The sequence below is a fragment of the Streptomyces sp. NPDC041122 genome (genome assembly GCF_055592445.1).
Genome location: NZ_JBVIYQ010000010.1, coordinates 283,746 through 340,648, shown reverse-complemented (window position 1 = coordinate 340,648; position 56,903 = coordinate 283,746). Strand labels below are relative to the sequence as shown.

The window sequence follows — 56,903 nt, the reverse complement described above, 5'->3', positions numbered from 1 at the left end:
CCTCGTCCATCGGGGCCGAATTCCTTGTGAAGAACTTCACGAAGTTTCCCGACGGAGTGTCGCCGAAGGGCCTTCCGACCCCTCCACCAGCCGCTCAGACGCTGCCCGACGCGCTCAGGCGTTCACCGGAGCTGCCCCGGGCCGCGGCCCGTCACCCTGTCGCACCACCACCTGTTGCCCGCCCACCGGGGCTGCGGTCAGATCGAAGAGCGATCACCAACCCCCTCATTGATTGGGAGAGCAGCATGCGCATCCGTACCGCCCTCGCCGCAGCGGCCCTGGCCACCGCAGCCACCCTCGGGGCCGCCGGCACCGCCCTCGCCGACGACCACGACGACTACAACGGTCACAACGGCCACAACGAGGCCGAGTTCAGCGGCAACGCCCCGTCCCACGAGTCGGCCGACTGGGGCAACGGCAACTGGAACTCGGTGGCCGTGTTCGGCGACCTGGTGCAGGACTGACGCGTCCCACCGCGCGACGAGCGGGCCCCGGCACCTGTACAGGTGCCGGGGCCCGCTCGTCGTCCGTGCCGGGAACGGCCGTCGGCTAGACGTTGCCGCTGAAGAATCCGGGCGAGCCGTCCGCCGCGGCCACGCCTGCCCCGGCGACCACGACGGCGACGGCCAGGGCGAGGGCCGCGAGGGTGGATCGGATGCGCATGCTGGTGTCTCCCGTCGTGTGGGGACCCTGTCGTCCGCTGCACACTGAAGCACGCGCGGCGAAGGGCCGGCCGCGTCGACACCGGGCCGGGGCGTGCCCGATCAGGTGAAAGGCCGGGCACGCCCTGTACGGGGCGGCGGGATCCGGTCCGGCGGGCGGCTCCTAGGCCTCCAGATCCGGTGCCTGCCGCGGCAGTTCCTCGGCCTCCTCGGCCACCTTGTGGGCGATGCCGTCGAGGATGTCGTGCTCGCTGACGACGACCTCGCGGGCGCCCACCCTGTCCATGATCGCGAGGAGCACGAGGGCACCCGACGCGATGACGTCGACGCGGCCCGCGTGCATCACCGGGATCGCGGCGCGCTCGTCGTGCGTGGCGTGCGTCAGCCGCTCCACGATCCCCTTGACCCGCTCGTACGGGATCCGGGAGTGGTGGATCGCCCGCGAGTCGTAGGCGTCGAGCCCCAGGGCGATCGCGGCGACCGTGGTCACCGAGCCGGCCAGGCCCACCAGCGTGCGGGCCTCCTTGAGCGGCACCGTCCGCTCGGCGAGGTCGAGGGCCGCCTCGATGTCGGTGCGGATCGCGGCCAGCTGATCCGGCGTCGGGGGGTCGCTGACCACGCCGTCCCGCAGCAGATGACGCTCGGTCAAGCGCACGCAGCCGACGTCGACCGAGCGGGCGGCCTGCACGTGGTCGCCGCCGACCACGAACTCCGTGGAGCCGCCGCCGATGTCCACGACCAGATACGGCGTGGCCACGTCGTCCCGGCCGGTCAGCTCCTTGGTCGCGCCGGTGAAGGAGAACTCGGCCTCCTGGTCGCCGGTGATGACCTCCGGCTCGACGCCCAGGATGTCCAGGACGCCGGCCACGAACTCGTCGCGGTTCTCCGCGTCGCGGGAGGCGGAGGTGGCGACGAAGCGGACCCGCTCGGCGCCGTGTTCCTTGATGACCGCGGCGTACTCGCGGCAGGCCGCGAAGGTGCGCTGCAGCGCCTCGGGGGCGAGGCGGCCCGTCCGGTCCACCCCCTGGCCGAGGCGGACGATCTGCATCCGGCGGTCGAGGTCGACCAGCGCGCCGGTGGCGGGGTCGGCGTCGGCCACCAGAAGCCGGATCGAGTTGGTGCCGCAGTCGATGGCGGCGACCCTCGTCATGCGCTCTCCCCCTCGCCGGCCGCGCACGGCGTGACGCACGGGCCCTTCGCCCACCACTCGGGCAGCATCGCGAGGGCCTCGTCGCCCAGCGGGTTCACCCCGGGGCCCGCGGCCAGCGAGTGGCCGACCAGGACGTGCAGGCACTTCACGCGGTCCGGCATGCCGCCCGCGCTCGGGAAGCCCTCCAGGACCTCGATGGCGTCACGGCGCGCGAGGTAGTCCTCGTGCGCGGCGCGGTACGCGGCGGCGAGCTCCGGATCGGTCTGCAGCCGCTCCGACATCTCCTTCATCACACCGTTGGCCTCCAGGGTGCCGATGGCGGAGGCGGCCCGGGGGCACGTCAGGTAGTACGTCGTCGGGAAGGGCGTCCCGTCCGGGAGGCGCGGCGCCGTCTCGACGACGTCCGGCTGCCCGCAGGGGCAGCGGTGCGCGATGGCCCGGAGCCCGCGCGGCGGGCGGCCGAGCTGCTGCTTGAAGGCCTCGACGTCGGCGTCGGTCGGCTCGGTGCGCTCAGTGGTCGGCGGGGGCGTTTCCATGCCTGTCTTTCCATCGGTCGTCAGTTGTCGGGGCGGTCGGCCTTGTCGACGCCGTCCCAGACGTTGGAGTACCAGGGGCGGGCGGCCGCGCCCTGGTCCGGGCGCCGGCTGTGCGCCGCCGCGGGGTCGATCACCGTGAAGCCGGTCTCGCCGGGCATCACGTAGTGCAGCCGGTCGCGGATGCGCTGCTCCGCGTACGCGTCGTCCTGCCAGCGGGCCTTCTCGTCGCGCAGCTTCTCGACGTCCGCGTGGTGCTCGGCCTGCTGCCGGCGCAGGTCGTCGATCTCGGCGCGCTGGGAGACGTACTGGCGCATCGGATAGGCGAGCGCGACGACCAACGAGCAGAGCACGAGGGCGAGAAGGGCGGCGCGGCCGGTGAGCCGGGAGCGGCGGGCCTGACGCTTGGTCTGGGAGCGGTAGACGCGCTCGGCGGTCTGCTCGCCGAGCAGCCGCAGGCGGGTCGCGGTGGAGAACCGGTCCTTGGTCCCGGCCTTGGCCATGGTTCCGCCTCCCCAGAGCTGCGCGTATACGTGCGTACGTCCCCGCACACGGTACGGGACCGGGTGCGGGGACGTACGTAACTACATGGCTGAGGGAGCCGCTGTGACTCCCCCGCGCCTACTGGTCCGCGAAGCGACTGTGCCTACTGGTCCGCAAAGCGGAACCGCGGGAAGGCGCTGCGGCCGGCGTAGACGGCCGCGTCGTCGAGGATCTCCTCGATGCGGAGCAGCTGGTTGTACTTGGCGACGCGCTCGGAGCGGGCCGGGGCGCCGGTCTTGATCTGGCCGCAGTTGGTGGCGACGGCCAGGTCGGCGATGGTGACGTCCTCGGTCTCGCCGGAGCGGTGGGACATCATGCACTTGAAGCCGTTGCGCTGGGCCATCTCGACGGCGTCCAGGGTCTCGGTCAGCGAGCCGATCTGGTTGACCTTGACGAGCAGGGCGTTGGCCGAGTTCTCCTCGATGCCGCGGGCCAGGCGCTCGGGGTTGGTGACGAACAGGTCGTCGCCGACGAGCTGCACCTTGTCGCCGAGCTTCTCGGTGATGGTGTTCCAACCGGCCCAGTCGTCCTCGAACAGCGGGTCCTCGATGGAGACCAGCGGGTACGAGGCGACGAGCTCCGCGTAGTACTCGGTCATCTCGGCGGCCGAGCGGGACTTGCCCTCGAACTCGTAGGAGCCGTCCTTGTAGAACTCGGACGCGGCGACGTCGAGCGCCAGCGCGACCTGCTCGCCCGGGACGTAACCGGCCTGCTTGATGGCCTCCAGGATGAGGTCGAGCGCGGCGCGGTTGGAGTCCAGGTTCGGGGCGAAGCCGCCCTCGTCGCCCAGGCCCGTGGAGAGGCCCTTGTCCTTCAGGACCTTCTTGAGGGTGTGGTAGACCTCGGTGCCCCAGCGCAGCGCCTCGGAGAACGACTCGGCGCCGATCGGCGCGATCATGAACTCCTGGATGTCGACGTTGGAGTCGGCGTGCGACCCGCCGTTCAGGATGTTCATCATCGGGACGGGCAGCAGGTGCGCGTTCGGGCCGCCGAGGTAGCGGAACAGCGGCAGGTCGCTGGCCTCGGAGGCGGCGTGCGCGACGGCGAGCGAGACGCCGAGGATGGCGTTGGCGCCGAGCGAGCCCTTGTTGTCGGTGGCGTCCAGGTCGAACATGGCCTGGTCGATCAGGCGCTGCTCGGTGGCGTCGTAGCCGACGAGCTCCGGGCCGATCTGCTCGATGACGGCGAGGACGGCCTTCTCGACACCCTTGCCCTGGTAACGGTTGGGGTCACCGTCACGGAGTTCGATGGCCTCGAAGGCACCGGTGGAGGCACCGGACGGAACGGCGGCACGACCGGTGCTGCCGTCGTCGAGGCCGACCTCGACCTCGACCGTGGGGTTGCCTCGGGAGTCCAGGATTTCCCGGGCTACGACGACGTCGATGGACGGCACGAGCATCTCCTTCTGGGATGTGACGCGTTTACGCGGGCCGCTTCGGCCCCTGCGTCTCCTGAGCCTAACCGGCTCCGGGGCTTCAGCCAGCCGACCGCCCGTCCCGTGGGACGGACAAGAGCCGAAATCCCCGGGAAACAGGACGGAAGACCGCGTTTCTACTCGCTGGTAGCGAACACGGCGGGGGCGTGCGGCGGTGGTACGGGACGTGGATCCGGGGGCGGACATGGCCCCGCCCCGGTGCGTACGGGGGATACGCGCACCGGGGCGGGGAGCCCGTGGGGACGGGGTGGCCGCACCTCCGCCGAGGCACGGCCGGGTGGGACCGGAGGGTCAGCTGAGGTGCAGCTGCTGGCCCGGGTAGATGAAGTCGGCGTCGTCGATGATGTCGCCGTTGAGCTTGTAGACCTTCTGCCAGCCGCCCTTGACGTGGTGCGACTGGGCGATCTTGGAGAGGGTGTCGCCGGTCGCGACCTTGTACTCGCCGTCGCCCTTCTTGACCGTCTTGCCGGTCGGGGTCTCGACGGTCTTCTTGGACTCGGTCTGCGGCGTGGGCTGCGGCTTCGGCGCGGCCTGCTGCTGCTCCGGAGCGGCCTGCTGCTGCGTCTGCTGCGGCTGCGGCTTCTCCTGCTGCTGCGGGGCCTGCTCCTGCTGGCCGCCACCGCTGCTGGGGGAGGCGCCCGAGAGGCCGACACCGCAGGACGGCCAGGCACCCTTGCCCTGGCCGGCGAGGACCTTCTCGCCGATCTCGATCTGCTGGGCCTTGGAGGCCTTGTCGGCGGACGGCGCGTACTTGGTGCCGCCGTACGCGGCCCAGGTGGACGGCGAGAACTGCAGACCGCCCTGGAAGCCGTTGCCGGTGTTGATGGACCAGTTGCCGCCCGACTCGCACTGGGCGACGGCGTCCCACTCGGAGGTGGTGGCGGCGGAGGCCGAGCCGGCCGCCATCAGCGGAGCGGCGACGGCGGCACCGGTCACACCGACGAGCGTGGCGACACGCGTGGCCTTGGACGGACGACGGTGCTTGCCCTTGCTGGAAAGCAGCATGAGTTGATCCCCTACACCGACGCCTGCGAGGTGAGCTGTCGGGTTCGGGCCGATGTGGTTGCCCGGTCGCACTCCTTGAGCGCGACTTCACCCCTAGCCGTTCCCGTCCGTCTCGCGGCGCTCAGCCTCTCGGCTGCCCCACCCCTCAACGGACGGACCCGGCACAAACCTTGGGTCCCCCGCTCCTGCCGACGGCGCTCTTGAGCGACGACTGTTCCCGTCCGGCCGTTGGCAGGATTCGGCGTACCGACCGGCGGGGCTCACCAGTGGCGAGCGGTGACGACGGTAATCACGTCTTCCACACAATTTCAAAGACGATCAGGGCTTCTGAGACCCATGTCTCACTTGCGCCAAAGCAGACATACGACGCGAAGACCCCGCCCGACTCTTCGTCAACTACCGTTACTTTTCGCCCAGATCGAGGCTCTGACCGGGCAGGATGAGGTCCGGGTCGCCGCCGACGGTCTTCTTGTTCCCGGCGTAGAGCTCGTGCCAGCCGCCCGCCACGTCGAGGTCGTCGGCGATGCGCGAGAGGTTGTCCCCGGAGCGCACCGTGTACGACCCGTCGGCGACGGCACCGTCGCGGTCGGCGCCGCGCGAGGCGTGCCGGCCGGGACGGTCGCCGCCGGCCCGCTCGCTCGCGTCGGCGTCGCCGCGGTGGCGGCCCGCCGAGGCGCCGTCCGAGCCCTCGGCGGGCGCGGTCGACCCCGCGGAGCCGGGCGAAGAGGGGTCCTGCGGGCCGGACTTGCCGTCGGCGTCCGCGTCATCCGCGTCCGCCGCGCCGCCCTTGCCGTCCTTTTCGCCGGACTCGTCGTGATTCTTGTCTCGTGCGCCGTCGGCGGAGCCGGGCGTGTCGGAGTCGGCTGACGGTTCGCCGGCGTCCGTGGACGGGTCGGCCTTCTCGCCCTCGTCCTCGTCCGTGCCCTTGTTCTTGTCCGCGGAGTCCTTGGCGGCGTCGTCCGCACCCTTGGCGTCCCCGGAGTCCTTCGCGCCGTCGGCCTTGCCGCTCCCGGTCGAGCCGGTGGAGCCGGACGAGTCGTCCGGGGCCTGCGGAAGAGGGGCTCCGGGGTCGACGTCGGCCGCGGCGCCGCCGTCGGTGAGTCCGGCGATCGGGGCGCAGCTCGGCCAGGCGTCGGTGCCCTTGGCGTCGAGGACCTTCTCGGCGACGGCGATCTGCTGGGACTTGGAGGCCTGGTCGGGGCTGGGCGCGAACTCGAGGCCGCCGTAGGCCTCCCATCTCTCCTGGGAGAGCTGGAGCCCTCCGTAGTAACCGTTGCCCGGATTCGCGCTCCACGCGCCGCCGCTCTCGCACTGGGCGAGCTTGTCCCACGTGGCGGTGTCGGCCGCGCTCGCGCTGGTGGCGGCGAGCAGCGGGATGGCGATGGCTGATCCGGTGACGCCTGCCGCGACGACGAGTGCCGGGGCCTGGCGGGGGCGTCGGTGACGACCATGGCCGGAGAGCATGCGGGTGCCTTTCAGGAGACTGCAGCGACAACTGGGGCGCCCGGGGGCGCTCAAGTCGTCGTGAACGTAGCCGCAGTCGAACGCTTGTCACAAGTCGATGCAGCGGAGATCACGTGAACATCACAGTCCTGACGACCCGTCAGTCCCGGCCCCGGGGCTGTGCGTCCGTGAACTCCACCGGCAGCGTGCGCAGTCCCCGCATGATCAGTCCGCCACGCCACCGCAAATCGGCGGGATCCGCCGCGAGTTGCAGGTCGGGAAGGCGCCGGAGCAGTGTCGCGAGGGCGGTCCGGCCCTCCAGGCGGGCCAGGGGTGCGCCGAGGCAGTAGTGGATGCCGTGGCCGTATCCGAGGTGCTGATTGTCACGGCGGGAGAGGTCCAGGGTGTCGGCCCGGTCGAAGCGGCGGGGGTCGCGGTCCGCGGCGGCGAGGACGACGAGCACGGGGTCGCCGGCGGCGATGTCCCGGCCGCCGATGCTGAGCGCCTCGGTCGCGAACCGCCAGGTGGCGAGCTCGACGGGACCGTCGTAGCGCAGCAGTTCCTCGACGCCGGTCTCCAGGAGCCCGGTGTCGCCGTCGGCGAGCGCCCGTTGCAGCCGCTCGCGCTGCTCAGGGTGGGTGAGGAGCGCGTACAGGCCGTTGCCGATGAGGTTGACGGTGGTCTCGAAGCCGGCGAAGAGCAGGATGAAGGCCATCGCGGCGGCCTCGTTCTCGGTGAGGTGCTCGCCGTGGTCGGAGGCCTTGATGAGGCCGGAGATGAGGTCGTCGCCGGGGTCGAGGCGCTTGCGGTGGATGAGCTCGGCGAGATAGCCGCGCATCTTCTTCACGGACCGGGCCACTCCGCCGCGGGGCCCGCCGCCGTGCCGGATCATCATGCCCGCCCAGTCGCGGAAGTCGTCCTGGTCCTCGCGGGGGACGCCGAGCAGGTCGCAGATGGCGTGGATGGGGAGCGGGAAGGCGAACTCGTGGATGAGGTCGGCCTCGCCGCCGGGGCCGCCGCCCTTGGCGATGATCGTGTCGATGAGCTGGTCCGTCAGCTCCTGCACCCGGGGCGCGAAGGCGGCCACGCGGCGCGGCGTGAACGCCTTGGCGACGAGCCGGCGGAGCCGGGTGTGGTCCGGCGGGTCGATGTTGAGCAGATGGGTCATCAGCTCGGCCTTGCGCTCGCCCGGGATGCCGGTCCTGCCCTTGGCGTGGGCGGGCTCGTCGTGATGCGCCGGGTTCTTGCTGAGCCGCTGGTCGGCGAGGGCCTCCCGGGCGTCCGCGTACCGGGTGACCAGCCAGGCCTCCACCCCGCTCGGCAGGCTGGTGCGGTGCACCGGCGAGTTCTCCCGCAGCCAGGCGTACGCCGGGTAGGGGTCGGTGGCGAACTCCCAGCTGAAGAGCTCGGGCTGCGGGGAGCCTCCCGTGGCGGGGCAGGGGGTGACGGCTGGCGGCTGGTCGTGCATGCGGTCGACGGTATCCGCTCATGAGGGCCCGTCCGACCGTTCCCTTCGTGGGCTTGCGCCCGGTGCGGCGCGTGTGCCGGGCGTCGCGGAGCAGAAGGGAAGGGTGGCCGGACAGATCCTAGGGGGGCGTCGGGCGCAGCGGGCCCTTCAGGCGGCGGGCGGCCGACTCGTCGCCGGTGGCGCGGGCGACGCGGAAGTAGTGGTCCGCCAGGTGCTGGTGGACCTGGCCGAGGAGCGCCGCCGCGCCCGGCTCGTCCGCCTCGGCGGCGGCCGTGAGATAGGGGACCGCCTCCGCGTAGGCGACGCGGGTGGCGAGCAGATGGCCCAGCTCGGCCGCGGCGCGGGAGTCCCCGCGGTCCGCCGCGTCGCGGAAGAGCTCCTCGGCGCCCGCGAGGTCTCCCTCGTCGCGGGCGAGCCGGCCGAGCCAGAGCAGGGCGTGCACGTCCCCGCTCGTCGCGCGCGGCGTGAGCGCCAGCCGGAAGCCGGCGACCAGGGCGTCCAGCTCGGCGGTGTCGTGCGGTTCCAGCTCCCGGTAGGCGCGGATCCACGCGCTGTCCGGCAGCGGCCCGGTGCCGGGAGAGCGGGCCGCGTCCGCGACCAGCGAGCCGCACGCCCGCCAGGTGCCGGGCCACTCGCCGGGCACGAGCAGTCCGCTCACCCCGTGCCGGAGCGCGGCGGCCCAGGCCAGCGCGGCGTCGAGCTCCTCGCGCCCGGCGACGTCCGCCTCGGCCCCCTCCGCCCCGTACTCCGCCGCGTACTCCTCCTGGAACCGGGTCAGCAGCTTCGGTGTGACGCCCCGGGTGAGTCCGCACCGCGCGAGGTCGATCGCCGCGCGCACCAGCAGGTGCCCGAGCGGGTGCGGGCCGCCGCGCCGGGCGGACCTGCGCCACTCGTCCCACAGTTCGGGCCCCACCGCGAGGTACTCCGTCACGCCGAGCGTGCCGCGCCAGCGCACGGCGTCCACCAGTCGCGGGTCGTCCGCCGCCGCGAGCCGCGCCAGTTCCGCCGCGCTCCAACGGCACGTCAGCTCGACGGTGGCGGCGGCGCCGAGGACGCGCGAGGCCGGGCCCGCGCCGAACCGGTGCGCGTCGTACGCCTCGTCCCGCATCGTCGCGAGCACCAGCACGCCCTCCTGGGTGAGCCGGGCGAGCAGGCCCGCCGTGAGGCCGTGCTCGCCGAGGTGGTCCTCCAGGTCGTCGAGCCACACCACGTGCCGGGCCCCGGGAGCGCGGTCCGGGATCCTGCCCGGCAGGTCGCGCAGGTCGGTCCCCGGCTGCGGGGCGTGGACCCGGGCGTCGTCCCCGGCGCCCTGCCGCAGCGCGGCCCAGGCCGTCATCGTCTTGCCGGAGAGCGGCTCGCCGGTGACGACGACCAGGCCGCCGTCGGTCACGGCGAGCGTGATCATCGCCGACAGCTCGCGGTGGCAGTCGCGTTCGACGTACGGCGGCAGGCGCTGCTCGAAGCCGAAGCGGCGGGCGGGACGGACGCCGGGGGCATGCCGGCGCAGCGCGCCGACGCCGGGCCAGCCGTCCGCCCCTTGCGGGTCACCGCCCGCCCGGGGCGCGTAGTTGTTCTGCACCCCGATGACCTGACCGCCCGGTCCGGCGGCGCCCGCGCCGAGCTCGACGTGGTCACGGCCGGCCCGGGGCGACGTCAGGTGCACGCCGCCGCTGATGACCCCCGACTGGAACAGGTGCTCGACGGTGCTCCGGGACACGCTGTTGTCCGCGCCGGACGACGCGGGCACGGTCCACCCGGGCGGCGGAACGGCCGCCGGTCCACCGGGCGGCGGCGGTACGGATGTCTCCGGTGACGCCGGCGGCTCCGACGGCTCGGGTGCCCCCGAGAGCGCGGGCGGCCCCGACGGCGGTGGGCGGTGGAACAGGCGGCCCGGCTTGCGGGGCCCCGGGGCGTGCCGCGGGGACCGGGCGGGGAAGCCCAGGGGGGCGCCGCAGGTCTCGCAGGAGGTCTCCGCCCACGCGCGGTGCCCCTGCGGGCAGCACACGGACCGGCTGACGACCCAGCCCCCGCCGAACTCCGTCACCAGCGCGAGGAGTTCCGCCCGCACCTCGTGCCGCTGCCGCTGCGGGGCGGACGCCGCGGCGAACAGGTTCCGGTACCAGCGCGCCTCGAACTCCCGGGGGTCCACCCCGGGATGGGAGAGCTGCCGCGCGGCGACGGCCAGCATGACGCCGTCACCCGCCATGACGCCCCCGGCCAGCAGGAACCGCGAGAACCGGGGCCGCGCCTCGGCCCAGCGCTCCGACCCCATCGCGGCCACCAGCGCGGCGGACCCCGAAGCCACCAGCCGCTCCAACTCCGGTTCCACGCGAACCCCCTACGTAGCCGAACGGCTCCAGGGAGCAACCGTACTAGGGCGTGTCCACCGCTCCTCCGCCTTCGGCGGCACGCACCGCGTCGCGGTAGGCCCGCGCCGCGACCCGCAGCGCCGCCTCCGGGTCGACGCCCTCCGCCTCGGCCCGCAGGGCGAGCGCGAGGAGTTCGTACCCGACGCCCTCCCCCGTCGGCACCGTCACCTCGAGTCCCTCCGTGCGCGCCCGGGACGCCAGCTTCGCCGCGAACGCCAGGCCGGGCTGGCCGATCGGGACGCCCTCGGTGACCGAGGTGCGCTGCTTCTCCTGCGCCTTCGTGCGCAACCAGTGGGCCTTGACGTCCTCCGGGGTGCGCGCGGACGCGTCGCCGAAGACGTGCGGGTGGCGGTGGATGAGCTTCTCGACGATGCCGCCGGCGACGTCGTCGACGGAGAACGGCGCGTCCTCGTCCTCCGGGCCGCCCTCCTCGGCGATCCGCGCGTGGAAGACGACTTGGAGCAGGACGTCGCCGAGCTCCTCGCGCAGCTCGTCCCGGTCGCCCTCCTCGATCGCCTCGACCAGTTCGTACGCCTCCTCGATCGCGTACTTCGCCAGGCCCTGGTGGGTCTGCCGGGAGGACCAGGGGCACTCCTCGCGGATCCGGTCCATCACCTGGACCAGGTCGAGCAGGCGCGCGCCCGGCAGGTCGTACGAGGCGGGCAGCAGCTCCAGGTCCGGCATGGCGACCCGGCCCGATCCGGCGAGCCGGGCCAAGCCGTCGGTGAGGGGGCTCTCGCCCTCGGCGGTGGCGAGCACCAGGACCGTGCGGCCACCCGCGCAGGCGTCGACCAGCTCCTGCGCGGTGGGCGCCGCCTGCTCCACCCGTACGCCCGCCTCGCGCAGATACGGCAGCTGCGGGTGGTCGGCGTCGGCGCACAGCACCGCGTCGGCCGCGTGCAGGGCCTGCCAGGCGGGCCAGGACAGCAGGCCGGGCGCGACGCGGTGGCTGGTGGTCAGCAGGATGACGCGGCCGACGGCGTCGGGCGCGGGGGAGGCGTCGGCGCCGGCCGGGGGCGTGGTCTCGGTGTCGTTCACCCGTCGAACGTAACCCAGCCCACCGACACCACCGGCACCACCGACGGCGCCCGCACCCTCGACGCCACGGCCGGTCAGGCCGGCTGTTGCTGCTGTGACGCCCCGGTCTCCGAGACCTGCCGCAGCCACGGCGTCTTCGTGTCCGTGCGCTTGTTCTTGTCGACGTCCCACGTGCCGTAGCGCGGGTTCAGATCGATGTCGAGCTTCTTGGAGGCGCCGGAGAGCGCCTTCCAGAAGAGCGCCTGGCCCTGCGGCGAGTTCATGTCCGCGCCCAGCTTCCGCGCGAGCTTCTGCGCCTCGATCTCGGTGCGCAGGCTCTCGTCGAGGCGGGCCGGCGCGACGCTGTACTGCTGGAGCCAGCCGCGCTCCAGGGCCTTCTGGCCACCGGCCTGCTGTGCGAGGCCCGCGCGCATGGTCTGGATGTCGCGGCGTGTGACACCGACGCCGGCGTCGGTGGCCGCGCGGTGCAGCACCTTGTCCAGGACCATGGTGTGCAGCGTGGAGCGGGTGAGGCCGCCGGACTTGGCGATGGCCTGCGAGTACTGCGCGTCGTCGGGGACCGCGGCACGCTGCGCGTCGCGCACCTCGTTCACCCGGCCCTCCAGCTGCGCGACCGTGATGCGGTCGCCGCCGACGACGGCCGCGGCGCCTGGGTGCGCGTCGCTGCCGCAGGCGGTCAGGAGCGGGGCCGCGGCGACGGCGGCCGCGGAGAGAAGGAGCGCTGTGCGACGACGGCGGTGCAAGGAAGCCTCCCGTGGGGGATTGTGCGGCGGTGCACAAAGTCTTGCGGTGATCGATGGTAGGCAGTGGCCGTCGTCTCGGCCAGCCATTCGGCACCTATTCGACCAACGATTTCCCGGGAGTTGAGGCACCCTCGGTCCCTCATCACCCCGCCTACGGGCATCAGCCGCGCACTTGTCCGAGCCATTGCAGGGTGCGCCGGATCTCCGCGGGGAACGGGTGCCCCGGCCCGTGCAGCAGCTCCGCGTCGTGCAGCAGCCGCGCCAGCGTGTCGTGGGCGGCGGGCCGGTCGCCGAGGGCGAGGAGCAGGTGGCCGGTGCGGCGGCGGATCTCCAGGGACTGGTGGCGGTCCTCCGTCGCGTACTGGTTCTCGTAATAGGGGAGCAGCGCGCGGTACTCGGCGAGCGCCGCGGCCGGTTCGCCGAGCTGCTCCAGGCACTGCGCGGCCTCGTAGCGGAACCGCAGCGAGTGCGGGTCGGCCTGGCCGGACTCGGCCGCGCGTTCGTCGGCGAGGCGCCGCAGCTCGGGCAGGGCGCGGCGGTACTGGCCGTCGTCCATGAGCGTGGCGGCGTACTGCTTGCGCAGCGTCCGTACGACGGTCGAGTGTTCGCCGTGCTCAGCGGCGGCGGCCGGCAGGATCGCGCCGAGGATGTCCACGGCCTGGGTGATGCGGCCCTCGCCCAGCAGCCGTTTGACGTCCTCGACGGCCCGGGCGAGCTCCTGGCGGGGCGGCGCTCCCGGGGGTCCCGCCGTGGGGGGCGGCGGCATGTCGGGGGCGGGCGCGGGCGTCGCCGCGCGGTCGGGCCACGGCGCGTGCGGGCGCAGGAAGGGGCGGGTCGGGTCGAGCGGCCGGCCCGAGGGGACGCCGCGGGCGGGCAGCAGCGGCACCAGCTCCTCGTACACCTCCTGGGCGCTGGAGTGGCGGTGCTGGGGGTCCTTGGCGAGCAGCCGCAGGACGAGGGCCTCCAGGGCCGGGGGCACCTCGGGGCGCAGTCTGCGCACCGGCAGCGGCGGTTCGTAGAGGTGGCGGTGGAGGACGCCGAGGGCGGTGGAGCCGGAGAACGGCACGTCGCCGCTGAGGAGTTCGTGCATCAGCACGCCGAGCGCGTACAGGTCGGTGTACGGGCCGACGGCGCCGCCCATCGCCTGTTCCGGCGCCATGTAGGCCGGGCTGCCGATGGGCGAGCCGGTGTGGGTGAGGCGGGTGGTGTCGGTGTCCATGACCGAGGCGATACCGAGGTCGAGGATGGAGACGGTGCCGTCCTGCCTGACCATGACGTTCCGCGGCTTGAGGTCGCGGTGGACGATCGGCACGGCGTGCACGGCGGAGAGCACGGCGCACAGCTGGGCCGCGACCGCGACGGCCCACTGCCAGGGGTAGGGGGCGTGCTCGGCGAGGTGGTCGCCGAGGTCCGCGCCGTCCACGTACCCCATGACGAGGTAGAGCTCCTCGCCCTCGCTGCCCGCGTCGTGCACGGTGACCAGGCCGGGGTGGTCGACCTGGGCGGTGACGCGGCACTCGCGCGCGAAGCGGCGGCGCAGCTCCTCGGCCTCGGCGCCCGCGACCCGGTCGGGGCGGAGCAGCTTGACGGCGACGCGGCGGTCCAGGCGCTGGTCGTACGCCGTCCAGACCTGGCCCATGCCGCCCTGGCCGATGAGCGTGGCGAGTTCGTAGCGTCCCGCGACCACGCGGCGGCCCGCCGCCGGCCCCGGCGGCGTACCCGGTTGCACGGTCAGCTGCCGCCTTCCTGCTTGCGCAGATAGTCACTGAGCTCGTCGAGCTCGGCCCGGACCTGGTGGATGCGGGCGGGGGCCGGGCGCGTGGGCGGCGGCGGGGTCTGCGTCGCCGGATGCGTCGCCGGGGCCGGCGGCGGGGCGTACTGGGTGGGCGCCTGCTGCTGCGGATAGCCGTAACCGGGCTGGGGTTGCGGCGTGGGTTGCGGCTGCGGCTGGTGCTGTTGCTGTTGCTGTTGCTGTTGCTGTTGCTGCGGTACGTAGCCGGTGAACTGCGGCTGCTGCTGCCGGTACCGGCTGAAGTGGCGGATGTCCGCGTACAGGTAGTACGCGAGGGACGCCGTCAGGGTGCAGAGCAGCACGATCATGCCCGCGCTGCCCGGCCCCTGGAACTCCTCCTCGCCCGGGTCGACGCCGATCAGCACCAGGGCGGTGATGTCGAGCGCCGTCACGACGGTGAACAGCAGCCAGTCGTGGGCCTTGCGCGTCACGAACGCGAGCCGCAGCATCGGCGTCCACGCGAGCATCCCGCACGTCACGACCGCGAGCGCCACGAAGACCACGCGCAGCGTCACATGCGTGCCGCCGGAAGGGGGCGGCTGGTGCTGTGGCGCATAGCCGTGGCCGTGCATGGCTGCTCCTGGTGCCTGAAGACGAACGAATGCGGATTCGAGCGTATAGGCCGACAGCGTGAACGGGTCCCGGGTTGTACCGAACCGTTGTCGTACTGGTCACGCCACCGCGGGGCGCCCCGGTTCCGGGCGGTTCGGACTTCGTGGCGGAAGCGTTCCCTCACCGCGGCGGAAGCGTTCCCTCACCGCGGCGGAAGCGTTCCGTCCGTCAGTCCGTCGTGCAGGCCGCGCACCAGCCGCTCGCCGAGCAGCGCCGCGCGGCGCAGGGTGTCCTCGAACTCGGCGAGACGGCGGAAGCGCTCGCTGTAACCGCGCTGTCCGGCCGGCGGCAGCCGGGGCAGTTCCAGACGGCGGACGTCGAGCCGGGCGGAGGTGGAGGCGTAGCTGCTGGCGCGGCGGTGGCCCGCGGTGCCGCGCAGGAACCCCGCGAGGAACCACGGGTCGAGGGCGGCCGGGTCGGGCCGCAGCAGGGTGAGGCCGCGGCCGAGCGCGGCGCCCGCGGTGGCCTCGTCGATCACCCGGGCCGCGGCCCCGCCGCCGAACACCGGGACGACGACGTCGCCGGGCGCGGTGTGCACCGGTACCTCGTCCGTCGCCCCCTCGTGGGCGGTGCCCGACGGCGGGCCGCCGCTCAGCACGTCGTGGTCGGTGAGCACGGGCGTGCCGTCGGCGGCCGCGCCGGTGCCGGTGTGCAGCGACAGGGCGCCGGCACGGGCCAGTTCGCCGACGGTGGTGAGCGGCGGGCGCGGGGTCCCGGCGGCGGCCGGCGCGAGGTCGGCCGGCGGTGGGGTGAGGTCGGCGGCGCGGCGCAGCGCCTCGCCCAGGCCCTCGCGTACGGTCGCGAGCTCCGTGCCGCCGCTGCCCGCGGCGGGCGGCGGCAGCCGTCGCGCGGGCGCCAGGTCGACCTCGTCGTCGAGGAGTTCGAGCACCGGCACGCTGCGGGCGAGCCCGGGGCGTTCGTCGAGCGTGCCGTGCCGGTCGGCGTGCTCCCAGGCGTCGAGCACCGCGTCCTGCACGGCCGCCCAGAGCTGCTTGCCGCGGCCGTCGGCGGCCAGGAGCTGCGCGGTGTCCATGAGCAGCAGTTCGGGCGCGGGCCGGTCGGCCGGGCCGGGCCTGCGCAGCACCCAGACGTGCAGGGGCAGGTTGTACGGCGGTGCGGCGCCGGCCGGCAGGGCGATGACGGCGCGCAACGCGCCGCGGCGCAGCAGGTCGGCGCGGATGCGGCGGCCGGAGCGGCGGGACGCGGCGGCGGGCGGCATCAGCAGGACGGCGGTGCCGTGGTCGGTGAGGCGGGCCAGCGCGTGCTGCACCCAGGCCAGTTCGGACTCGGCGCGGGCGGGGAAGCCGTACTCCCAGCGGGCGTCGTAGGCCAGTTCGTCGTGGCCCCAGTTGCGGTCGTTGAAGGGCGGGTGGCAGAGCACGGCGTCGGCCCTGCGGTCCTCGTACCGGTCGGCGCGCAGGGTGTCGGCCGCCAGGGTGCGCACGGTCGCGTCGGAGTGCAGGGCGAGCCGGAGCGCGGTCAGGGCGGCGAGTTCGGGCGCGCTGTCCTGGCCGTAGAGGTACTGGTCGGGGCGGGGCGGTACGGCCTGGAGCAGGGCGCCGGTGCCGCAGGCCGGGTCGAGGACGGTGCGCGGGGCCGCCGTGGTCGCGGCGATGCGGGCCATCAGTTCGGCGGGGCCGGCGGGGGTGAGCGTGTACTGGCGGGGGTTGGCCTCGGTGTGCCGGCCGAGCAGGAACTCGTACGCGCCCCGGGCGCCCAGCTCGGCCGCGAGCTCGGCGGCCAGGCGCAACAGCGGTACGGAGAGCAGGAGTTCGGTGGGTGCGGGGGTGAGGACCGCGCGCCTGCGCCGTACGCCGAACCGCAGCGTCAGGACGTCGTCCAGCTCGTCCGGCAGCAACTGCGCCAGCCGTTCGTCCGAGACGGCACCGAGCGCGAGCCAGGCCGTCGGGCGGTCCCGGATCAGGAGCAGGGCGCACCCGGTGTGCAGCAGGGCGGTGGCGGGGCCCGCGGGGTGTCCGGCGAGCTGTTGCCAGACGCGTTCGGCGAGCGGGACCTCGACGAGTTTGCCCTGGGCGCGCAGCCACCGTTCGACCTCGGCGAGCGCGAAGGAGGGGCTGGTCTCGGTGCCGCCGACGGGCCGGGGGAAGTCGCCGTGCCGACGGCGCCAGTTGCTGACGGCGGCGCGGCCGACCCCGGCAAGGCGGGCGATCCCGGCGGCGGTGACCTCGGTCGCATCGTCCGGCGGCGTCATCTGGCAGCTCCCCTCGTCGCGCGGGGTCCGTCGCGCGGCGTCGAGCATACCGAGCCGACGGGCGCACGGAAGGCTTCACGGGCGTTGACCCGGTGTTCACTGTTTCGCGTGTTGACTCGGTTCACACGCTTCTGCTCTGATGTCCTCACCGAACGAACTTCCCTGGGGGGATTCCTCATGCGCCACCACCTGCGTCCCGGCCACCCGCGCCGCACCGCCGCCCTCGCCGCCGTCCTGGCCGTCGCGGCCGTCGGGCTCACCGCCTGCGGCACGGAGAAATCGGACGGTCAGGCGAAGCCGTCGGCGCCCTTCGCGGGCCGCAGCGGCACCGAGATCGTCGACAAGGCCGTCAAGGCGACCAAGGGGGCGGACTCGCTGCGGATCGGGGGCACGGTCCGCGACGAGGAGACCGGCCGGATCACGATGGACCTGGCCCTGGATACCGCGGGCCGCTGCGCGGGCGAGCTGTCCCTCGCGGACCAGGGCTCGTTCCGCCTGGCCGTGCCCGGCGACGACATGGTCTACGTGAAGTACAGCGAGGAGTTCCTGCGCGCCCAGAGCAAGGGGGAGCCCGCGGACGAGACGCGGGCGGTGGTCGAGATGCTCGGCGGAAAATGGGCCAGGACCGGCGCGACGGGCGCCGACGCGAAGGACATCTCCGGCATGTGCGACCTCGACCAGCTCCTGGCGGACTTCGGGGACATCGACTCCGGGGCGCGCAAGGGCGCGACGACCACCGTCGGCGGCACCCCCGCCATCGAGATCTCCGCCGGCGACGCCAAGGACAGGTTCAAGATCTACGTCGCCACCGAGGGCAAGCCCTACCTGTTGAAGATCACCGAAGCGGGCGGCGGCGACCGGGACCAGCTGTCGTTCACCGACTACGACAAGCCCGTGCCGGCGAAGAAGCCCGCCGGGGACGTCCTGGACCTGGACAAGCTGGGCGCCTGACGCCCGCCCGCCACCGGGCGGGCGTCACCGGGCGCGCCCTGCAGGGCGGGCGTCACAAGGCGTGCCGCACCCACACGTTCGGCTCGACGTACACGCCGTAGCCGCGCGACGGTTCGCAGTGCACCGGCACCAGGGCGCCCGGCACCTCGACCGGCCCGTCCGCCTCGAAGGGCAGGCCGGTCCACTCGCGCCACTGCGCGGTCGACCCCGACACTGTCATGGAGGCGTGCGCGACCTTGTCGATGACGCCGCCCGCCCGCACGTGCACCCGCAGCCACGGGTCGTACGGGAGGCCGTCCTCGCGGGTGCGGTACGCGTACTCGTCGATCGGCGCGGTCGGTTCGAGGTGCTTGGCGTTGGGCCGCACCGGCGCGACGACCTCGGTGAAGCCGCGGGCGCGGGCGTTGTCGCGCAGCGCCGCGAGCATCCGTCCGGACAGGCCCTTGCCCCGCGCGGTCTCGTCGATCGTGATCTCGATGGCGCTGACGGTGTCCGCCCCCTTGCCGTGCCGCAGGTCGGAGAAGGCCCACAACATGATCTGGTCCCAGCCGCCGTCGGGCAGTTCGCCGCCGGTGCGCTCGTGCAGGGCGAGCGGCACGCTGAAGGCGCGGGCCACGACCTTGCCGTCTCCGTCGCCGTCCTCGGCATCGGTGGCGACCAGGACGTACTCCGGGAGTTCCGCGAGGATCCGGCCTATCAGCGACCAGCCGACGGGGTCGTGCAGGATGAACTCCGGCCAGTCCTCGGCCATGCCCCAGGCCGGGCCCGCGAGGTCGGGCCGCTCGGCCAGGGTGGTGATCTTCAGGTCCATGGGCCGGACCGTACGTGACCCCGCGGGGCTTGCGGTATCGAGTTTTTCCGCTGGTACGACTGGTACGAAGGGGTGCTGGGCGCGCCGGCCCGCACCCCTCGAAGACTCCTCCGGGCCCCGCGGGGCGGTCGTCAGCGGGCGTGGAAGCGGGACGGGGCCGTCGTCGGGGCCGGGCCCTGCGGGAGTTTCTCTTCGGGGCAGGTGTTCAACACCTTTTTCATGGCGGCCCGTTCGGCGTCGGTCACCCACACCCCGTACTTCTTCTTCACGGCGACCTGGCCGGCCACGTAGGCGCAGCGGAACTTCTTGTTCGGCGGCAGCCAGGTCGCGGTGTCGCCGTCGCTCTTGCCGCGGTTGGTGCCGGCGTCGACGGCGAGGAGGTTGAGGGGGTCGTTGGCGAAGGCGATCCGCTTGCCCGGCTCCCAGCGGAACGCGCCCTTCTGCCAGGCGTCCGAGAGCGCCACGAGATGGTCGATGTCGACCTGGCTGCGGCCCCGCCGGAACGTCACGTCCCGGCCGGTGTACGGATCGGGCGCGAGCGTCCCGGCCGCCACCCGGCAGTCGCCGCCCTGATACCTGACGTCCTTCAGGTCGCGCTTGAGGATGTCGTCGCGGGTCGGGCAGCGGTTGGAGTCGGTGTCGGCCCAGGCGGTGCCGAACCGCTCACGGGCGTAACCGGTCTTGGGCGCGCGGCCCTTGACGGTCAGCGTGTCGACGGCGGCGAGCGCGGAGCCCGCCTTCGCGCCCGGTCCGGCGGCGCCGTCCTCGGCCTTGTCCTTGCCGGTCTCGCACCCGGTGAGGAGCGCGGGCACGGCGAGGGCGGCGAGCAGGGCCGCGGTGCTGCGCCGGTTCACCGGACGACCAGCGTGTCGCCGAGGGCGAGCGGCGCGGGCGCCACCATGTCCGTGTGCAGGCCGATACACATGCCGCGGGCGGTGGTGAGGGTCTTCAGGACCCGGTTGTCCTCGGGCAGGCCGGGCTGGGCCTGGGTGACCATGACGCAGCGCTTCACGCGTTGCAGCCCGCGCAGCCGCAGCGGGCCGCCCTGGCGACCGCCGCTGCCGCCGTCCCCGTCCCCGTCCCCGTCCGCGTCCCGGCCGATGAGGATCTCGCGGCCGACCCAGTCCTCCTCGATCCAGGGCTCGTCGGTCTCCACGACGATGTTCTTGCGCAGCCGCCGTACGTCGACGGGGTCGGCGTCGCCGAGCAGGTCGCCGAGCGCGCGGAGCGAGGCGGTGCCGACGATCGAGACCGGGGAGACGTCCTTGTGGCTCGCCTCGCCCTCCTGGACCAGTTCGACGCCCGCGCCGAAGCGCTCGGGGATCCGCGGGTCGCCGGGGCGCAGCGTGGCGCCGTCCGGCGCGGTGACGACGGGGGTGCCGTCCTCGTCGTACGTCGCGTAGTGCTCCAGGAGCCCGCGGACGCGGCGGAACCGGGCGTGGTTCTTGCCGCTGCCCAGCTTCCCGTCGGGAAACCGCAGGGCCCACGCACGGTCGCCGACGGGGCCCCGCGGGCCGAAGTCGAGCCGTTCGTGCTCCTCGCCCAGCATCGACTTCACCGGAAACCGGTACAGACCCACGACCTTGAGCGTCACGGCGCTCTCCCCTCCCCTGGGCGGACTCTCGCGGCCCACGGTAGCGCCCGCGCGGTGCGGCCCTTACCTCCGCGGTGATCGACCGGTTCCCCTCTTCCCCGCCGAGTGCGCCCGGCCCGGTCCGCCGAGCCGGCGCGGGCCCGCCCGCCGTCCTGACGGCTCCCTCACTCGTAACGGGGCAGGCCCTCCGTGGAGATGGTCCAGTCGGCGATGGTGACGTCCTCGCCGTAGACGAAGTCCTTGCGGGTGGCGTAGCGCGGGCCTTCGGGCGTGGCGTGGATGTCGGAGAGGACCGCCCCCGTGCCGGTGCGGGGATCGAAGATCGCGTACACCGGGATGCCGAGGAGCGGGTAGTCGCGGGTCTTGCCGACCCAGTCGTTCTCGGGGTTCGAGCGCGAGACGATCTCGATGGCGGCGATGAGGGTGCGGGGGTCGACGGCGCCTTCGACATCGAGGTCGGTCCACGCGAGCACGATCACGTCGGGGTGGCGGAGGATGCCCTCAGGTTCGTGTTCCACATCCGGTGTCCCGGTGTGTGCCAGCAGTTCGTCCGGCATCCGCCGTTCCAGACGGCGGCTGATATGTGCCGCCGTCACCTCGTGCGGGCCCCCTGGCGTCATCGTGTCGTGGACGATTCCTTCCTTGGTGATCTCGAATTTTCCGGGAAGGCCGTCCCACGCGTGCTCGACGACCTCACGCATCGCCCGGTACTGGGAGCTGCCGTTCCGCGAGCTGTCCGGGGCGATGGTCATGGCGTGCGCTCCTCGTCTATGCCCTGGGGCAAGGGTCGTCACGTTCATGCTAGGCGGCCTCCGCCTTGGGTGGGCAGCCGCGGCAGTGGCCCGGCTGCGGTGCGCGGAAGGCGCGGTCGCAGGCTTCGCAGGTCTGGAGCGGGTCGGGCCGTCGTGGTCGCGCGGGCAGCGGTGGCGGCAGCAGCGCGGTGAGGCGGTGGGCCAGCAGGGCGGCCGGGTGCCGCAGGCCCTCGGGGAGGTTCGCGGTGAGGGTGCGGCGTACGGCGTCGGGGGCGGCCCCGCGTTCCAGCCAGGCGGCGACCGCCGGGGCCAGGCCCCGGACGTCCCGCTCGGCGAGCAGCAGCCGGGGATCGTGGCGGTGCAGGTCCGCGAGGAGCGCGGCGGCGGTGCGGTGCCGGTCCAGGTCGGGGGTGGCCGGTTCGGGGAGGGGCGCGTGGACGGCCCGTCCGGGCGGCGCGGGAGCGGGTTCCTCGGATACGGGCCCCGCGGGGGCAGGCCCCGCGGACACAGGCGCCGCAGGGGCGGATTGCGGGCACGTGCCCGGCTGGTTGTACGAGACCGTCCGGGTCACCACCCGGCCGCCGGGCAGCCGCTCGCGCGTACGGGCGAGGTAGCCGTGCCGCTCCAGCTCACGCAGCGCACCGGCGATGCGGTGCTCGCTCTCGGGGAAGCGGGCGGCGAGGAACTTGATGCCGATGCGCGCCCCGGCGGGCAGCGACTGGATGTGGACGGCGAGCCCGATCGCGAGGAGGGAGAGGCCCCGGTGCTGGGCGAGGTGATTGCCGATGACCGTGTAGCGGGCCGTGTAACGCGAGTTGACGTGGACGACACCGGATCGGGGGGTCGGACGGGGAACGGCAGACGACGCGCGGGAGGGCGCGCTAGGGTGTTGGAAAGCCATCGGGAAGCCTCCTACTTCCTCGGTGGTCAGGCCCTCGATCGGGATTGCAGTCCCGGCCGGGGGCCGTCGCATGTCTGGAGTTGTCGCGGCGAGCATATGCCCGCGAACAGGCGGCAAAGCCAGCCCAGTTGGCGAATGTCACCCGGGCGAGTGACGCCTCCCGGAGTGGCCCCGGAGGGGTTGGCGGGGGTACTCCCCCAAGGCCTTTCAAGCTTTTGCGTCGCCGGCGGCCGGGCCCCGGCGGACCGGGTCGCGGACGCCCGCGACCCGGTGACCGGAACCGCCGCCGCGCCGCCTACGACCCCAGGATCGACGTCAGGAACTCCCCGACCCAGCCCAGCAGTTCGCGGCCGACCAGCGGCTTGCCGCCGACCTTCGCCGTCTTCGGGCGCGGCACCAGGACCTGCTGGGCGGTGACCTTGATGACCGTGCCGGGGTAGAGCCGCTTGAGGCGGAGTTCCTGGGACTCGCGGAGGTCCACCGGGGCGAAGCGGATGTTGTTGCCCTGGAGGACGATCTCGCCGACCTCGCAGGCGCGGGCCAGCATGCGCAGGCCCGCCACGAGGAGGAGGTTCTCCACCGGCTCGGGCAACTTGCCGTAGCGGTCGGTCAGTTCCTCCCGTACCGCCTTGACGTCCTCCTCCGTGGTGGCGGAGGCGATGGCGCGGTAGGCCTGCAGGCGCAGCCGCTCGCCGGGCGCGTAGTCGTGCGGGACGTGCGCGTCGACCGGGAGCTCGATCTTGACCTCCAGCGGCGGCTCCTCCTCCACGCCGCCCTCCAGGGAGGCGCGGTAGTCGGCCACCGCCTCGCCGACCATGCGGACGTAGAGGTCGAAGCCGACGCCCGCGATGTGGCCGGACTGCTCGCCGCCGAGGAGGTTGCCCGCGCCGCGGATCTCCAGGTCCTTCATCGCCACGTACATGCCCGCGCCCATCTCGGTGTGCTGGGCGATGGTGGCGAGCCGCTCGTGGGCGGTCTCGGTGAGCGGCTTCTCCGGCGGGTACAGGAAGTACGCGTAACCGCGCTCGCGGCCCCGGCCCACCCGGCCGCGCAGCTGGTGGAGCTGGGAGAGGCCGAAGTTGTCGCCGCGCTCCACGATCAGCGTGTTGGCGTTGGAGATGTCGATGCCGGACTCGACGATCGTCGTGGAGACGAGCACGTCGAACTTCTTCTCCCAGAAGTCCACCACCACCTGCTCCAGGGCCTGTTCGGACATCTGGCCGTGGGCGGTGGCGATCCGCGCCTCGGGGACGATGTCCCGCAGCCGGGCCGCCGCGCGGTCGATGGACTCGACGCGGTTGTGGATGTAGAAGACCTGGCCCTCGCGCAGCAGTTCGCGGCGGACGGCCGCGCCGATCTGCTTCTCCTCGTACGGGCCGACGAAGGTCAGGACCGGGTGGCGCTCCTCGGGCGGCGTGGTGATCGTCGACATCTCGCGGATGCCGGTCACGGCCATTTCGAGCGTACGGGGAATGGGGGTCGCCGACATGGTGAGCACGTCGACGTTGGCGCGGAGCTTCTTCAGCTGCTCCTTGTGCTCGACGCCGAAGCGCTGCTCCTCGTCGACGATGACCAGGCCGAGGTCCTTGAACCTGGTCTCGGAGGAGAAGAGGCGGTGGGTGCCGATGACGATGTCCACCGACCCCTCGCGCAGCCCTTCGAGCGTCGCCTTGGACTCCGTCTCCGTCTGGAAGCGGCTGAGCGCCTTCACGCTGACCGGGAACTGCGAGTAGCGCTCGGAGAACGTGCCGAAGTGCTGCTGGACGAGGAGGGTGGTGGGCACGAGGACCGCGACCTGCTTGCCGTCCTGGACCGCCTTGAAGGCGGCGCGGACCGCGATCTCCGTCTTGCCGTAGCCGACGTCGCCGCAGATCAGCCGGTCCATCGGGACCGTCTTCTCCATGTCCTCCTTGACCTCGGCGATGGTGGTCAGCTGGTCGGGCGTCTCCACGTACGGGAAGGCGTCCTCCAGCTCGCGCTGCCAGGGGGTGTCGGAGCCGAAGGCGTGGCCGGGGGCCGCCATGCGCGCGGAGTACAGCTTGATGAGGTCCGCGGCGATCTCCTTGACCGCCTTCTTCGCCCGCGCCTTCGTCTTCGTCCAGTCGGCGCCGCCGAGCCGGTGCAGGGTGGGGGCCTCGCCGCCCACGTACTTGGTGATCTGCTCCAGCTGGTCGGTGGGGATGTAGAGCCGGTCGCCGGGCTGGCCGCGCTTGGCGGGGGCGTACTCCACGACGAGGTACTCGCGGGTGGCGCCCTGCACGGTGCGCTGCACCATCTCGATGTAGCGGCCCACGCCGTGCTGCTCGTGGACGATGTAGTCGCCGGCCTCCAGGGTCAGCGGGTCGATCGTCTTGCGGCGGCGGGCCGGCATCCGCTGGCCGTCCTTGCCGGCCGCCTTCTGGCCGGACAGGTCGGTCTCGGTGAGCACGGCGAGCTTCAGCGCCGGGTCGACGAAGCCGTAGTCGATGGAACCGCAGGAGACGTGCACGACGGACGGCGTCAGCTCGCCGAGGTCGCCGTCGAGGCGGGCCGCGATGCCCTCGCCGCCGAGCACCTCGACGGTACGGGCGGCCGGGCCGTGGCCCTCGGTGACGTAGACGGTGCGCCAGCCCTCTGCGAGCCAGCCCTTGGTGTCGGCGAGCGCCTTCGCGGTGTCGCCGCGGTAGGTCTCGGTCGCGCGCATGCCGAGCTTGAGGGTGTCCTTGTCGCCCGGCGCGCCGGCGTCGTGTGCCAGCTCATCGTCGGCGGCGAAGGGCGAGACGGACCACCACATCATGCCGAGGTCGCGCGCGTGGTCGCGGACGTCCGCGATGCCCCACAGGGAGGCCGCGTCCACGTCGATCGGCGCCTCGCCGCCGCCGGCCGTCGCCGCCCAGCTGGCCTGCAGGAACTCCTGCGAGGTCGCGACCAGGTCGGCCGCGCGGGTGCGCACCCGCTCCGGGTCGCAGACCACCGCCATGGACCCCTCCGGCAGCACGTCGAGGAGCAGCTCCATGTCGTCCACCAGGACCGGGGCCAGCGACTCCATGCCCTCGACGGCGATGCCCTCGGCGATCTTCCCGAGCAGCTCGCCCAGCTCCGGGTGGTCCTCGGCGAGGGCGGCGGCCTTCTCCCGTACGTCCTCGGTGAGCAGCAGCTCGCGGCAGGGCGGCGCCCACAGGCCGTGCTCGGCGACCTCCAGGGAGCGCTGGTCGGCGACCTTGAAGTAACGGATCTCCTCGACGTCGTCGCCCCAGAACTCCACGCGCAGCGGGTGTTCCTCGGTGGGCGGGAAGACGTCGAGGATGCCGCCGCGCACCGCGAACTCGCCGCGCTTCTCGACCAGCTCGACCCGGGAGTACGCGACCGCCGCGAGCGCCTCGACGACCTCGTTCAAATCGGTGCTCTGCCCGGTGCGCAGCGCCACGGGCTCCAGGTCGCCGAGCCCCTTGACCTGCGGCTGGAGCACCGAGCGGACCGGCGCCACGATCACCGAGACCGGGCCGGTCTCCGGGTCGTCGGGGCGCGGGTGGGCGAGACGGCGCAGCACCGCGAGGCGGCGGCCCACCGTGTCGGAGCGGGGCGAGAGCCGCTCGTGCGGCAGCGTCTCCCACGAGGGGTACTCCGCGACGCCGTCCGGCGGCAGGATCGTGCGCAGCGCCGCGGCCAGGTCCTCGGCCTCCCGGCCGGTGGCCGTCACGGCGAGGACGGTGCGGCCGGACTCACGGGCCAGCGCGGCCACCGCGAAGGGCCGGGCCGCGGGCGGGCCGACCAGGTCGACGTGCGTGCGGTGACCGTCGGTCGCGGCCTGGGCCGCTTCGGCGAGTGCCGTGTCCTTGACGACGGCGTCGAGCAGACCGTGCAGGCTCATGGAGGCTTTTTCCGTCCAGATAAACCGGCAGTGGTGGGCGACGACCGGCATGGGTGGGCAACGCGAGCCGCCCGGCACGTCGTACGGGCCGGGGGTCTCCAGCGTACGACTCCGCGCTGACCGGCGCGGCCCGGTCGGGGCGCGGCGGTGTGCGGGAACGGCAGGCGGGCCCGTGCGCCCCGGACAATGGGCGGTGAACACCTGTCCGAAAATTCCCGGCCCACCGCGTAAACCGGGCAGGTGTCCCGGGCGTACTGCCTTCGAGAACCCCCGCGCAGGACGACCCCCGCACGATCGCGGTACGCCGCGCACCCCGCACGCGCACCGCACGCATCTGGAGACCACGTGACCGACGAGGAGTTCGAGGCGTTCTACGCGCACTCCGTGAGACCGCTGGTCGGGCAGGTGTATCTGATGACGGGCGACCTCCACGAGGCGCAGGACGTGGTCCAGGAGGCCTTCGTGCGGGCCTGGGCGCGCCGCTCCCGCCTGGAGCGGGACGCCGGGCCCGAGGCGTGGATCAGGACCGTCGCGTGGCGCCTCGCGGTGAGCCGGTGGCGGCGGCGCGGCCGGTCCGCGGACGCCTGGCGGCGCCACCACGGGGAGCGGCCGGGCGCCGCGCCCGCACCGGACCCCGGGACGGTCGCGCTGGTCGCCGCGTTGCGGCGGCTGTCGGAGCGGCAGCGGCGGGTAGCGGTCCTGCACTACGTGTGCGACCTGTCCGTCCAGCAGGTCGCCGCGGAGACCGGGATCGCGGCGGGGACCGTGAAGTCCCATCTGTCCCGTGCCAGGGCGGCCCTCGCGCCGCACCTCGACGACGCGCTCACCCCGGAGGAGCACCGTGACTGAGCCCAAGCCCCCGGCCGACGACCGGCTCGCCGGCGCGCTGAAGCGGGCCGCCGACGCGGGTGCCCTGGCCGCCGCGCCGGTGCCCGCGGGACAGGTGAGCGAGCGCGGCGCCCGCCGCCGGCGCCGCGTCCACGCGGTGGCCGCCGCGCTCGCGGTGTGCCTGGTCTCCGGCGGCACCGCGCTCGCCGCTGCCCAGTTCGGCCGGGGCGGCACGCCGGTCGGCCCCGCGGCGCCCCCGAGCCCCACGCGGTCGGCCTCGCTGCCGGAGTCCTCCCGCACCGACGGCTCGCCCTCTCCCCGGACGCCCACCACCCGGACCTCCCCGCCCCTGACGCCCTCCGGCCGGGCGTCCGCCGGGCGGGACGCGCCACCGGCCACGACCCCGACCCCCTCCGGCCCGCCCCCGGCCTCCCGGACGCCCACCGCCCTTGCGACGACCCCGCCGACGGCCACCGCGACGGACACGGGAGGCTGAGGGGTGGATCCAGGACCCGCCGCCCGTACGTCCCACCGACCCGCCCCGAGACCTGCCCCCGCCCCCGCACCCTCACCAGGAAGCCATCCCATGCCCGGAGCCCACCCCGACGCCACCGCCCCGGAGCGTGCCGACGAGCTCATACCGGGGCGGGACCGGACCCCGTCCGCCACCGCGAACGGCCCGGCACCCGCCGACACCACCCGCACCAGGTCCGACCGGCTCTGGGACCGCGCCCCGCTGCTGCTCGCGGCCGCCCTGTTCGCCGCGTACACGATCGTCTCCGTCGGCCGCTACCGGCGCCTGGAGAGCCGCTCCTGGGACCTCGGCATCTTCGAGCAGGCCGTCCGCGCCTACGCCCACCTGCGGGCGCCGGTGGCCGACCTCAAGGGGCCGGGCGCCAACATCCTCGGCGACCACTTCAGCCCCATCACCGCCCTCCTCGCCCCCGTCTACCGGCTCTTCCCCTCGCCGGTGACGCTGCTCGTCGCGCAGGCACTGCTCATCGCCGTCTCCGTCGTCCCCGTCACCCGCGCCGCGACCCGGCTCCTCGGGCGCGGCTCCGGTGCGGCCGTCGGGGTCGCGTACGGGCTGTCGTGGGGCATCCAGCGCGCCGTCGACTTCGACTTCCACGAGATCTGCTTCGCGCTCCCGCTGATCGCCTTCTCCCTGGAGGCACTGCTGCGCCGGCGGTGGCGTGCCGCCCTGCTCTGGGCGCTGCCGCTCGTCCTCGTCAAGGAGGACCTGGGAGTGACGCTCGCGGCCATCGCGGTGGTCGTGGCCATCCGCTGCCGGCGCACCGACCCCAAGGCCCTGCCCTACGCCCTCGGCGTCGCCGCGTTCGGCGCCGCCGCCACCCTCGTCACCCTCACCCTGGTCATCCCGGCCTTCAACTCGGTCGGCGCGTACGACTACTGGGACAAGGTCGGCGACACGGGCGGCACCGGGATCTTCGACGGCACCGGCACCAAGCTGCGCACCCTGCTCTGGCTGCTGCTGCCCACCACCGGGCTGCTCGCCCTGCGCTCCCCGCTGCTCCTGATCGCGCTGCCCACCCTCGGCTGGCGCTTCCTCTCCGGCGACGACCACTACTGGGGCACCGACTGGCACTACAGCGCCGTCCTGATGCCGGTCGTCCTGCTCGCCCTCGCCGACGCCGCCCACACCGCACGCCGCGCCGGCCGGGGCTGGCTGCGCCGGTACGCCGACCGCCTCCCGGCCTGCGCCGCGGCCGCCGCGCTCGCCCTGACCACGGCGCTGCCGCTCGCGGGCGTCACCGAGGCGGCGACGTACGAGAAGAGCGGGCGGGTCGCGGCCGTGGACCGGATGCTGAGGCGGATCCCGGACGGGGCGACGGTCGAGGCGAACATCGGGCCGATCAGCCGGCTGACCTCGCGCGCCCGGGTCTTCTGGGTGGGCGCGGCCCGCCCGGTCGTCCCCCGCTACGTCGCCCTGGACGTCCGGGACGGCTGGACCAAGGACCCGGTCAAGTACGCCAATACCCTGCATCCCGGCACGCGGTACGTCCTGGAGGACACCGCCTACGGGTACGTGCTGCTGCGCCGGGACTGACCCCGCCACGGGGGTGCGGACGGCAGCCGGCCCCGGCGGGCGCTGTGCGCGCTCGCCGGGGCCGGGTCCCCCGCACCCCCGTGGCGGTGGCTATTCGGTGGCGATGGCGTCGAGGACGTTCATCCGGCCGGCCCGGAAGGCGGGGACCAGCGCGGCGAACAGGCCCACGAACGCCGACCCGACGAAGACCGCGATGATCGTCGGCCACGGGATCTCCAGGACCTTCAGTCCCTCCAGGGCGAGCAGCTTCTGCGCGGTGGCGCCCCAGCCCATCCCGAGCCCGAGGCCGAGCAGCGCGCCGAAGAGGGCGATGACCACCGACTCCATGCGGATCATGCGGCGCAGCTGGCGGCGCGAGAGGCCGATCGCCCGCATCAGGCCGATCTCCCGGGTGCGCTCCACCACCGACAGGGCCAGGGTGTTCACCACACCGAGGATCGCGACGATGATCGCGAGGCCGAGCAGGCCGTAGACGATGTTCAGGAGCTGGCCGACCTGGTCCTTCAGCGTCTGCTTGAAGTCGGTCTGGTCCATCACCTTGTACTGCGGGTACTTCTCCAGGGAGTGCTTCAGGGAGGCGTACGCGGCGTCCTGTCGGCCCTTGTCGGCCGAGGCGAACATCATGTCGTTCTGCGGGATGCGGTCGGCGGGGACGTACTTCTCCATCGTCGTGATGTTGAGGTACATCGCCCCCTTGTCGACGGAGGTGTCGTCGGAGGTGACCGCGGCGAGCCGCAGCTTCGCCGTCCTGCCGTGGTCGAAGGCGACCTTCAGCTCGTCGCCGACCTTCAGGCCGTGCTTCTTCGCGAAGGCGTCGCCGACCGACATGGCGTTCGGGCCGTAGGCGGCGGACAGCTTGCCGGCGGTGGTCTCGCGGCGCAGGTCCGCGGCGTAGGAGGGGTCGGCGGCGCTCAGGCCGACGTCGTCCACGGTCTTGCCCGCGGGCGTGGTCAGGTCCGCGTCGATCTGCTTGTAGCGGGTGATGTGCGCGATGTGGTCGGCCTTGCCGAGGGCCGCGGCGGCCTTCTCCGTGATGGCGACGCCGGGCTGCGTGGGCTGGACGATGAAGTCGGCGCCGACCGACTTGTCGAGCTCGTCGGTGGCCGACGCGACCATCGAGGAGCCGACGACGGAGAGGCAGGCGACCAGCGCGAGGCCGATCATCAGGGCCGCGCCGGTGGCGCCGGTGCGGCGCGGGTTGCGCAGCGCGTTGCGCTCGGCCATCCGTCCGACGGGGCCGAACATCCGCAGCAGCACCGCGCTGATGACGCGGACCACGCCGGAGGCGAGGACGGGGCCGATGACGACGAAGCCGACGAGGGTGAGCACGACGCCGCCGCCGAGGAACAGCGAGCCCTCGCTCGCCTTGTCGGCCTGCGACGCGGTGTACAGGGCGAAGCCGCCGGCGCCGGTGAGGACCAGGCCGAGGATGGCGCGCAGGGCGCTGGAGCGGCCGTCGGCCGGGGTGCCCGCGTCGCGCAGCGCGGCCATCGGCGAGACCTTGCCGGCCCGGCGTGCGGGCAGGTAGGCGGCGACGACGGTGACGACGATGCCGAGGGCCATGCCGACCACGGGGGTCGTCCAGTTGACGGTGAGGTCGCCGGTGGACAGTTCCATGCCCATGCCGGACATGAGCTTCATCAGGCCGACGGCGAGGCCGATGCCCGCGCCGACGCCGAGGACCGAGCCGAAGACGCCGAGCAGCAGCGCCTCGACGAGCACCGAGCGGTTGACCTGCTTGCGGCTGGAGCCGATGGCCCGCATCAGGCCGATCTCGCGGGTGCGCTGGGCGACCAGCATCGAGAAGGTGTTGATGATGAGGAAAATGCCGACGAGGAAGGCGATCCCGGCGAAGCCGAGCATCGCGTACTTCATGACGTCGAGGAAGCTGCCGACGGAGTCGCGGTTGTCGTCCGCGGTCTCCTGCTGCGTCCTGACGTCGTACGGCGCCCTGCCCAGGGTCTTCGCGACGTCCGCCTTCAGCCGGGTGTCGCTGACGCCCGCGTCGGCGGTGAGGTTGACGTGCGTGAACCGGCCGGTGGCGCCGAGGAGTTCGCGCTGGGCGGTGGCGGTGTCGAAGTAGAAGATGGCGGCGCCGGGGTTGGTCACCTTGAAGGTGGCGATGCCGGAGATCCTCGCGGTGTGGTCGCCGGCCGCGGTGACGGTGCGCAGCTTGTCGCCGATCTTGAGGTCGTGCTTGTCGGCGGTGTCGGCGTCGACCATCATCTCGGTGGGTCCGCGCGGGGCGTGGCCCGAGGTGATGTCCATCGAACGCAGGTCGTTGCGCGTCCAGTTGCCGGCGATGGTCGGGCCGCCGCTGGTCGGCCCCAAGTTCTTGTTGTCGGCGTCGACGACGGTGACGCTCTGGCTGCTGACCGCGCCCTCGGCCGCCCGTACCCCGTCGGCCTTCTCCGCCTTCCGCACGACGGAGGCGGGCAGGGACTCGGGCTTGCCGCTGCGGGGCGTCTCGCCCGCCTTCCCGGCGGACTTGGGGCTGACCGTGACGTCGGCGGAGGTGGCCGCGAAGAGCTTGTCGAAGGTGGCGCCCATGGTGTCGGAGAAGACGAGCGTGCCGCACACGAACGCCACCGACAGGATGACGGCCACCCCGGAGAGCGCCATGCGTCCCTTGTGCGCGAAGAAGTTGCGCATCGAGGTCTTGAGGACGGTCATGACGTGCGCCCCCGCGCGTCGAAGGACTTCATGCGGTCCAGGACCTGGTCGGCGGTCGGGTGGTGCATCTCGTCCACGATCCGGCCGTCGGCGAGGTACAGCACGCGGTCCGCGTAGGAGGCGGCGACCGGGTCGTGCGTGACCATCACGATGGTCTGGCCGAGGTCGGTCACCGAGCGGCGCAGGAAGCCCAACACCTCGGCTCCGGCACGGGAGTCGAGGTTGCCGGTCGGCTCGTCGCCGAAGATGATCTCGGGCCGGGAGGCGAGGGCGCGGGCCACGGCGACGCGCTGCTGCTGGCCGCCGGAGAGCTCGGTCGGGCGGTGCTTGAGGCGCCCGGCGAGGCCCACGGTCTCCACGACCTGGTCGAGCCAGGCCCGGTCGGGCTTGCGGCCCGCGATGTCCATCGGGAGCGTGATGTTCTCCAGGGCGTTCAGGGTCGGCAGCAGGTTGAACGCCTGGAAGATGAAGCCGATCCGGTCCCGGCGCAGCTTGGTGAGCTTCTTGTCCTTCAGACCGGTGATCTCGGTCTCGTCCAGGAAGATCTGCCCGGCGCTGACGGTGTCGAGGCCCGCGAGGCAGTGCATCAGCGTCGACTTGCCGGAGCCCGAGGGACCCATGATCGCGGTGAACTGCCCGCGGGCTATGTCCACGTCGATGTGGTCGAGCGCGACGACTCGGGTCTCCCCGGAGCCGTACGCCTTGACCACTTGGCGCGCCCGTGCCGCTACGGCCGTGCGTCCTCCAGTGCCCCCGTGCCTGGGTGTTGCCACAGCCGTTGTCACGGTAAGTCTCCTATGTCGGTCATGCGAGGCGTCGGGTGTGCGTGCGCCGCGGGTTCGGTGGGTGCGGCGCACGCACGGTCTCGTGCGGTGCGCCTTCGGGTCTCAGTCTCGGGCCCGTGAGGGGTCCGGCGCGCTGGTGCTCAGCGCACTCTTCCGGTGGGGTAAACCCCACCCCCGGTGGTGTGGTTGTCCGAGCCGGCCCCGTGCCCGGCTCGTAAAGCCAATCTAAGGACCGTCCGGGCCCGCCTCATCCTCCAGCGGGACGAACACTCCCCGGTCCGTTGTACGGAGGTACCCCTAGGGGATCTCCACCCGCCGGTGGAGATCGTCTCAGGGTCGCCTCCACCCTGCCCTCCACCCCGGACCGGGTGAGAAGGTGACCCGCAGCAACTGGTTGCAGGGGGAAGGGATTTCCGTGGGCACGCAGGACGCGACACCCGGCGCGACACCAGGGGCGATACCCGGCGCGGCGGCGGGCACCGCCCCCGGCCCGGCGCGCGGCAGGGGCCCGGTCGTCGCCGCGCTGATGCTGGCCATGGCGCTGGCCGCCGTCGACGCCACGATCGTCTCCACCGCGGTCCCGCAGATCGTGGGCGCACTCGGCGGCTTCTCGATCTTCTCCTGGCTCTTCTCCGGCTACCTCCTCGCGGCCACCGTCACGCTGCCCGTCTACGGCAAGCTCTCCGACACCTTCGGCCGCAAACCCGTCCTCATCGCGGGCTGCGTCCTGTTCCTGCTCGGCTCCGTGCTCTGCGCGCTCGCCTGGAACATGGAGTCGCTCATCGCCTTCCGCGTCGTCCAGGGCCTCGGCGGCGGCGCCGTCCAGGGCACCGTGCAGACCCTCGCCGCCGACCTCTACCCCCTCAAGGAACGCCCCAAGATCCAGGCCAAACTGTCGACGGTGTGGGCCACTTCGTCCGTCGCGGGACCGGCGCTCGGCGGTTTCATCGCCTCGTACGCGGACTGGCGCTGGATCTTCCTGATCAACCTGCCCATCGGGGTCGTCGCGCTCTGGCTCATCGTGCGCCACCTGCACGAACCCGCACGCGACGCCGTGCCGCGCGGCCGCGTCGACTGGCCCGGCGCGCTCGCCGTCTTCGCCTGCGGCGGCACGCTCCTGACCGCCCTCGTCCAGGGCGGGGTCGCCTGGGACTGGCTGTCGGCGCCCTCCCTCGGCCTCTTCGCCGCCGGGCTCGCCCTGATCGCCGTCGTCGTCCTCGTCGAACGCCGGGCCGCGGAACCGATCATCCCCGGCTGGGTCTGGCGCCGGCGCACCATCGCCGCGGTCAACCTCGCCCTCGGCGCGCTCGGCCTGCTGATGGTCGCACCCACCGTCTTCCTGCCCACGTACGCGCAGTCCGTCCTCGGACTCGCCCCCGTCGCCGCCGGGTTCGTGCTCTCCGTGATGACGCTGAGCTGGCCGGTCTCGGCCGCGCTCAGCCAGCACGTCTACCGCAGGATCGGCTTCCGCAACACCGCCGTCACCGGCATCTCGGCGGCCGCGGCACTCCTGTTCACCTTCCCCCTGCTGCCCTACCCCGGCACCGCCTGGCAGCCCGCCCTGCTCATGCTGCTGCTCGGCGCCGCCCTCGGGCTCTTCCAACTCCCGCTGATCGTCGGCGTCCAGTCCACCGTCGGCTGGGCCGAACGCGGCACCGCCACGGCCTCGGTGCTGTTCTGCCGGCAGATCGGCCAGACGCTGGGCGCCGCCCTGTTCGGGGCGGTGGCCAACGGCGTCATCAGCGCCCGGCTCGGCGGGTCCGGCTCGCTCGACTCGGTGGCCCGCGTCCTGGACGACCCCGGCGCCCTCACCGACCCCGAACCGCTGCGCCGCGCCGTCGACGCGGCCGTGGACGCGGTGTACCTGGGGGCGGGCTGCGCCGCCGTCCTGGCCCTGTGCGTCCTGCTCCTCCTGGCGCCGCGGCGCTTCCCCGTACTCCAGGAGAAACCCGCACTCCAGGAGAGCGGCGACACCGCGTAACCCACCGCGCCGTCACCGCACTTGCCGAGACCCACAACCCCAGCGGGCCCCCGCGGGCCCGTCCTACGGGGCCTCCTCCGCAGGCGCGCGACCGGTCAGCGTGGCGAGGCTGCTGCGTACGTGGTCCATGTGCGCCCGCACCTCGTCCCACCGCTCGCCGTGCTCACGCAGTATCCGCTCCGTCTCACGGACCAGCCGCTCCTCGCGCACCCCCGCCTCCGCGACCAGCTCCGCACCCCGCGCCTCCGCGTCCTCCTGCCGGTGCCGCGCCGACTCCTCCGCCTCCGCGTAGGCCCGCTCGGCCTCGGCCAGCCGCGCCTGGGCGGCCGCCATCCGCTCCGCGTCCCGCGCGTCCGACGCCGCCTCACGCTCCGCGGCCTCCCGCCCGGCCGCCTCCCACCGCTCCGCCTGCTCCTTCTCCTGCTCGCCGAGCAGGTCCTCGCACCGCTGCCGCATCTCCCGCAGCGCGCCGAGCGCCTCGCTCCGCCACGCCTTCACGTCCCGCCGCGCGCCGACCCGGATCTCGTCCGCCGTCGCCCGGTCCGCGAGCAGCCGCTGCCCGGCCCACTCCTCCGCCGCGGCCCCGACCTGCTCGGCGTGCGCCCGCGCGGCGTCCCGCGCCTCCCGCGCCCCGGCCTCGGCCGCCTCCGTCAACTCCTGCGCCTCGGCCCGCGCGGCCTCCCGCACCGCGGCGGCCTCGGTCTCGGCGAGCGCCAGGATCTGCCGGGCCCGCTCACTGAGCGTGTCGTACGTCTGGGGGGCGAGCCGCGCCACCGCGTCCCGCAGATGCTCGGCCTCCACCTCCATGTCCCTGGCCAGGACGGTCAGCCGGGCGGCCCGCTCCCACGCCCCGTCCCGCTCCTCGGAAAGCCCGGCGACGTACGCCTCCACCTGCGCCGGACGGTAACCGCGCCCCCGTCCGGTGAAGAAGCCGTGCGGCGACGACGGTGCACCGCTGCTGCTCATCCTTGGATCCCCTCTCCGACGGACCACGCGTGTACTGCACGATTGGCGCACATCTTGATGGATCAAGCGGAAGCGCTCATAACGCAACACTCCGCCCACCTCACCCGGTCAAGGATGCGCCAATTGGCGCCAGAAGTCGGAATCGGGGCGACGTGCGATGCGTCGCACGCCCCGAATGGGCGAGGCGCCTCACCCGGAACACGGATGGGGCGCCTCGGCGGGCACGCACGGCTCAGGGCTACAGCAGCCCGTCCCACATCTGCTCCAGCAGCACCGACCACCAGCTCTCCGGCGACGCCAGCGCCGCCGGGTCGAGCGCGGCCAGCTGGTTCTGGAAGTCGACCGTCCAGCGGCCCGCCTGCTCCTGATTGAGCCCGAAGCGCAGCCGCCACATCCGGCCGAGCAGCGCCATGCAGCGCGCGAACTCCGGCAGCCCCGTGTTCACGAACTGCGGCGGCACCGGAGCGCCACCGGGACCCGCCTCCACCGGCACGGCCACGATGTTCGCCGTGCCGTACTGGACGCAGAGCGCACGCCCGAAGTCGCTGCCCATCACCAGGTACGAGCCCGCGTCGGACGCCGGCTGCACCCCGCGCTCCTGCGCCAGCTCCGCCAGCGTCGGCACCGGGCGCCCCGGCTGGGCCTGCGCCCAGAAGAACGGCCCGAAGTCGACGGGCAGCCCCGCCACGACGAGCGTGTGCGCCACGATGTCCGGCACGCCCTGCCGGGACACCGCGCGCTGGTCGAACCGGAAGAGACCGGGACCGAACGCCGCGGCCAGCTCCTGCGCGACGCCCTCCGGCGGGATCGCCGGGACCGGCGGCATCGGCTGCAGCGGGGCCCGCACCGGCGCGGGCCGGGCGGGGCCGTCCGCGACCTGGTGCAGCTCGCCCTGGTGGGCGAGCAGCTGCTGCATGCCCTGCCGGCGCGAGGCGTGGTCCCTGCCGTACGGGGCGATCGAGGTGATCCGCGCCTGCGGCCAGGTCTCGCGGATCATGCGGGCGCAGTACGCGCCCGGCAGCTCGCACGACTCCAGCTCCGTGTGGAGTTCGAGGACCTGCTGCGGCGGCACGTTCATGCCGCGCAGCTCGTGCAGGATCTGCCACTCCGGGTGCGGGGTGCCGGGCGCCGAGCGACGGATCAGCTGCTGCTCGGACCCGTCGGCCGCGCGGTAGCGCAGCACGGCCTGGTAGCCGGGGCCGACGGTGGGCTGCCCGGCGGGCGGCTGCGGACCGCCGAACGGCTGCGCGCCGGGAGCGCCGGGTACGCCGGGTACGGGCTGCTGCATCCCCGCGGGCGGCGGGGGCATGCCGGGTCCGCCCGGACCACCGACCGCGGGTCCGGCCAGCATGGTCGCGGCGTGGTGGACGTCGCCGCCGGGGGGCGGCGGGGTGCCGGGGCCGGCGGGGGCACCGGGCGGGCCGGGCGGCTGGGGTGCGCCGGGGGCAGCGGGAGCACCGGGAGCACCCGGCGGCTTCAGACCGCCGGGGCCGCCCATGCTCGGGTCGGCCAGCATCGTCGCGGCATGGTGCACACCGCCCGGAGGCGTACCGGGAGCGCCGGGCGGGCCGGGGGGCTGGGGTGCGCCAGGGGCACCCGGAGCACCGGGGGCACCGGGGGCACCGGGGGCACCCGGAGCACCGGGGGCCCCCGGCGGCTTCAGGCCACCGGGACCGCCCATGCTGGGGTCGGCCAGCATCGTCGCGGCATGGTGCACACCGCCCGGAGGCGTACCGGGGGCGTCCGGAGCGGGCGGGGCCGCCGGCGGCTGTCCGTCCGGGCCGAGGGAGGAGACGAGCTGCGTCGGCACGTAACCCCCGGCCGGGGCGCCGGGGGCACCGGGAGCGGAGGGCGGCGGCGTCACCCCGGCGGGCGCACCGGGCACACCGGGCGGTCCGGGAGGCGGCGGCGTACCGGCCCCGCTCGCACGCGGCCCACGGGGCGGGGCCTCCGCCTTGCTGGTGGCGGCATCAGCGATGTCCCCGGCACCCGCGGGCGGGGGCATCGGCGAACCGGCGGGCGGCTGCGGAGAGTTGGCGGGCGGACCGGCGGGAGCGCCAGGACCCTGCGGGTAGCCGTACGCGTTCGAGCCCCCGGCACCCGCGGGCGGCGGCAGGGGCGAACCGGCAGGCGGCTGCGGTGAGTTGCCGGGCGGAGGCGGCGTCGAACCAGCGGGCGCGCCGGGACCCTGCGGATAACCGTACGCATGCGGATCCCCGGCACCAGCGGGTGGCGGGAACGGCGAACCACCGGGCGGCTGAGGAGAGTTGGCAGGCGGACCAGCAGGAACACCGGGCCCCTGCGGGAAGCCGCCACCCGGAGGCGGCGTCGAACCAGCAGGCGCGCCGGAACCCTGCGGGTAGCCGTACGCGTTCGGGCCCACGGCACCCGAGGGCGGAGGCATCGGCGAACCACCGGGCGGCTGCGGGGAGTTGGCGGGCGGACCGGCGGGAGCGCCAGGACCCTGTGGGTACCCGTACGCGTTCGGACCCCCCGCACCCGGCGGCGGCGTCGAACCGGCGGGAGCGCCCGGCCCCTGGGGGTAGCCGTACGTGTGCGGCCCCCCGGCACCCGGAGGCGGCGGCAGCGGTGAACCCGTGGGCGGCTGCGGCGCGTTCGGCGGCGGGCCTGCGGGCACTCCGGGCGCACCCGGAGTCGCGGGGCCGGCCTGCTCGCCCGCCGACGGCGCACCCGTACCCGACGCCGGGTCGCCCAGGGCCGGCGCGAGCGCCGTCCGCGGAAGTTGGCTCCCCCCGTGCATCAGCGCCGTCTTGGCGTCCGGCGCCACACCCGGAGGCGGGGTGTCGTTCTCGTCCAGGCCCGTCAGCGGCGGCGCGAACACCGTCGCGGGCAGCGGCACCGAGTGGTCCTCGCCCCCGTCGGCGTTGGTGTCCGTACCCGCCCACGGCGTCGCCCCTGCGGGCGCACCCGGCGACGTCGACGGCACGCCGTCGTCCTCACGGTCGGGCTCGTCGTCGGACCCACCGGCCACCGGCCACGGCGTACCGCCGCCGGGAGCGGCAGCCACACCGGGCGAAACAGAAGGAGAAGCAGAAGCGTGGGCCGGGTCCGGGGCGTCGTCACCCACCGGACCGTCACCCACCGGACCGTCGGCCGACGCGGCAGCCGCAGCCCCGACACCGGCCCCCGCCCCAGAGTCCGGCTCGGACCCGGACCCGGACCCGGACCCGGACTCGGATTCAGCCTCGGCCGAACCAGCCCCAGCCTCCGCCCCCGACCCCGACCCCGACTCCGACTCCGACCGCCGGTCCGGGATGCCCAGCTTGTCCGCCGCCTCCTGGAGCCACTCCGGAGGAGTCAACAGGAACGACGTCTGATTGAGGTCGACCCGCTCCGGCGGGGCCGGCACCGCGTCCTCCGGCGCCGCGTCCGGCACCCCGTACTCCTCCTCGTACCGACGGATCACCTCACCCACCGGCAGCCCCGGCCACAGCGTCGCCTCACCGCCGTCCCGCGCGATGACCAGCCGCTGCGCGCCGCCGTCGGACACCGGACCGTTCTCCCGGTCCTCCGCCCACACCACGAAACCCAGGTCGAACTCCCGGACCCGCACCTCACGGTGCTGATAGCCGGGCACATCGCCGTTGACCCACTCCTCGGCGCGGTCCTGCGCCTGCGCGAACGTCACCATCGCCACATCACTCCCCACCCGAGGACACGGGGACGGCGTGCGCGAAGCCACCGTCCACCATCAGGTTCGCCACCGTCTCCAGCTCCGGCGGATTGCCCGCCAGCCGGGACAGGAACGCGTCGAAGTCGTCACCGCACGGCAGCAGCAGCCGCCGCACCCGCTCCGCCGGCGGCCACGCGTCCTGGTCGCGCACGTCGTCGTACGCGCAGAACCAGACCGACCCGATCCGGTCACCCTTGACCTTCACCGCCAGCAGACCGCCCTGCACGAAACCGACACCCAGATAGTCCTTGGTGAGGTGATCGCGCAGGCACTTGTTGACGTACACCAGATCGTTCACCGCGGCCTCGTCCCGCACCGTGAAGAACGGCTGGTCCACCAGCAGGCCCAACTCCGCGTCCAGCGCGGCACCGACCGGCGCGCAGCCGCCCGCCGCCTTCAGGAAGGAGCGGTAGGCACCCGGCAGCCGGTACCCCAGATCCTCCTCCACCCCCTGCACCTGCTGCTCCGTCACCGCGACCGTCGCCCTCGGCAGACCGAAGTGCGCCGGACGGGTCTCCTGCAGCGGGCGCGTCCCGCGCTTGTCCTGGTCCACCGACGTCGTCGCGATCCCGCCGTGATGCCGCAGCAGCGCCTTCACCTCGACCGGGACCAGCTCGAGCCGGCGACTGCCCGGCACGTGGTGCCACGTCCAGCCGTGCGGCGTCGCCACCGCCGGGATCGTCTCCCACAGCTCGTGACCCGCCGCCGCCGACGCCGCGTTCGCCGACACGTAGTCCGTCAGCCGCAGTTCGTCGACGCCGAAACCCTCCGGCGGCTCCGCGATCTCGGCCGCCGCACGCGCATAGGCGGAGAAGTCCGGATAACCGCGCTCATCCACCCGTACCCCTCTGGGATGGCGCGCGGCACGGACCGGATCCGGGAAGTGCACGACCTGCCCGGCGTACGCCGCGTTCGGCGGCGCGGACTGCTGCCCCAGCCGACCTGTCGTCATGGCGGTTGCCCCCTGCGGCACTGTGGAAGGTTCTGGTTCTGTCGTGTGCACCGAGCCGCGGAACCGGCCCACTCCTGCGCATCTGGTTCCACATCTCGTACTGCGATGCCGACACAGCCTATGCGTAAGGACGACACCGGTCACCGGGCCTCCGGTTCCATGACCACCAGCCACCGGACCGTCACCCTGCGACGAAACCGACGGAAAGCCAGGCGTGTCGCAGTGCCCCAGCTTCCGCACCACCCGCCCCATTTGGCAGGCTGTCCTCCGCGACGCGGGGGCGTGGCACACGCGGTGACGACCGCGAGCAGGGGGAGGGAAGAGCACCAATGCACACAGCACACAGCGGCCTGCCCGGCCACGCGCCGACCACCACGGCACCCGGCGCCACCGAGGACACCGAGGCCACCCGGGACCCGGGCCGCGGCCCGGCCACCATCCCCACCCCGAACACCGGGGACCCACGCGTCGGCTGGAGCACCACCGCCGCCCACGCGCCCATCCTCCGCCAGCGCCGCGACGGCATCCTGCCCACCGTCGCCGCCGCCCTCTCCGTACGCGGCCAGACCACCCTCACCTGCACCGCGGGCCGTGGCGAGGAACCCCCCACGCTCCACCCGCTCGTCCAGGACTTCCTCGACACCCTCACCAGCGGCCAGCGCGAACGCTTCACCGGCCGCTGCGCCGAGGCCATCCTCATCTCCCGCCACCTCACCGCGGCCGACGCGGGCCGCTCCAAGCGCGCCGCACGCAGGCCCATGACCAACGGCGAGGCCCGCAAAGCGCTCAAACACGCCAAACTCACCACCCGCCGCATCCGCGAGGACGGCGACCCCCTGCACGGCGGCTTCGCCCAGCCCTGCCGCTCCTGCACCGCCCTCACGGCCCACTTCGGCGTCCGCGTCGTCGACCCCACCACCACCGAAGCCTGACCGGCCACCGGCCACCGGCCACCGACCACCGGCCGCCGGTCCCGTAGTCACCGCGGACCCCCACGACCGTCCGAACGACCGAACAAGGGCCACCCCCATGCACCCCGAACACCCCGCCACCACCGCCGCACCGGCCACCGGCACCAGCACCCGCTTCCCCGTCCCCGTCGACGCCGCCCTGCGCGCCGCCGGCTGGCGCCCCGGCCACTGGGACATAAAGCAGGCAGAGATCTGGGCCGACGCCCTGCGCCGCCACACCTCCCCCGCGGGCCACCGGCACACCGTCTTCCCCGCCGCCGTCGAAGCCTGGGCCGAGTTCGGCGGCCTGCACATCACCCCCCAAGGCCCCGGCCGCCAGATCGCCCCCGCCACCATCCACCTCGACCCCATGTACGGACTCCACCTCGCCCGCACCCTCGGCGACCTCGGCCGCGCCCTCGACACCGAGGTCTGCCCCATCGGCGAGGAACCCGAGAACCAGGCACTCCTCGCCATCGACACCCAAGGCCGCGTCTACAGCCTCGACCACAGCGGCGACTACTTCCTCGGCGCCCACATCGACCAGGCCCTCGCCACCCTCGTCACCGGCGCCCAGCCCACCCGGCTCTCCGCCGGCACCAAACCCGCGTAACGCCCCCCGCTACGCCGCCGCCGGCAACACCGCCGACACCCGGAAACCCCCACCGTCCGTCGGCCCCGACACGAACACCCCACCGAGCCCCGCGACCCGCTCCTTCATCCCCACCAGACCATTGCCACCACTCGGCAACCGCGCATCCTGCGAACCACCCGCCTCCGGCGGCGGCTCGTTCTCCACCTGCATCGCGATCTCCGCACCCCGATACGCCAACCGCACATACGTCTTCGCGCCCGCCGCGTGCTTGTGCACGTTCGTCAACGCCTCCTGCACCACCCGATAAGCGGTCTGCTCCACATCCGCCGAACAGTCCCGCGGCTCCCCCTGCACCGACAGATCCACCGCCATACCCGCCGCACGGGACTGCCCCACCAACTCCTCCAACTCCGCCAGACACGGCCCGTCCTCATCCACCGCACGCGACGCCGCCGCGGCAGCAGCCACCCCCACCGCCGCCAAAGGCAACGGCTCAGCAGACTTCGCCCCCCGCGAACCGTCCCCCGTCCGCAACACCCCGAGCATCTCCCGCAACTCCGTCAACGCCTGCCGCCCCATGTCCCCCACCAGCGCCGCGTTGCGCACCGCCTTCTCCGGATCCTTCCGCGCCACCGCCTGCAACGCCGCCGCGTGCACCACCATCAGACTCACCCGGTGCGCCACCACGTCGTGCATCTCCCGCGCGATCCGCGTGCGCTCCTCGTTCCGCGCCCACTCCGCCCGCTCCTCCGCACGCTCCGCCAGCAACTGAAGCTCCCGCTCCAAGCTGTCCGCCCGCTCCCGCATCCCCTCCACGAGCCGGCGCCGCGCGCCCACGTACAACCCCAGCAGCACCGGCGGCGCCGTCACCCCGATCGCGGCGGTCACCGCGAAGAACGGGATGAACTCACTGGCGATCGACGGACTGCCCTCCGCCATGTCCTGATTGGCCCGCACCATCGCGACGATCAGCGTCCCCGCCATCGACATGCCGGCCAGCGCGCCGGTGATGCGCCGCGGCAGCTCCGAGGCGGCCAGCGTGTAGAGACCGACGACGGTCAGCAGGACGCCCATCTGCGCCGGCGTGATCGCGATCGATATCAGTACCACGGCGACCGGCCAGCGCCGCCGGATCAGCAGGGCGGCGCCCGCGAGCACGCCGAAGACGACGCCCACCGGGGCGGGCAGCCCCGAGTCCCGCGCGAAGGTCACACCCTCCACCCCGCACTCCGCCGCGGACACCGCGGCGAGCCCCACGTCCAGCGCGGCCCCGCGCCACCTCTCCCACCACCACGGCCCGGTCATGGCCGTGGTGCGGTCGTCCCCCGTCAAGGTCATGCCTTCCAGCGTACGGGCGTTCCGCCCCGGTTTTCCGGCGAGTTTCCGGCTCGGTGATCCAGCACACGCCGTGTTCGACCGGAAGCGAAACCTGCCGGTATCCCTCGAACTGTTGAACCCTTCCCGCTTTCCCGCCGGACGTCCGCATTCCGGACGACGGTCGACCCATGACGGAGATCACGCCCGGCAGGGGCGCATCCAGGGGAAAGTACGAGGACTTCGAGGGGCTGCGGGAGAGGGCGGTGGCGTTACGGCGCGAGGGACTGAGCCGCCGCCAGATCCGGGACCGCATCCACGTCGACAACAACGACATCCTGAACCGCCTGCTGGAAGGCGAGCCGCCGCCGGAGTGGACGAAGCGGCCGAACGCCAAGGACGACCTCCGCGAGCAGGCCAGAGAGCTGCGCCTCAAGGGGCTCACGTACGACCAGATCCAGCTGGAGCTGGGGTGCTCCAAGAGTTCGATCTCGCTGTGGGTACGGGATCTGCCGAAGCCGGAGCGGCGCAACCCGCACGAGCAGGCGAAGCTGGCGGCACGGAAACGGTGGGAGCACGAGCTGGCGGTGCGGGATGAGATGCGGCAGCGCGTGAAAGAGGCCGCCAGGCGGGAGATCGCGCACATGTCGGACCGTGAGCTCATGATGGCCGGGGTGGCCCTCTATTGGGCAGAAGGCACGAAGGACAAGGAATACGCCCGCCGCGAGACGGTCACCTTCGTGAACAGCGACCCTGGCGTCATCCGTCTCTACCTGGCCTGGCTGAGCTTGCTCGGGGTCGCGCCTGAGCGGCTGCGGTACCGAGTCATGATTCACATGACGGCGGACACCGAAAGCGCCGAACGCTTCTGGGCCGACGTCGTCGGCGTCGACGCAGCGGCATTCCAGAAGACGACCGTCAAGAAGCACAACCCCAAAACGCTCCGCAAGAACGTGGGCGAGAACTACCGCGGCTGCCTGGTCATCCGCGTCGCGCAAGGAGCCGACTTGTACCGTCGCATCGAAGGCTGGTGGTCTGGCATGGTGGTGGAGGCCGAGCGGCGGACCGCGTAGGCTACCCCCGCCATCCCCTGTGGTGTAATTGGCAACACCCGGCACTTTGACTGCCGTATTCCAGGTTCGAGCCCTGGCGGGGGAGCCTAAGTTCGGGTCCTGACCGCACGGTCAGGACCCGCCCTCATTTCCACCCCCCAACGCCCCGGTATCCTGCGGATGTCCACCCCACCAGGCACCCCACGCCATCCGAAGCCGAAGGGCACCCCCGTGAGCGCAACCTGCCCGGCAGCCGTCGTCGTCCTCGCAGCGGGTGAGGGCACCCGTATGAAGTCGGACCTCCCCAAGGTCCTGCACGAGATCTGTGGCCGTTCCCTCATCGGGCACGTCCTGCACGCCGCATCCGCGCTCTCGCCCGAGCAGCTCGTGACCGTCGTCGGTTTCCAGAGCGAGCAGGTGCGCGAGCACCTGGGGACCATCGCGCCGCAGGTGCGCACCGCCTACCAGGCCGAGCAGAACGGCACGGGGCACGCCGTACGGATCGGCCTCGAGGAGCTGGGCGGTGCCGTCGACGGCACCGTGATCGTCGTCTGCGGCGACACCCCGCTGCTGACCGGTGAGACGCTGCGGCAGCTCGCCGGGACCCACGACGGCGACGGGAACGCCGTGACCGTGCTGACCGCCGAGGTGCCGGACGCGACCGGTTACGGCCGGATCGTGCGGGACGGGGCGAACGGCTCGGTGACGGCGATCGTCGAGCACAAGGACGCCACCGAGTCGCAGCGCGCGATCCGTGAGATCAACTCCGGTGTGTTCGCGTTCGACGGGCGGCTGCTGGCCGAGGCGCTCGGCAAGGTGCGTACGGACAACAGTCAGGGCGAGGAGTACCTGACGGACGTCCTGGGGATCCTGCGGGAGGCCGGGCACCGGGTCGGTGCCGCCGTCGCCGGGGACCACGAGGAGATCGCGGGCATCAACAACCGTGTGCAACTGGCCGCCGCGCGGCGCACGTTGAACGACCGGCTGCTGACGGAGGCGATGCTGGCGGGCGTGACCGTGGTGGACCCGGCGTCCACGTGGGTCGACGCGGGCGTCACCTTCGAGCGGGACGCGGTGGTGCATCCGGGCACGCAGCTGCACGGGGCGACGCACGTGGGCAAGGGCGCCGAGGTGGGCCCGAACACGCGGCTGACGGACACCCGGGTCGGTGCGGGGGCGCGGGTGGACAATTCCGTCGCGTACAGCGCGGAGGTCGGGGAGCAGGCGAGTGTCGGCCCGTTCGCGTATCTGCGGCCGGGTACCCGGCTTGGGGTGCGCTCCAAGGCGGGTACGTATGTGGAGATGAAGAACGCGTCGATCGGTGACGGTTCGAAGGTGCCGCATCTGTCGTACGTGGGGGACGCGACGATCGGTGAGTTCTCCAACATCGGCGCGGCGAGCGTGTTCGTGAACTACGACGGTGAGGCGAAGCACCACACGACGGTGGGGTCCCACTGTCGTACGGGTTCGGACAACATGTTTGTGGCTCCTGTCACGGTCGGGGACGGTGCTTACACCGCTGCCGGGTCCGTGATCACGAAGGATGTGCCGGCGGGTTCGCTGGCCGTGGCGCGGGGCCAGCAGCGGAATATCGAGGGCTGGGTGGCCCGTAAGCGTCCGGGGAGCGCGGCCGCGAAGGCGGCGGAGGCGGCGTCCCGGGAGCCGGCCGGCGAAAGCTGACCGGAAACAGGTGCGCCTGACACGGCGTACCGTGATAGGTGCACATTCGGCCGACTCGACGCACCGGGACGCGTGAGTACGGCAGCGGGAAGAACTCTCTGAGGAGACAGTGCTGTGACCGGGATCAAGACGACCGGCGAGAAGAAGTTGATGCTCTTCTCCGGCCGCGCCCACCCCGAGTTGGCCGAGGAGGTCGCACACAAGCTGGGTGTCGGCATCGTGCCGACGAAGGCCTTCGATTTCGCCAATGGTGAGATCTATGTCCGCTATCAGGAGTCGGCGCGCGGCGCCGACTGCTTCCTGATCCAGAGCCACACCGCTCCGATCAACAAGTGGATCATGGAGCAGTTGATCATGATCGACGCGCTGAAGCGCGCGTCGGCCCGCTCCATCACCGTCATCGTGCCGTTCTACGGTTACGCGCGGCAGGACAAGAAGCACCGTGGGCGTGAACCGATCTCGGCGCGTCTGATCGCGGATCTGATGAAGACGGCGGGCGCGGACCGCATCCTCACCGTCGATCTGCACACGGACCAGATCCAGGGCTTCTTCGACGGTCCGGTGGACCACCTGTTCGCGCTGCCGATCCTGGCGGACTACGTGGGTGCGAAGGTGGACCGTTCGAAGCTGACGGTCGTCTCTCCGGACGCCGGCCGGGTGCGGGTGGCGGACCGCTGGTGCGACCGTCTGGGCGCGCCGCTGGCAATCGTGCACAAGCGTCGTGACAAGGACGTCGCGAACCAGGTGACCGTCCACGAGGTCGTGGGTGAGGTCAAGGGCCGCGTCTGTGTCCTGGTGGACGACATGATCGACACGGGTGGCACGATCTGCGCGGCGGCGGACGCGCTGTTCGCGCACGGTGCGGAGGACGTCATCGTGACGGCGACGCACGGTGTGCTGTCGGGTCCGGCGGCGGACCGGCTGAAGAACTCGAAGGTGAGCGAGTTCGTGTTCACGGACACGCTGCCGACGCCGGGTGAGCTGGAGCTCGACAAGATCACGGTGCTGTCGATCGCTCCGACGATCGCGAACGCGGTGCGTGAGGTCTTCGAGGACGGTTCGGTGACGAGCCTCTTCGAGGAGCAGTAAAGATCCTTTTGGGTGTGGCCTCCCGGCCGAGTAGACTTCAGAAGTTGCTCGGCGAGGGAGGCCGCACTTTTTTGTGTGGCTGTCCGTTATCGACGCGCTCTTCGTAGCAGGCCAGTCGTATGGCCGGGTAACCCCATCCGACACCTGTAGTACGAGGAGTGCACATGGCTGAGGTCAAGCTCAAGGCTGAGACCCGCACCGAGTTCGGCAAGGGCGCCGCCCGCCGCATCCGTCGCGAGGACAAGGTTCCCGGCGTTCTCTACGGTCACGGCGCCGAGCCGGTCCACCTGGCGCTGCCGGGTCACGACCTGCTGATGGCGCTGCGTACGCCGAACGTCCTGATCTCCCTGGACGTGGACGGCAAGACCCAGCTGGCCATCCCGAAGGCCGTGCAGCGTGACGCGCTCCGTCAGGGCATCCTGAAGCACGTCGACCTGCTGCTGGTCCGCAGCGGCGAGAAGGTCACGGTCGAGATCCCCGTGCACACCGAGGGCGAGCTGGCCCCGGGCAGCAACCTGCTGGAGCACGTGCTGAACACGCTGCCGGTCGAGGCCGAGGCCACCCACATCCCGACCGAGGTCACGGTCTCCGTGGCGGGTCTGGACGCCGGTGCGTCGATCCTCGCCAAGGACATCCCGCTGCCGTCCGGCTCCACGCTGGCCATCGACGAGGACGCGGTCGTCATCCAGGTCCTGGCCGCGCAGGCCGAGGAGGCCCCGGCCGAGGGTGCCGCCGAGGGTGACGAGGCCGCCGAGGCCTGAGCCTCGCGTCGGATCTGAACGGATCTGAACGGATCTGAACGGTCGGCAGCCGCCGCTCCCCGTCGGGGGGCGGCGGCTGCCGCGTATGGACGGGACGCGCGCGTATGAAGGAGACATGGACGTGACGACGGATGCCAGCGCTCCCTGGCTGATCGCGGGGCTGGGCAATCCGGGTCCCGAGTACGCGATGAACCGGCACAACGTGGGGTTCATGGTGGCGGATCTGCTGGCCCGGCGGATGGGCGGCAAGTTCAAGCGGGCGGGGAAGGCGCAGGCGCAGGTGGTCGAGGGGCGGATCGGTGCGCCCGGTCCGGCGGGCCGCCGGGTGATCCTGGTCAAGCCCATGTCGTACATGAACGTCTCGGGCGGTCCGGTGACGGCGCTGCGTGACTTCTACAAGGTGCCGACGGAGCACGTGGTGGCGGTCCATGACGAGCTGGACATCGACTACGGCGCGCTGCGGCTGAAGCTGGGCGGTGGCGACAACGGCCACAACGGGCTGAAGTCGATGACGAAGGCGATGGGTGCGGACTACCACCGGGTGCGGTTCGGGATCGGGCGTCCGCCGGGGCGGATGCAGGTGGCGGACTTCGTCCTGAAGGACTTCTCGTCGGCGGAGCGCAAAGAACTGGACTACTTCGTGGACCGCGCGTCGGACGCGGTGGAGGCCCTGATCATCGAGGGCTTGGAGCGGGCGCAGAGCACGTACAACTCCTGAGTGCGGTCGGATTGCGTCGCGGGGCGCGCCGGTCAGGGGCGCGGGGAACTGCGCGACAAGCCACGACGGACCTGCGGGCACCATGCGGCAGGGCCCCGCGTCGCCGAAGCGATGCGGGGCCCTGTCGCATGAGCCGAGGACTGGTCAGCCCGTGTTGCGAAGGCCCGCGGCCACGCCGTTGACCGTGAGCAGGAGTGCTCGGCCGAGCAGCGGGTCGGGCTCCTCCTCGGCCGCCGCCGCGTCCCGCTGGCGCTTGAGGAGGGCGACCTGGAGGTAGGAGATGGGGTCCAGGTAGGCGTCGCGGATGGCGAAGGTCTGCTGGAGTGCCGGGTGGGAGTCGAGGAGCTGTTGGCCGCCGGTGATGCGCAGGACTTCGCGGACGGTCAGTTCGTGCTCTTCCTCGATGGTGGCGAAGACGTGCCGGAGCTCGTCGGGCACGAGGGTCTCGACGTAGTGCCGGGCGATGCGCAGGTCCGTCTTGGCGAGGGTCATCTCGACGTTGGAGAGGAAGTTCCGGAAGAAGTGCCAGTGTTCGTGCATCTCGTCCAGGACGGTGTCGAGGCCGGCTTCGCGCAGGGCCTTGAGGCCGGAGCCGACGCCGAACCAGCCGGGGACGATCTGCCGGGACTGGGTCCAGCCGAAGACCCAGGGGATGGCGCGGAGTCCGTCGAGGGAGACGCCGGAGCCGGGGCGGCGGGAGGGCCGGGAGCCCAGGTGGAGGTCGGCGAGCTGGTCGACGGGGGTGGAGGCGAGGAAGTACGTGGGCAGGTCGGGGTCCTCGACGAGCCTGCGGTACGCGGAGTGGGCGGCGTCGGAGACGACGTCCATGGCGGCGTCCCAGCGGGCGAGGGCCTCGTCGGACTGGCGCGGGGCGGTGTGCAGGGCGGAGGCCTGGAGGGTGGCCGCGACGGTCAGTTCGAGGTTCTCGCGGGCCAGTGACGGCACGAGGTACTTGTCGGAGATGACCTCGCCCTGTTCGGTGACCTTGATCTCGCCTTCGAGGGTGCCCCAGGGCTGGGCGAGGATCGCGTCGTGGGAGGGGCCGCCGCCGCGGCCGACGGTGCCGCCGCGGCCGTGGAAGAGGCGCAGGCGGACGCCGTAGCGGTGGGCGACGTCGCGCAGCCGGCGCTGGGCGCGGTGGATCTCCCACTGGCTGGTGGTGATGCCGCCGAACTTGGAGGAGTCGGAGTAGCCGAGCATGACCTCCTGGACGTCGCCGCGCAGGGCGACGAGGCGGCGGTAGGAGGGGTCGGCGAGCATCTCGTCGAGGATGACGTCGGCGGCGCGGAGCTCGTCGGTGGTCTCCAGGAGGGGGACGATGCCGATCTTGGCCCAGCCGGCGTGCAGATCGATGAGGCCGGCTTCGCGGGCGAGGACGGCGGCGGCGAAGACGTCGTCGGCGCCCTGGCACATCGAGATGATGTAGGACTCGATGACTTCGGGGCCGAAGACTTCGAGGGCCTTCTTGACGGTGTGGAAGACACCGAGGGTCTTCTCGCCCGCGGCGTCGAGGGGCGCCGGGGAGGGGGCGAGGGGGCGGCGGGACCTGAGCTCCTTGGCGAGGAGCTTCTGGCGGTACTCGCGGGGCATGTCGGCGTAGCGCCAGGATTCTTCGCCGAGGCGGTCGAAGAGCTGGCCGAGCGCGTGGTGGTGGGCGTCGGCGTGTTCGCGTACGTCCATGGTGGCGAGCTGGAGGCCGAAGGCGGCGAGGGTGCGGATGGTGCGGTTCATCCGGCCGTCGGCGAAGAGGGCGCCCTTGTGCTCGCGCAGCGAGGTCTGGATGAGGGTGAGGTCGTGGAGCAGCTCGGCGGTGCCGAGGTAGTCGCGGCCTTCGACGTGTGCGGTGCCCTTGGCCAGGCGCTGCTTGGTGTTCTCCAGCTTCTGCCGGATGCAGGTGGCCTTGAGGCGGTAGGGCTCCTCGGCGTTGAGGCGCTTGTAGCGGGGGCTGATCTCGGGGAGGCGTTCGAGGTCGCACTGGAGGGAGGCGCGCAGTTCCTCGGTGGCTCCGGTGTAGCGGATGGAGTTGGAGAGGAAGCCGCGCAGCTCGTCGATCATGTCGAGTGCGTCGTTGATGCCGTGCTCGTGCTGGAGGATCAGGACGTCCCAGGTGACCTCGGGGGTCACGTTGGGGTTGCCGTCGCGGTCGCCGCCGATCCAGGTGCCGAAGCTGAGGGGGCGGGTGCCTTCGGGGAGTGCGACGCCGACGCGTTCCAGTTCGGCGGTGAGGTCCTCCAGGACGTCGCCGACGGCGCCGGCGTGCAGTTCGTCGAGGTAGTAGATGGCGTTGCGGGCCTCGTCGGCGGGTTCGGGGCGGACCACGCGGAGTTCGTCGGTCTGCCAGACGAGGTCGATGTTCTCGGCCAGTCGGGTGTCGTGGCGGCGCCGGTCGGACTCGATGACGGGGGTTTCCAGGAGCTCGGCGACGCGGCGGAGCTTGTTGAGCACGGAGCGGCGGGCCGCTTCGGTGGGGTGTGCGGTGAAGACGGGGCGCACGTTGAGGTGCTGCACGGTCTGGCGCAGGTGGTCGGGGTCGGCGTCCTTGAGGCGGTCCGCGGTGCGGGAGAGGAGTCCGCCTTCGGCGGCGCGCCGGGTGCGGAGCTCGCGGCCGCGGTGCACCTGTTCGGTGACGTTGGCGAGGTGGAAGTAGGTGGAGAAGGCGCGGACCAGCTTGGCGGCGGTCTCCAGTTCCGTGCCGCCGAGGAGCTTGGCGGCGGCCTCGCCGTCCTCGCGCGTCAGGCGGCGGACCTTTTCGACCAGTTCGAGGAGTTCGGGACCCTCTTGGCGTACGAGGGTCTCGCCGAGCAGGTCGCCGAGGCGGCGGATGTCGGCGCGCAGCTCGGCGCTGGCGTTGCTGGTGGCCTGCTGGCCCTGGTCGTCGGCACTGCTCACAGGTGCGGCTCCTTGCAGTGTTGAAGCGCTTCAAGACTGGGAGAGGTCCCCGGTGGGGATACCGGGGGGAGATACAGAGCGGACCGCGCTGTCCGACCGTCTCCAAGGATAGGTGTCACCTCGGGCACGGAGCTCGCGGCCTCTTGCCGCGGGGCTCCGCCCTGCCATACTTACGTCGCCGTAGGTTACGGAACCGTAGGAAACGCGGTATCGCAGCCGTGGCAGGAGCCGTGCCCACGCACGGATCCCACCTCAACCCTCGACCCCACAGGGGACGTGCCCATGACGACAACCTCCGATGCGTACTCCGACGCCGATGTGATCGACGCCGCTCCAGGGGCGGCTGAAGGCTCCGCGGGACAGGCGGCTTCCGCGACGCTGGGCGGCGAGCAGAAGCGCTCCGTCGAGCAGCTGGCGCTGCTCCTGTTCATCACCGTGCCCTTTCTCGCTCTGGTCGCGGCGGTGCCGCTGGCCTGGGGCTGGGGGGTGAGCTGGCTGGATCTGGGCCTGCTCGTGTTCATGTACTACCTGGGGTGCCACGGCATCACCATCGGCTTCCACCGTTACTTCACGCACGGCTCCTTCAAGGCGAAGCGGCCGTTGCGGATCGCGTTGGCGGTGGCGGGGTCGATGGCGGTGGAGGGCCCGCTGGTGCGGTGGGTGGCCGATCACCGCAAGCACCACAAGTTCTCCGACGCGGAGGGCGATCCGCACTCGCCGTGGCGTTTCGGTGAGACGGTGCCGGCCCTGATGAAGGGCCTGTGGTGGGCGCACATCGGCTGGATGTTCGACGAGGAGCAGACCTCGCAGGAGAAGTACGCGCCCGATCTGATCAAGGATCCGGCGATCCGGCTCGTCTCGCGGCAGTTCCTGCTCTGGACGATCGTGTCGCTGGGCATTCCGCCGCTGGTGGGCGGTCTGGTGACGATGTCGTGGTGGGGGGCGTTCACGGCGTTCTTCTGGGGCTCGCTGGTGCGGGTGGCGCTGCTGCACCACGTGACGTGGTCGATCAACTCGATCTGCCACGCGGTGGGCAAGCGGCCCTTCAAGTCCCGGGACCGGTCGGGGAACGTGTGGTGGCTGGCGGTGCTCTCCTGCGGGGAGTCCTGGCACAACCTGCACCACGCCGACCCGACGTCGGCGCGGCACGGTGTGATGAAGGGCCAGATCGACTCGTCCGCGCGGATCATCCGCTGGTGCGAGCAGCTGGGCTGGGCGACGGACGTGCGGTGGCCCTCGCAGTCGCGGCTGGACGCACGGCGCAGGCCGGCGGGCGAGGCCGCCTCCCGGCGCGGGGCGCGCTCGCCCGACGCGGCATGATTGACGACGTGGCGACCGACTCCAGCAATTCAAGCCCTGCCGGCAAAGAGAAGCAGCCCCGGCGTGCCCGCCGGACCCGGATGACGGGTGCCGAGCGCCGGGAACAGCTGCTGGACATCGGCCGTACGCTGTTCGCCGCCAAGGGGTTCGAGGGCACGTCGGTGGAGGAGATCGCGGCGAAGGCCGGGGTCTCCAAGCCGGTGGTGTACGAGCACTTCGGCGGCAAGGAGGGGCTGTACGCGGTGGTGGTGGACCGTGAGATGCGGGCGCTGCTCGACATGGTGACGGGGGCGCTGACGGCGGGCCATCCGCGTGAGCTCCTGGAGCAGGCCGCGTTCGCCCTGCTGGACTACATCGAGACGTACACGGACGGTTTCCGCATTCTGGTGCGCGACTCCCCGGTGGCCCAGTCCACGGGCACCTTCGCCTCTCTGATCTCCGACATCGCGACGCAGGTCGAGGACATCCTGGGGCAGGAGTTCAAGGGCCGCGGCTTCGACCAGAAGCTGGCGCCGCTGTACGCGCAGGCGCTGGTCGGCATGGTGGCGCTGACGGGCCAGTGGTGGCTGGACGTCCGCAAGCCGAAGAAGGCGGAGGTGGCGGCCCACCTGGTCAACCTGGCCTGGCACGGCCTGGACGGCCTGGAGCCGAAGCCGCGGTTGATAGGGCACCGGAAGAGCTGACGCCGTTCAGCTGTGCGTGATGGCCTCGCCGATGACGAACCCCTTGGCGGGGCCGCCCGGGACGACGGCGTCGGTGCCGTACGGGACGCGGTGCTCGTCCTCGTAGCTCTCCTTCTTCGGGTTGGGCGCGGTCAGGACGAGGACGGCGCCGTCCTCGTCGAAGTCGTCGATGATCACGTAGACGGGGATGCCGGCGCGGGCGTACTCGCGACGCTTGCGGACGCGGTCGCGCTCGATGTTGCGGGAGCCGGGTGAGACGACCTCGACGACCAGGGCGACCCCGGCGGCGTCGACGCCGAGGTCTTCTTCGTCGGGGATCTCGTCGGGATCGAGCGGGCCGATGAACAGGTCCGGAATCCAGCACTTGTGGCCGTGAAAGATGTTTCCGTCGTGCCACACGGCGTGGTCAGCGCCCCTCAGGTGAGCATCCAGGGCTCGGCGAAGGCGGTTGATCAACACCATGTGACGACGGCGACCGGTGGGCGACACCTCGATGGCTCCCTCGATGATCTCGGCGCGGTAGCCCTCGGGGAGATCCATGGCCTTCCACGCCTGCCACAGGACCTCGTCCAAGTCGGGTACCGGGTTGTTCACCACGGGGGTCACCTCATGTGCGAGAGCGGTCATCGTGCAGCACCTCCTCCATCAGTGTGGGCGCGGGCGCCACTGCGGCACAAGCGACACGGTGACGGTACGGCGCCGGGTGCCCCGTCACCCGAAAAGCCCCCGGCGATCACCCAAACGTGCGAGGTCAGGCCAACGGTTCGAGGAATTCCAGGCGGTTGCCTGCCGGGTCGTGGGAGTAGAAGCGGCGGTGGCCCGGCAGGTGGTCGTCCCAGGTGACCTCGGCGCCCCGTGCGGTCAGCCGGTCCGCGTACGCGGCGATGTCGCGGACCCGCAGCCCGGGGTGGGCCTTGCGTGCGGGGCGGAAGTCGGTCTCGACGCCGAGGTGCAGGCGGACGTCGCCCGCCTCGAACCAGCAGCCGCCGCGCGCCGCGAGGGCGGATGGTTTCGGGGTCTCCGTCATGCCGAGCACGTCGATGTAGTGGGCCCGCAGCTGCGGCTCGCTGCCGGGCGGGGCGGCGAGCTGGACGTGGTCGATGGACGCGAGCATCAGGCGCCGCCCTCCTTGCGGGCCACCGCGAACACCCGGCGGAAGGGGAACACCGTGCCGTGGGAGGACGGCGGGTACGCCTCGCGGAGGAGCCGGCCGTACTCCGTCAGGAACGCCTCCGTCGCCTCCGGGTCGTCCGCCAGAGCCGTCAGGACCGGGCGCAGGCCCGTGCCCTTCACCCAGTCCAGGACCGGGTCCTCGCCGGTCAGCAGGTGCTGGTACGTGGTCTCCCACGCGTCGACCTCGCAGCCGAGGCCGGCGAGGTGCTCCAGGTACTCCCCCGGCGTCAGCACCGCGTCCGCGTGCCGCAGGCGTCCGCCGAGCCGCCCACGCCACCGCTCGGAGCCGCTCAGTTCGCGCATCAGGACGTGGCTGGGGGCGTCGAAGTTGCCCGGCACCTGGAAGGCGAACGTGCCGCCGGGCGTCAGGGCGTCGATCCAGGCGGCGAAGGAGGCGGGGTGGCCCGGCACCCACTGCAGTGTCGCGTTGGACAGGATCAGGTCGTAGGTCCGCGGGGCGGGCGTCCACGCCGTGGCGTCCGCCGGGGCGAAGTCGAGGAGGCCGCCGCCGGCTGTGGGGCCCGCCACCGCCTCGGCCCTGGCCAGCATCTCCGGGGAGTTGTCGAGGCCGGTGATGTGGGCGGTGGGCCAGCGCTCGGCGAGGAGCCGGGTGACGTTGCCGGGGCCGCAGCCGAGGTCGGCGACGCGGGGCGGGCGGCCGGCGGCGGGGAGGTCGGGGACGCGGGCGAGCAGGTCCACGAAGGGCCGGGAGCGGTGGTCGGCGTGGCGCAGGTACTGGTGGGGATCCCAGGTGGCGGCGGCTGCGGATGCGGGCATGGTGGGCCTCCTCGGCGACGGCGCGGGGAACGCGGGACGACGTCGGGGTGACGTGCCGTACGCGCTCCGGCCGCCATCTTCACCCCGAAGTATCTTGACGTCAAGAGACTTCATGTCGACAGACCCCCTACACTGATCGTCATGGAGGACGAGGTCGATCGGCTGGTCGCAGCGTGGCGCCGGGAGCGCCCGGACCTCGACGTGGAACCACTCGAGGTGCTCAGCCGCGTGAGCAGGCTCGCGCGGCATCTGGACCGGGCCCGCAGGCTCGCCTTCTCCGAGCACAACCTGGAGCCCTGGGAGTTCGACGTCCTGACGTCGCTGCGGCGCGCGGGCGCGCCCTACCAGCTCTCCCCCGGCCAGCTCCTGACCCAGACGCTCGTGACGTCCGGCACGATGACGAACCGCATCGACCGCCTGGCGAAGAAGGGCCTGGTCGAGCGGCTGCCGGACCCCAGCGACCGGCGCGGCGTCCTGGTGCGGCTCACCGCGGAGGGCCGGGACCGCGCGGACCAGGCGCTGGCCGGACTCCTGGAGCAGGAGCGGGCGATCCTCGCCGAGCTCTCCCGCGCCCAGCGCGGCGAACTGGCGGGGCTGCTACGCCAACTGACCGCCCCGTTCGACAACATCCCCGGCTAGGTCGGCCGGTCCGACGCCCGCCCGCCGGGCCAGTGCCACCGCGGCGAGCGTGGAGTGCACGCCCAGCTTCCCCAGCACGTTCTGCATGTGCGTACGCACCGTGTGCGGGGAGAGGAAGAGGCGCTCGGCGACGGCCTTGCGGCCGAGCCCGGCCACCATGCAGCGCAGCACCTCGCGCTCGCGCGGGGTCAGCGACTCCACCAGCCGCTCGGACTCGGTGCGGTGCTTGCGGGCCGCCGTCAGCTCGCGCAGCACGCCGGTGAGCAGGGCGGGCGGCAGATGCGTCTCGTCGCGCAGCACGCCCCGTATGACCGTCAGGAGCCGGGAGAGCGAGCAGTCCTTGGCGACCCAGCCGGACGCCCCGGCCTGCAGGGCGAGCGCCGCGCGGCGCGGGTCGTCCTTCTCGGCGAGCACCACGGTGCGCACGGCGGGCTGGCCCGTGCGGACCCCCGCCACCAGCGAGATGCCGTCGACGAGCCCGTCGGCGTTGCCCTCCTGGACGGAGACGGCGGGCCGGGCGGCCAGGGCGCTGGCGGCGCTGCCGAGGTCGGCGTCGACGAGCAGCACGTCGTACCTGCGCCCCTCGGCGATCGAGCGCTCCAGGCAGCGCAGTGCGGCGGGGCCGCTGCCGGCCGCCGACACGTCGACGTCGGGCTCGGCCGCCAGCGCGGCGGCCAGCGACTCGGCGAAGATGCGGTGGTCGTCGACGACCAGGACTCGAATGCGAACCACAGAAACCCCCTTCCCCGCGCTCCCGGCAGGGAGCTGGGGATACCCCATCCTCGGAGAACGGCTGGTGCGGGTACGGCGCCCGGTGCGGGGGTCGACGCGGTGGCCCGGCCGCCGCCGGACGTGACCGCTGCCCCCACGCCGGGCGCTGTACCCGACTGTCTCGCCCCCTGATCAGTGCCGGCCCCCACCGGCACTGCCCTTCAGAGTAGGGCCGCACGCTCACAGCGGAAGGTGATTTGCAGAACTGATTGGCCGACGCGTTTATGGTGAGCCATATGTTTCGGATGGAGACGGGAGTCGACAAAGAGCGGCTGGGTCTGCTGCGCTCGCGGCTGAGCGAGACGAACGCGGCGGCCTCGGCGGAGCTCCGCGCGCTCCGCGGCACCCGCGAGGACCAGGAACTTCCGCTGGCCGTCTGGGCGTTGGACGAGACGGGCGGGCTCGCGGCGGGGCTCGCCGCGTACACCTGGGCGCGCTGGCTGCACGTGGACCTTCTCTGGGTCGACGACCGCCACCGCGGGGCGGGGCTCGGCTCGCGGCTGCTCGCGGAGGCGGAGCGCGTGGCCGTCGAGGAGCGCGGCTGCCGCAGCTCCCGGGTGGAGACGTGGGACTTCCAGGCGCCGGGCTTCTACCGCAACCAGGGGTACGAGTTGGTGAGCGTGATCCCCGACTACCCCGAGGGCGTCAAGGAGTTCACGCTCACCAAGCGGCTGGGCTGAG

General features: G+C 72.8%; 47 protein-coding genes, 1 tRNA gene and 1 riboswitch. Of the genes, 18 read left to right on the top strand and 30 right to left on the bottom strand.

The window, feature by feature from the left end:
- Positions 1-245 precede the first annotated feature (245 nt).
- The gene (locus ACZ6B8_RS32640) at positions 246-464 is read left to right on the top strand and encodes a hypothetical protein (protein ID WP_471609544.1); all 219 of its coding nucleotides are present in this window, start codon (positions 246-248) and stop codon (positions 462-464) included.
- A gap of 361 nt (positions 465-825) precedes the next feature.
- On the opposite strand, the gene ACZ6B8_RS32635 is transcribed toward ACZ6B8_RS32640, so the two are convergent.
- The 13 genes from ACZ6B8_RS32635 to ACZ6B8_RS32575 form a co-directional block, all read right to left on the bottom strand.
- Positions 826-1,812 (bottom strand): Ppx/GppA phosphatase family protein, encoded by a 987-nt coding sequence (locus tag ACZ6B8_RS32635; RefSeq protein ID WP_471085790.1) that lies wholly within the window; start codon positions 1,810-1,812, stop codon positions 826-828.
- Positions 1,809-2,348, bottom strand: a complete 540-nt coding sequence (locus ACZ6B8_RS32630) for a DUF501 domain-containing protein (RefSeq protein WP_471609543.1) — start codon at positions 2,346-2,348, stop codon at positions 1,809-1,811. The genes ACZ6B8_RS32635 and ACZ6B8_RS32630 overlap by 4 nt, the downstream gene beginning before the upstream one ends.
- Before the next feature lie 20 nt (positions 2,349-2,368).
- Positions 2,369-2,848: an FtsB family cell division protein gene (locus ACZ6B8_RS32625; RefSeq protein WP_471085785.1), complete on the bottom strand. Its 480-nt coding sequence runs from the start codon at positions 2,846-2,848 to the stop codon at positions 2,369-2,371.
- Positions 2,849-2,991: 143 nt separating this feature from the next.
- Positions 2,992-4,281 (bottom strand): phosphopyruvate hydratase, encoded by a 1,290-nt coding sequence (gene eno / locus ACZ6B8_RS32620; protein WP_471085782.1) that lies wholly within the window; start codon positions 4,279-4,281, stop codon positions 2,992-2,994.
- 333 nt (positions 4,282-4,614) lie between these two features.
- Entirely contained in the window at positions 4,615-5,328 is a 714-nt protein-coding gene (locus ACZ6B8_RS32615) for a transglycosylase family protein (protein ID WP_471609542.1), read from the bottom strand.
- Positions 5,329-5,332: 4 nt separating this feature from the next.
- Positions 5,333-5,502, bottom strand: a riboswitch (cyclic di-AMP (ydaO/yuaA leader).
- Between the two features lie 228 nt (positions 5,503-5,730).
- Positions 5,731-6,792, bottom strand: a complete 1,062-nt coding sequence (locus ACZ6B8_RS32610) for a transglycosylase family protein (protein WP_471609541.1) — start codon at positions 6,790-6,792, stop codon at positions 5,731-5,733.
- Positions 6,793-6,931: 139 nt separating this feature from the next.
- Positions 6,932-8,239, bottom strand: a complete 1,308-nt coding sequence (locus ACZ6B8_RS32605; protein ID WP_471609540.1) for a cytochrome P450 family protein — start codon at positions 8,237-8,239, stop codon at positions 6,932-6,934.
- A 118-nt stretch (positions 8,240-8,357) separates the two neighbouring features.
- Positions 8,358-10,568 (bottom strand): tetratricopeptide repeat protein, encoded by a 2,211-nt coding sequence (locus ACZ6B8_RS32600; protein ID WP_471609539.1) that lies wholly within the window; start codon positions 10,566-10,568, stop codon positions 8,358-8,360.
- 43 nt (positions 10,569-10,611) lie between these two features.
- Entirely contained in the window at positions 10,612-11,646 is a 1,035-nt protein-coding gene (locus tag ACZ6B8_RS32595) for a nucleoside triphosphate pyrophosphohydrolase (protein ID WP_471085768.1), read from the bottom strand.
- Positions 11,647-11,720: 74 nt separating this feature from the next.
- Positions 11,721-12,389 carry a SurA N-terminal domain-containing protein gene (locus ACZ6B8_RS32590; RefSeq protein WP_471609538.1) on the bottom strand — a complete coding sequence of 223 codons (669 nt, stop codon included), beginning with the start codon at positions 12,387-12,389 and terminating at the stop codon, positions 11,721-11,723.
- Between the two features lie 160 nt (positions 12,390-12,549).
- Positions 12,550-14,076 carry a serine/threonine-protein kinase gene (locus ACZ6B8_RS32585; RefSeq protein WP_471086046.1) on the bottom strand — a complete coding sequence of 509 codons (1,527 nt, stop codon included), beginning with the start codon at positions 14,074-14,076 and terminating at the stop codon, positions 12,550-12,552.
- Between the two features lie 44 nt (positions 14,077-14,120).
- On the bottom strand, positions 14,121-14,753 hold the full coding sequence (locus ACZ6B8_RS32580) for a hypothetical protein (protein ID WP_471609537.1): 633 nt from the start codon (positions 14,751-14,753) through the stop codon (positions 14,121-14,123).
- 182 nt (positions 14,754-14,935) lie between these two features.
- Positions 14,936-17,005 carry an N-6 DNA methylase gene (locus ACZ6B8_RS32575; protein WP_471609536.1) on the bottom strand — a complete coding sequence of 690 codons (2,070 nt, stop codon included), beginning with the start codon at positions 17,003-17,005 and terminating at the stop codon, positions 14,936-14,938.
- A gap of 177 nt (positions 17,006-17,182) precedes the next feature.
- Between ACZ6B8_RS32575 and ACZ6B8_RS32570 the strand changes: the two genes are divergently transcribed.
- A complete protein-coding gene (locus ACZ6B8_RS32570) occupies positions 17,183-17,956 on the top strand; it encodes a hypothetical protein (protein ID WP_471609535.1) in 774 nt (257 codons plus the stop codon).
- A 52-nt stretch (positions 17,957-18,008) separates the two neighbouring features.
- Here the strand turns inward: ACZ6B8_RS32570 and ACZ6B8_RS32565 are convergent, their stop codons facing one another.
- The 6 genes from ACZ6B8_RS32565 to mfd form a co-directional block, all read right to left on the bottom strand.
- The gene (locus tag ACZ6B8_RS32565; protein WP_471609534.1) at positions 18,009-18,767 is read right to left on the bottom strand and encodes an N-acetyltransferase; all 759 of its coding nucleotides are present in this window, start codon (positions 18,765-18,767) and stop codon (positions 18,009-18,011) included.
- A 131-nt stretch (positions 18,768-18,898) separates the two neighbouring features.
- Positions 18,899-19,621: an HNH endonuclease family protein gene (locus ACZ6B8_RS32560; RefSeq protein ID WP_471609533.1), complete on the bottom strand. Its 723-nt coding sequence runs from the start codon at positions 19,619-19,621 to the stop codon at positions 18,899-18,901.
- Positions 19,618-20,361 (bottom strand): MOSC domain-containing protein, encoded by a 744-nt coding sequence (locus ACZ6B8_RS32555; RefSeq protein WP_471609532.1) that lies wholly within the window; start codon positions 20,359-20,361, stop codon positions 19,618-19,620. The genes ACZ6B8_RS32560 and ACZ6B8_RS32555 overlap by 4 nt, the downstream gene beginning before the upstream one ends.
- A 164-nt stretch (positions 20,362-20,525) precedes the next feature.
- On the bottom strand, positions 20,526-21,113 hold the full coding sequence (locus tag ACZ6B8_RS32550; RefSeq protein WP_471085745.1) for a Uma2 family endonuclease: 588 nt from the start codon (positions 21,111-21,113) through the stop codon (positions 20,526-20,528).
- A gap of 49 nt (positions 21,114-21,162) precedes the next feature.
- Positions 21,163-22,014: a helix-turn-helix domain-containing protein gene (locus tag ACZ6B8_RS32545; protein WP_471609531.1), complete on the bottom strand. Its 852-nt coding sequence runs from the start codon at positions 22,012-22,014 to the stop codon at positions 21,163-21,165.
- A gap of 295 nt (positions 22,015-22,309) precedes the next feature.
- Positions 22,310-25,864, bottom strand: a complete 3,555-nt coding sequence (mfd, locus tag ACZ6B8_RS32540; RefSeq protein ID WP_471609530.1) for a transcription-repair coupling factor — start codon at positions 25,862-25,864, stop codon at positions 22,310-22,312.
- 345 nt (positions 25,865-26,209) lie between these two features.
- Here mfd and ACZ6B8_RS32535 point away from each other — a divergent pair, with 345 nt between their 5' ends.
- The 3 genes from ACZ6B8_RS32535 to ACZ6B8_RS32525 all read left to right on the top strand — a co-directional run bounded on the left by ACZ6B8_RS32535 (position 26,210) and on the right by ACZ6B8_RS32525 (position 28,760).
- Complete coding sequence (locus ACZ6B8_RS32535; protein WP_471609529.1) at positions 26,210-26,713, top strand: SigE family RNA polymerase sigma factor; 504 nt, start codon at positions 26,210-26,212, stop codon at positions 26,711-26,713.
- Positions 26,706-27,188 (top strand): hypothetical protein, encoded by a 483-nt coding sequence (locus ACZ6B8_RS32530; RefSeq protein ID WP_471609528.1) that lies wholly within the window; start codon positions 26,706-26,708, stop codon positions 27,186-27,188. The genes ACZ6B8_RS32535 and ACZ6B8_RS32530 overlap by 8 nt, the downstream gene beginning before the upstream one ends.
- 90 nt (positions 27,189-27,278) lie before the next feature.
- Positions 27,279-28,760, top strand: coding sequence for a DUF2079 domain-containing protein (locus tag ACZ6B8_RS32525; RefSeq protein WP_471609527.1), 1,482 nt, complete (start codon positions 27,279-27,281; stop codon positions 28,758-28,760).
- A 90-nt stretch (positions 28,761-28,850) separates the two neighbouring features.
- Here ACZ6B8_RS32525 and ACZ6B8_RS32520 read toward each other — a convergent pair whose 3' ends face one another.
- Positions 28,851-31,433 (bottom strand): ABC transporter permease, encoded by a 2,583-nt coding sequence (locus ACZ6B8_RS32520; protein ID WP_471609526.1) that lies wholly within the window; start codon positions 31,431-31,433, stop codon positions 28,851-28,853.
- Entirely contained in the window at positions 31,430-32,218 is a 789-nt protein-coding gene (locus ACZ6B8_RS32515) for an ABC transporter ATP-binding protein (protein ID WP_471085727.1), read from the bottom strand. Before ACZ6B8_RS32515 ends, ACZ6B8_RS32520 begins: the two co-directional genes overlap by 4 nt.
- A 457-nt stretch (positions 32,219-32,675) precedes the next feature.
- On the opposite strand from ACZ6B8_RS32515, the gene ACZ6B8_RS32510 reads away from it, so the two are divergent.
- A complete protein-coding gene (locus ACZ6B8_RS32510; protein WP_471086043.1) occupies positions 32,676-34,199 on the top strand; it encodes an MFS transporter in 1,524 nt (507 codons plus the stop codon).
- Between the two features lie 63 nt (positions 34,200-34,262).
- Here the strand turns inward: ACZ6B8_RS32510 and ACZ6B8_RS32505 are convergent, their stop codons facing one another.
- From ACZ6B8_RS32505 to ACZ6B8_RS32495, 3 genes are all read right to left on the bottom strand, one after another.
- Positions 34,263-35,165 carry a cellulose-binding protein gene (locus ACZ6B8_RS32505; protein WP_471085724.1) on the bottom strand — a complete coding sequence of 301 codons (903 nt, stop codon included), beginning with the start codon at positions 35,163-35,165 and terminating at the stop codon, positions 34,263-34,265.
- A gap of 238 nt (positions 35,166-35,403) precedes the next feature.
- Positions 35,404-38,817 carry an SUKH-4 family immunity protein gene (locus tag ACZ6B8_RS32500; protein WP_471609525.1) on the bottom strand — a complete coding sequence of 1,138 codons (3,414 nt, stop codon included), beginning with the start codon at positions 38,815-38,817 and terminating at the stop codon, positions 35,404-35,406.
- Positions 38,818-38,824: 7 nt separating this feature from the next.
- The gene (locus ACZ6B8_RS32495; protein WP_471085718.1) at positions 38,825-39,811 is read right to left on the bottom strand and encodes an SMI1/KNR4 family protein; all 987 of its coding nucleotides are present in this window, start codon (positions 39,809-39,811) and stop codon (positions 38,825-38,827) included.
- A 329-nt stretch (positions 39,812-40,140) separates the two neighbouring features.
- Here ACZ6B8_RS32495 and ACZ6B8_RS32490 point away from each other — a divergent pair, with 329 nt between their 5' ends.
- Complete coding sequence (locus ACZ6B8_RS32490; protein ID WP_471085715.1) at positions 40,141-40,743, top strand: YwqJ-related putative deaminase; 603 nt, start codon at positions 40,141-40,143, stop codon at positions 40,741-40,743.
- Between the two features lie 97 nt (positions 40,744-40,840).
- Positions 40,841-41,374, top strand: coding sequence for an SUKH-3 domain-containing protein (locus ACZ6B8_RS32485; RefSeq protein ID WP_471085713.1), 534 nt, complete (start codon positions 40,841-40,843; stop codon positions 41,372-41,374).
- A 9-nt stretch (positions 41,375-41,383) separates the two neighbouring features.
- On the opposite strand, the gene ACZ6B8_RS32480 is transcribed toward ACZ6B8_RS32485, so the two are convergent.
- Entirely contained in the window at positions 41,384-42,694 is a 1,311-nt protein-coding gene (locus tag ACZ6B8_RS32480; RefSeq protein WP_471609524.1) for a sensor histidine kinase, read from the bottom strand.
- Between the two features lie 167 nt (positions 42,695-42,861).
- Here ACZ6B8_RS32480 and ACZ6B8_RS32475 point away from each other — a divergent pair, with 167 nt between their 5' ends.
- From ACZ6B8_RS32475 to pth, 6 genes are all read left to right on the top strand, one after another.
- The gene (locus ACZ6B8_RS32475; RefSeq protein ID WP_471609523.1) at positions 42,862-43,743 is read left to right on the top strand and encodes a hypothetical protein; all 882 of its coding nucleotides are present in this window, start codon (positions 42,862-42,864) and stop codon (positions 43,741-43,743) included.
- A 13-nt stretch (positions 43,744-43,756) separates the two neighbouring features.
- Positions 43,757-43,828: transfer RNA gene (locus ACZ6B8_RS32470), tRNA-Gln, on the top strand.
- A gap of 125 nt (positions 43,829-43,953) precedes the next feature.
- Positions 43,954-45,402, top strand: coding sequence for a bifunctional UDP-N-acetylglucosamine diphosphorylase/glucosamine-1-phosphate N-acetyltransferase GlmU (gene glmU, locus ACZ6B8_RS32465; RefSeq protein ID WP_471609522.1), 1,449 nt, complete (start codon positions 43,954-43,956; stop codon positions 45,400-45,402).
- Between the two features lie 114 nt (positions 45,403-45,516).
- Entirely contained in the window at positions 45,517-46,491 is a 975-nt protein-coding gene (locus ACZ6B8_RS32460) for a ribose-phosphate diphosphokinase (RefSeq protein WP_125513234.1), read from the top strand.
- Positions 46,492-46,655: 164 nt separating this feature from the next.
- Positions 46,656-47,252, top strand: coding sequence for a 50S ribosomal protein L25/general stress protein Ctc (locus ACZ6B8_RS32455; protein ID WP_471085698.1), 597 nt, complete (start codon positions 46,656-46,658; stop codon positions 47,250-47,252).
- A gap of 115 nt (positions 47,253-47,367) precedes the next feature.
- Entirely contained in the window at positions 47,368-47,970 is a 603-nt protein-coding gene (gene pth, locus ACZ6B8_RS32450; protein WP_471085695.1) for an aminoacyl-tRNA hydrolase, read from the top strand.
- A gap of 144 nt (positions 47,971-48,114) precedes the next feature.
- On the opposite strand, the gene ppc is transcribed toward pth, so the two are convergent.
- Positions 48,115-50,859: a phosphoenolpyruvate carboxylase gene (gene ppc, locus ACZ6B8_RS32445; RefSeq protein ID WP_471085692.1), complete on the bottom strand. Its 2,745-nt coding sequence runs from the start codon at positions 50,857-50,859 to the stop codon at positions 48,115-48,117.
- Between the two features lie 282 nt (positions 50,860-51,141).
- Here ppc and ACZ6B8_RS32440 point away from each other — a divergent pair, with 282 nt between their 5' ends.
- Together ACZ6B8_RS32440 and ACZ6B8_RS32435 are read left to right on the top strand one after the other, a co-directional pair.
- Positions 51,142-52,179, top strand: coding sequence for an acyl-CoA desaturase (locus tag ACZ6B8_RS32440; RefSeq protein WP_471609521.1), 1,038 nt, complete (start codon positions 51,142-51,144; stop codon positions 52,177-52,179).
- Positions 52,176-52,862 (top strand): TetR/AcrR family transcriptional regulator, encoded by a 687-nt coding sequence (locus ACZ6B8_RS32435; protein WP_471085687.1) that lies wholly within the window; start codon positions 52,176-52,178, stop codon positions 52,860-52,862. Before ACZ6B8_RS32440 ends, ACZ6B8_RS32435 begins: the two co-directional genes overlap by 4 nt.
- 6 nt (positions 52,863-52,868) lie before the next feature.
- Here the strand turns inward: ACZ6B8_RS32435 and ACZ6B8_RS32430 are convergent, their stop codons facing one another.
- The 3 genes from ACZ6B8_RS32430 to ACZ6B8_RS32420 all read right to left on the bottom strand — a co-directional run bounded on the left by ACZ6B8_RS32430 (position 52,869) and on the right by ACZ6B8_RS32420 (position 54,812).
- Positions 52,869-53,489 (bottom strand): Uma2 family endonuclease, encoded by a 621-nt coding sequence (locus ACZ6B8_RS32430; protein ID WP_471609520.1) that lies wholly within the window; start codon positions 53,487-53,489, stop codon positions 52,869-52,871.
- 124 nt (positions 53,490-53,613) lie between these two features.
- A complete protein-coding gene (locus ACZ6B8_RS32425; protein WP_471609519.1) occupies positions 53,614-53,976 on the bottom strand; it encodes a VOC family protein in 363 nt (120 codons plus the stop codon).
- Positions 53,976-54,812: a trans-aconitate 2-methyltransferase gene (locus ACZ6B8_RS32420; RefSeq protein ID WP_471609518.1), complete on the bottom strand. Its 837-nt coding sequence runs from the start codon at positions 54,810-54,812 to the stop codon at positions 53,976-53,978. The genes ACZ6B8_RS32425 and ACZ6B8_RS32420 overlap by 1 nt, the downstream gene beginning before the upstream one ends.
- A gap of 141 nt (positions 54,813-54,953) precedes the next feature.
- Between ACZ6B8_RS32420 and tamR the strand changes: the two genes are divergently transcribed.
- Positions 54,954-55,451, top strand: a complete 498-nt coding sequence (gene tamR, locus ACZ6B8_RS32415) for a MarR family transcriptional regulator TamR (protein ID WP_362376856.1) — start codon at positions 54,954-54,956, stop codon at positions 55,449-55,451.
- Here tamR and ACZ6B8_RS32410 read toward each other — a convergent pair.
- Positions 55,410-56,183, bottom strand: a complete 774-nt coding sequence (locus ACZ6B8_RS32410; RefSeq protein ID WP_471085674.1) for a LuxR C-terminal-related transcriptional regulator — start codon at positions 56,181-56,183, stop codon at positions 55,410-55,412. The genes tamR and ACZ6B8_RS32410 overlap by 42 nt on opposite strands.
- A 263-nt stretch (positions 56,184-56,446) precedes the next feature.
- Between ACZ6B8_RS32410 and ACZ6B8_RS32405 the strand changes: the two genes are divergently transcribed.
- The gene (locus ACZ6B8_RS32405; RefSeq protein ID WP_471086040.1) at positions 56,447-56,902 is read left to right on the top strand and encodes a GNAT family N-acetyltransferase; all 456 of its coding nucleotides are present in this window, start codon (positions 56,447-56,449) and stop codon (positions 56,900-56,902) included.
- The last annotated feature ends 1 nt before the right edge of the window (position 56,903 follow it).

Coding starts and splice junctions, on each gene's coding strand:
- ACZ6B8_RS32640 (WP_471609544.1), top strand. CDS start 246: ATGCGCATCCGTACCGCCCTCGCCGCAGCGGCCCTGGCCACCGCAGCC.
- ACZ6B8_RS32635 (WP_471085790.1), bottom strand. CDS start 1,812: ATGACGAGGGTCGCCGCCATCGACTGCGGCACCAACTCGATCCGGCTT.
- ACZ6B8_RS32630 (WP_471609543.1), bottom strand. CDS start 2,348: ATGGAAACGCCCCCGCCGACCACTGAGCGCACCGAGCCGACCGACGCC.
- ACZ6B8_RS32625 (WP_471085785.1), bottom strand. CDS start 2,848: ATGGCCAAGGCCGGGACCAAGGACCGGTTCTCCACCGCGACCCGCCTG.
- ACZ6B8_RS32615 (WP_471609542.1), bottom strand. CDS start 5,328: ATGCTGCTTTCCAGCAAGGGCAAGCACCGTCGTCCGTCCAAGGCCACG.
- ACZ6B8_RS32610 (WP_471609541.1), bottom strand. CDS start 6,792: ATGCTCTCCGGCCATGGTCGTCACCGACGCCCCCGCCAGGCCCCGGCA.
- ACZ6B8_RS32605 (WP_471609540.1), bottom strand. CDS start 8,239: ATGCACGACCAGCCGCCAGCCGTCACCCCCTGCCCCGCCACGGGAGGC.
- ACZ6B8_RS32580 (WP_471609537.1), bottom strand. CDS start 14,753: ATGCACGGCCACGGCTATGCGCCACAGCACCAGCCGCCCCCTTCCGGC.
- ACZ6B8_RS32575 (WP_471609536.1), bottom strand. CDS start 17,005: ATGACGCCGCCGGACGATGCGACCGAGGTCACCGCCGCCGGGATCGCC.
- ACZ6B8_RS32570 (WP_471609535.1), top strand. CDS start 17,183: ATGCGCCACCACCTGCGTCCCGGCCACCCGCGCCGCACCGCCGCCCTC.
- ACZ6B8_RS32565 (WP_471609534.1), bottom strand. CDS start 18,767: ATGGACCTGAAGATCACCACCCTGGCCGAGCGGCCCGACCTCGCGGGC.
- ACZ6B8_RS32550 (WP_471085745.1), bottom strand. CDS start 21,113: ATGACCATCGCCCCGGACAGCTCGCGGAACGGCAGCTCCCAGTACCGG.
- ACZ6B8_RS32545 (WP_471609531.1), bottom strand. CDS start 22,014: ATGGCTTTCCAACACCCTAGCGCGCCCTCCCGCGCGTCGTCTGCCGTT.
- mfd (WP_471609530.1), bottom strand. CDS start 25,864: ATGAGCCTGCACGGTCTGCTCGACGCCGTCGTCAAGGACACGGCACTC.
- ACZ6B8_RS32525 (WP_471609527.1), top strand. CDS start 27,279: ATGCCCGGAGCCCACCCCGACGCCACCGCCCCGGAGCGTGCCGACGAG.
- ACZ6B8_RS32520 (WP_471609526.1), bottom strand. CDS start 31,433: ATGACCGTCCTCAAGACCTCGATGCGCAACTTCTTCGCGCACAAGGGA.
- ACZ6B8_RS32505 (WP_471085724.1), bottom strand. CDS start 35,165: ATGAGCAGCAGCGGTGCACCGTCGTCGCCGCACGGCTTCTTCACCGGA.
- ACZ6B8_RS32500 (WP_471609525.1), bottom strand. CDS start 38,817: ATGGTGACGTTCGCGCAGGCGCAGGACCGCGCCGAGGAGTGGGTCAAC.
- ACZ6B8_RS32495 (WP_471085718.1), bottom strand. CDS start 39,811: ATGACGACAGGTCGGCTGGGGCAGCAGTCCGCGCCGCCGAACGCGGCG.
- ACZ6B8_RS32490 (WP_471085715.1), top strand. CDS start 40,141: ATGCACACAGCACACAGCGGCCTGCCCGGCCACGCGCCGACCACCACG.
- ACZ6B8_RS32485 (WP_471085713.1), top strand. CDS start 40,841: ATGCACCCCGAACACCCCGCCACCACCGCCGCACCGGCCACCGGCACC.
- ACZ6B8_RS32480 (WP_471609524.1), bottom strand. CDS start 42,694: ATGACCTTGACGGGGGACGACCGCACCACGGCCATGACCGGGCCGTGG.
- ACZ6B8_RS32475 (WP_471609523.1), top strand. CDS start 42,862: ATGACGGAGATCACGCCCGGCAGGGGCGCATCCAGGGGAAAGTACGAG.
- ACZ6B8_RS32455 (WP_471085698.1), top strand. CDS start 46,656: ATGGCTGAGGTCAAGCTCAAGGCTGAGACCCGCACCGAGTTCGGCAAG.
- pth (WP_471085695.1), top strand. CDS start 47,368: ATGGACGTGACGACGGATGCCAGCGCTCCCTGGCTGATCGCGGGGCTG.
- ACZ6B8_RS32440 (WP_471609521.1), top strand. CDS start 51,142: ATGACGACAACCTCCGATGCGTACTCCGACGCCGATGTGATCGACGCC.
- ACZ6B8_RS32435 (WP_471085687.1), top strand. CDS start 52,176: ATGATTGACGACGTGGCGACCGACTCCAGCAATTCAAGCCCTGCCGGC.
- ACZ6B8_RS32430 (WP_471609520.1), bottom strand. CDS start 53,489: ATGACCGCTCTCGCACATGAGGTGACCCCCGTGGTGAACAACCCGGTA.
- ACZ6B8_RS32425 (WP_471609519.1), bottom strand. CDS start 53,976: ATGCTCGCGTCCATCGACCACGTCCAGCTCGCCGCCCCGCCCGGCAGC.
- ACZ6B8_RS32420 (WP_471609518.1), bottom strand. CDS start 54,812: ATGCCCGCATCCGCAGCCGCCGCCACCTGGGATCCCCACCAGTACCTG.
- tamR (WP_362376856.1), top strand. CDS start 54,954: ATGGAGGACGAGGTCGATCGGCTGGTCGCAGCGTGGCGCCGGGAGCGC.
- ACZ6B8_RS32405 (WP_471086040.1), top strand. CDS start 56,447: ATGGTGAGCCATATGTTTCGGATGGAGACGGGAGTCGACAAAGAGCGG.